Source organism: Pseudoflavonifractor phocaeensis, from assembly GCF_021531815.1.
Taxonomy (GTDB): domain Bacteria; phylum Bacillota; class Clostridia; order Oscillospirales; family Oscillospiraceae; genus Lawsonibacter; species Lawsonibacter phocaeensis_A.
This window is the reverse complement of sequence record NZ_JADYUM010000019.1, coordinates 1-47920: the sequence shown is the minus strand read 5'-3', so window position 1 is coordinate 47920 and position 47920 is coordinate 1. Positions and strand designations below refer to the sequence as shown.

Below are 47920 nucleotides of genomic sequence, written 5' to 3'. Positions count from 1 at the left end.
GGATGGAGGAGGGAGAGGGCCTCATGGGGCGGGACCCACACGGCCTGGTCCACCTCGTCGGACAGTTGGAAATCCCGGCGGTGGACCCGGGCGGCAAAGCCGATCATCAGCATGTCCTTCTTTTCGAACCAGTAGGTGCCCGTGATGGCCAGCCTGGACACGGACAAGCCAAGCTCCTCGTAAATTTCCCGGGCGGCGCACTCCTCGGCGGACTCGCCGGGCTTCATGTAGCCGGAAACCAGAACGTGGTACCGGGCGGAGATGTACCCCTGGCGCAGCAGGGCCACGTTGCCCGCCTCGTCCACCGCAAGAGCGATAATACAGGTAGAAAACATGGGGAACAGGGGGCGCTTGCAGGTCTCGCACCAGGGGACCAGCCCCTCGTCCCCGATCTCCCGGGGGACGGCCTTGCTCCCGCAGCGGGGGCAGTATTGAAATTCCATGGGAAGCACTCTTTTCTCTCTATGATTCGGTATGGGTACGGATCAGGTCAAATGTCCAGCTCCAGCAGGACGGGGCAGTGGTCGGAGCCCTCCACGGCGGTGAGGATCTCGGCCCGTTTGATCTTGTCCCGCAGGCGGTCGGAGACGATGAAATAGTCGATGCGCCATCCCGCGTTGTTCTTCCGGGCGTTGAACCGGTAGGACCACCAGGAGTAGATGCCGGTGGCGTCGGGGTAGAGGTAGCGGAAGGTGTCGGTGAAGCCGGAGGACAGCAGAACGGTCATTTTCTCCCGTTCCTGGTCGGAGAAGCCGGCGTTCATCCGGTTGGTCTTGGGATTTTTCAGGTCGATCTCCTGGTGGGCTACGTTCAGGTCCCCGCAGTAGATCACCGGCTTCACCTTGTCCAGAGACATGAGGTATTCCCGCAGGTCGTCCTCCCACTCCATCCGGTAGTCCAGCCGCTTCAGCCCGTCCTGGGAGTTGGGGGTGTAACAGCACACCAGATAGAAGGAGTCATATTCCAGGGTGATGAGCCGCCCTTCGTGGTCGTGCTTGTCCCGGTCCATGCCGTAGGCCACGGACAGGGGCTGGCGGGGGGTGAAAACGGCGGTGCCGGAGTAGCCCTTTTTCTCCGCCGAGTTCCAGAACTCCAGGCAGTTGTCCTCCAGGTCCACATGGGCCTGGCCCTGCTCCATTTTCGTCTCCTGGAGGCAGAGAAAGTCGGGGGCTTGTTCCCGGTAAAAGTCCAGAAATCCCTTTTTCAGACAGGCCCGCAGGCCGTTGACGTTCCAGGAAATAAGTTTCATAGCGGTTCCCTCCTCCCGGAAAACCGGGATAACAATGATCGTGACTATTAAAGCGGTTTATTCAGCAGACATTATTATAATGCGGCCGGAGACTCCTTGGCAAGAACAGATTGCAATTCCGGCAGCGATTGGATATAATATTAAAATCATCAAAGAGGTAAGGAGTATCCGCCATGAACCAGAATTCCCTTCCCCAGGGATATACCTCCCTGTTATCCATTTACGAGACCCAAAAGGCCATCGGCCTGCTGAAGCGGCTGTTTGAGGACAAACTGGCCGGGGCCCTGCGGCTCCACCGGGTGTCCGCCCCCCTGTTCGTCTCCGCCGCCTCCGGTTTGAACGACGATTTGAACGGTGTGGAGCGCCCGGTGTCCTTCGACATCAACGGCGTCAACGACACAGCCCAGGTGGTCCACTCCCTGGCCAAGTGGAAGCGTCTGGCCCTGAAGCGCTACCAGTTTCAGGTGGGCGAGGGCCTGTACACCGATATGAACGCCATCCGCCGGGACGAGGAGCTGGACTACTTACACTCCGCCTATGTGGACCAGTGGGACTGGGAGAAGGTGATCCGGGCGGAGGACCGGAACGTTGGCTATCTCCAGAACACGGTGCGCTCCATCGTGGGGGCTCTTGCGGACACCCAGTATTTCCTGCGCACCGTCTTCCCCCAGCTATCCGTGCTGCCCCAGATGTCCACGGACATTGAGTTCATTACCGCCCAGGAGCTGGAGGACCTGTACCCCAGCCTGACGGCCAAAGAGCGGGAGAACGCTTTCGTCAAGGAACATCCCACCACCTTCCTCATGGGCATCGGCGGCAAGCTGCGCTCTGGCAAGCCCCACGACGGTCGGGCCCCGGACTATGACGACTGGAACCTGAACGGCGACCTGTTGGTATGGGACAGCGTCAACGGCAAGGTCATGGAGCTGTCCTCCATGGGTATCCGGGTGGACCCGGAGAGTCTGGACCGCCAGCTTACCCTGGCCGGCTGCGACAGCCGCCGGGAGCTGCCCTTCCATAAGATGCTGCTGAACGGGGAATTGCCCCTCACCATGGGCGGCGGCATCGGCCAGTCCCGGGTGTCCATGCTTCTTCTGGGCAAGGCCCACATCGGCGAGGTCCAGTCCTCCCTGTGGGACGAGGACAATGTGAAGGCCTGCGAGGAAGCGGGCGTTGTGCTGCTGTAAATTTTCTGTTATGGGGTAGTAGTTTTACGCTCTGTAGGACTGACCTATGCGGACTGCCGATGAATCAAACTGCATCCAATAGACGGGCCATCGTGGTCAAGGACCGCGCCGCACAGTTGTGAAACCCAGGCGCATTATTCAGCGGCTGTTCCAATCCAAGTTCCCTCGACTCAGGGCCGAAGGCCCGGAAGGAGGGACAGCAAAACCAGGGAATATGCGCCGGACGTGAGGCGGACTTTTTTGTAGGACGCCCCTTGGGGGCCGGGGCCGAAGCCCCGGAGATTTTTTGGGTACTTTTGTATCTCTACAAAAGTACCTCGCCCGGGGGCGAAACATCCCCATCACCCGTCCCGCCCGCAGGCGAAATTCTCAAATGCGTAAACATATCCTTGTATTTTGCCTACCCAGAAAAGGCAAGGGCAGAGCCCTTGCCCTACATCACATAGAACATAGGTTTTAGGTTCCATAGGCCAGTAAACCCCAATTTACCACTTATATCACGAGGTGTTCTCCATGCCCATCACCCTGACCCAACTGAATATCGACGAGATCCTGCGGTATATGGGCTGTCCGCCGGACAAGGCTGATCCGTCCACCCGGGCGCTGGCGGAGGACTGCGCCGGCCAAGTGCTCCGGACCGTCACCCCGCGCTGGACCTACCGGATCTTTGACCTGGGCTTGGAGGAGAAGGGCGTCCGGATGGGGGGGCTGCTCCTGACGGGGGAGGATCTGAAGGCCCATTTGGAAGGCTGCGGGCGGGCGGCTCTGTTCTGCGCCACCCTGGGGGCAGGGGCGGACGCTCTGATCCGCCGGGCGGAGAGCGGAGATATGGCCCGGGCCCTGGCGCTGGACTGTGCCGCCGCCGCAGCGGTGGAGGAGGTCTGCGACCGGATCGAATTGGAACTCCAGGCCATGTTCCCCGGCTGCTTCTTCCCCTTCCGGTACAGCCCCGGTTACGGGGACCTGCCCCTTACCCTCCAAAGAGACCTGTTGACCCTGCTGGACGCCCCCCGCCGGGTGGGCCTCACCGCCAGCGCCAGCAATATCCTGCTGCCCCGAAAATCGGTGACTGCCATTCTGGGGATCGCGCAGAGCCCCATTGAGAGAAAAAACCGCAGCTGTCTGGGCTGTCCCGCCCACGGCGGCTGCCAATATCGAAAGTCAGGTGGACATTGTGGAATTTCATGAACTGCTAAAGGCGTCCGGCCCCATCCTTTTGGACGGCGGTATGGGCAGCATGCTCCAGGCCAAGGGCCTGGCCCTGGGGGAGTATCCGGAGCTGGCGGCTCTGGAACACCCCGACTGGCTGCGGGAGATCCACCAGGCCTATGTGGAGGCCGGCTCCCAGATCATCTATGCCAACACCTTCGGGGCCAACCGAGAGAAGCTGAGCCGGACGGGGAAGACGGCGGCGGAAGTGGTGTCCGCCTCGGTGGCGCTGGCCCGGGAGGCGGCGGGGGGACGGGCCCTGGTGGCCCTGGACCTGGGCCCCATCGGGCAGCTGCTGGAGCCCACCGGCATCCTGAAATTTGAGGAAGCGGTGGATATTTTCAAGGAGATGGTGCTGGCCGGCGCCGCCGCCGGGGCGGACCTGGCAGTCATCGAGACCATGACCGACCTCCAGGAGGTCCGGGCCGCCCTGCTGGCGGTGAAGGAGAACAGCAGCCTGCCTGTGATCGCCACCATGAGCTACGAGGAGCGGGGCCGGACCTTCCTGGGCTGCGACCCGGCCTCGGCGGCCCTGACCCTGGAGGGGATGGGGGCGGACGCCGTCGGCGTCAACTGTTCCCTGGGCCCCCGGGAGATGCCGCCCCTGGTGGAGGAGCTGACCCGCTGGACTACCCTGCCCATCGCCATCAAGCCCAACGCCGGGCTCCCCGACCCCGGAGGGGCCGGCTACGATATTACCGCGGAGGAGTTTGCCCAGAGCATGGCCGACCTGGCTGATCTGGGGGTCAAGCTGTACGGCGGTTGCTGCGGCACCACCCCGGAGTACATCGCCCGGATGAAGGCGGCTCTGGCGGGCCGGACCATCCGGGATATTCCCCGAAAAGTCCCCGCCGCCGTGTGCAGCGGCAGCTGCACCGTCCCTATCGACCGGGTGCGGGTCATCGGTGAGCGAATCAACCCCACGGGCAAGAAGGCCATGAAGGAGGCCTTGCGCCGTGGGGACGTGGATTACATGCTCAACCAGGCCCTGGAGCAGACCGGGGCGGGGGCGGACATCCTGGACGTGAATGTGGGTCTGCCGGAGATCGACGAGGCGGAGATGATGGTCCGGGTGGTCAAGGCCATCCAGGGGATCACCGACGCCCCCCTCCAGCTGGACTCCACCGATCCCAAGGTGCTGGAGGGCGCTCTCCGGGTCTACTGCGGCAAAGCCATCGTCAACTCGGTGAACGGGGACGAGGAGAGCCTGACGGCCATCCTCCCCCTGGTGAAGAAGTACGGCGCCGCCGTGGTGGGTCTGACCCTGGACCGGAACGGCATCCCCAAGTCCACCGAGGAGCGGATGGTCATCGCCCGCCGCATTTTGGACAAGGCCCTCTCCTACGGCATCCGCCGGGAGGATGTGTATATTGACTGCCTGACCCTCACCGTGTCGGCGGAGCAGGCGGGCGCTTCCCAGACCTTGGAGGCCCTGCGCCGGGTCCACGCCGAGCTGGGGCTGAAAACAGTGTTGGGAGTGTCCAACATCTCCTTCGGCCTGCCCGCCCGGCCTCTGGTGAACCAGAACTTCCTGACCATGGCCATGACCTGCGGCCTGGACCTGCCCATCATCAACCCCAATCTGGAGTCCATGATGGCGGCGGTCCGCAGCTACCACCTGCTGATGAATATCGACCGGGACGCACGGGACTTCATTGCCGCCTACGGCGACGCCAAGGTGTCCACCACCATCACCGCCGGGAACGCTGTCCCCGCTCCGGCGGAAGCGGGCGTACGGGACCTGGGCAAGCTGGTGGAGGCAGGCTTGAAAAATGAGGCGGGACAGGCTACCCGCCTGCTGTTGGCGGAGCGGGAGCCCATGGACATTGTGGACAATGTCCTGATCCCGGCCCTGGACCGGGTGGGCGCCGATTTCGAGACGGGCCGGGTCTTTCTGCCCCAGCTGATCCAGTCCGCCGGGGCCGCCCAGGCCGCCTTTGAGGTGATCCGGGAGAAACTCTCCGGCCAGCCGGGCCGGGAGACGGACAAGGGGGCCATCGTCCTGGCCACTGTCAAGGGAGACATCCACGACATCGGCAAGAATATTGTCAAAGTGCTGCTGGAAAACTACGGCTATACTGTCATTGACCTGGGCAAGGACGTGGACCCCGCCGCCGTGGCGGAGGCCGCGCGGAAGCACAAGGCCGGTCTGGTGGGACTGTCCGCCCTGATGACCACCACCTTGAAAAGCATGGAGGAGACCATTGCCCTGCTCCACCGGGAGCAGGTCCCCTGCAAGACCGTGGTGGGCGGCGCGGTGCTCACCCCCGAGTATGCCGCCCAGATCGGCGCGGATTTCTACGCCAAGGACGCCAAAGAGAGCGTGGATGTGGCCCGCCGGGTCTTCGGAACAACGTAACATACGGAAAGCGGGAGTCCGGGCCGCGGCCCGGGCTCCCGCTGTTTTCCGGCAGGACCGAGTTGCGGGAAAGGAAAGCGTCTGGTATAATGTTCGGCAAGAGCTGACAGCGGCGGCCTTTGCCGGGAGGACACGGAATGAGAGACAGAGACAATGTGCGACAAACTGGGAAGAGCAGTCCCCGCCGCCTGGCGCCGAAAAAGAGGGGGCGGGTGGGAGTGCTGCTCCTCCTGGTCCTGGTGCTGGTGCTGGCGCTGGCCGCCGGCGGGGCGGGGCTGTACCGCGTCCTGCATCCCGAGCCGGTGACCTTCACCTACCGGGACCGGGTCCTGAAGGCTAAGGACGGGGTGCCGGTGAACGGCTATGCCCGGGAGGAATTTTCCGCGGATGAAAACGGGCGGGTGTCCTATGTCCATAACGGCCTGCGGGCCAAAGAGGGCATCGATGTCTCCTCTTACCAGGGGGAGATCGACTGGGAGGCCGTGGCGGCGGACGGGGTGGATTTTGCCATGATCCGTCTGGGCTATCGGGGCTATAGCGAGGGCGGACTCTGGATGGACAGCCGGTTTGAGGAGAACATCCGGGGGGCTTTGGAGGCCGGCCTGGAGGTGGGGGTCTACTTCTTCTCCCAGGCCATCACGCCCGGGGAGGCGGAGGAGGAAGCGGAGTTCGTGTTAGAGGCCCTGGAGGGATATGAGCTCGCCTACCCCGTGGCGTTTGACTGGGAGCCGATCACCCCGGGGAAGGAGGCCCGCACCGATACCCTGGACGGAGAGACCTTGACCCAGTGCGCCGCGGCCTTCTGCCGGCGTGTCAGCCAGGCGGGTTATACGCCCCAAATCTATTTCAACCAGGAACTGGGCTATCTGGTCTATGACCTGGCGGAGTTGAAGGACTGGTCCTTCTGGCTGGCGGAGTATGATACCGCGCCGGATTTCTATTACGGATTTGACCTGTGGCAGTATACCCATACCGGCAGTGTGGCGGGCATCCAGGGCAACGTGGACCGGAATCTGGACCTGGGATCGGTTTTGAATTGAATGGATCAAACGGGCTCCCGGCGGCGCCGGGGGCCCGTTGCTCTATGCCAGGATCTCGCCGCACAGGTCTGCCGCCATGGCCGCCACCAGGTCAAAGTCCACATAGGGGTTATAGAGGGCCTCCAGGTCGTCGTGCATGGCTTTGGCCTGGGCCAGAGAGGAGATGGCCTCCTCCATCAGGGCGGAGGACACCTTTTTGGCGAAACGGAGCCGGGGACGGTTGTGGCGGAGCAGCTCCTTGTCCGCCGCCGCGTCCAGCCGGATGCGGCGGTAGGGGGTACCCGGGAAGGGGAGGTCCGCGGTGGAGGTGAGGAAGGCCAGATCCAGCTGGGGAACCAGCAGATGGGCCAGCCGCTGGGGAGCCATGGGATCGGGACAGGTGGTCACGTCCCAGCCCTGGGCCGTGATGCCGGCCAGCAGGTGGATCAAAAGCTCGTGGGCCAGCCCACAGCTGTCCGCCAGCTCGTAGATCCGGCCGCACTGGGCCTGGGCCGTCTCAAAGAGACAGAGGGGACCCGCGTGGGTCACAGCCCCCAGAAACCGCTGCTTGACCTGCCCCCCGGCCGGCCCCCTCTTTTTCCGCAGTTCCCGGTCCAGGATGCCCCGTGCCCGCTTGGCCAGCTTTTCCGACAGACCGTCGGTGAGTAGGGTGGAGCGCTGGTCCTCGAAAATCTCAGCCGCCGCCCCCAGACAGCGGTAGGCCCTCTGGTAGCAGCCCTTGTAGCCCGCCATGCAGTCGATGATCTCTCCCCGCAGCGGGGCTAGCCCCTGGCTGTCGTAACATTGGCCCATGTTTACATACCGCTCCACCACGCCCGGGTATTTGGGTTCCACCACATGGGGCGCGGTACCGTCCACCAGGGCGGCCCCAAGTTGGGGCAGAAGCAGGGCGTCCAGGGAGGCTGGGTCCCCGGAGCAGAGGATGTATTCCGTTTCCAGTCCGGCCTCCTCCATGCGCTGGGCCACCCGGCGCATGAGGGTGGATTTTCCGCAGCCGGGCCCGCCCTTCAAAATATAGATGGCCCGGGCAGTCTCGGGGGCGATGAGTTCCGGGTAAAGGGAATAGAAACCAGCGGGGGAATTGGCCCCCAGAAAATATTGGATATGGGGTGAAGCAGTCATGACCGACCCTCCCTGTCAACAAATCTGTACCCCAGACTATGCCAGAACGGTCCGGATGGTGTGGGAGAGACGGAAAGAGCCAAAAAACAGCGGAAAAACGCTGAGAAATGGGCAAAAATACACATTGACATACCTGGGGGAGTAGGGTAGAATGGGGACGAAAATGAAGGAAAACTTGCAAGATGAAGGAACGGACGGCGGTTCCTGCACAGACGCCGGACGTTTTGGGAACAACTGTGAGGGAAATGTTGGAGGAAGCGAGATTATGCGTACATTTGAGACCAAAATCCAGGAGCTGAAAACTTCTGTTCTGACGGAAGTGGCACGGTTGACTTGGGAAGACCGGACCCAGACCGGCATTCTGGACATCCCCGAGAAGATCATTCCCGGCCCTGAGTCCAGCCTGCGCTGCTGTATCTACAAGGAGCGGGCCATCATTGGCAGCCGGGTCAAGATGGCCATGGGCGGAGATAAGACCAACCCCTGTGTAGTGGAGGTCCTGCCCATCGCCTGCGACGAGTGTCCGGTCACCGAGATGACGGTCAGCGCCTCCTGCCGGGGCTGTCTGGCCACCCGCTGCGTCCACGCCTGCCCCAAGGACGCCATCACCATTGTGAACCACCGGGCCCACATCGACCACCAGAAGTGCATCACCTGCGGCAAGTGCCTCAACGCCTGCCAGTACAGTGCCATTGTCAAGACCCAGCGGCCCTGTGAAAAGGGCTGCCCTGCCGGAGCCATCTCCATGGGCCCCAACAAGAAGGCTTCTATCGACATCAACAAGTGCATCTCCTGCGGCAACTGTGTGTACCAGTGCCCCTTCGGTGCCATTCAGGATAAATCCTGGATCATGGACGCCATTCAGATGATCCGGGGCGGCGAGCACTGGGGTTATAAGACCTATGCCGTCATCGCGCCCTCCATCGCCGGCCAGTTCGCCCCCGCCACCTATGGCCAGCTGGTGGCCGGCCTGAAGCTGCTGGGCTTCTCCGGCGTGGCCGAGGTGGCTCTGGGCGCCGACATGGTGGCCGAGCGGGAGTCCGACGAGTTGGTGGAGCGGGGCGTGCTGACCTCCTCCTGCTGCCCGGGGTTTGTGGGGTATGTGAAGAAGAAGCACCCCGAACTGGACAAATATGTGTCCCACACCCCATCTCCCATGGTGATGATCGGCCTGCACCTGAAGGAGAAGGACCCCGACGCCAAGGTGATCTTCATCGGTCCCTGTGTGGCAAAGAAAAAGGAATTCCAGCTGGGCCGTACCATGAACGCCATTGACTGTGTCCTGACCTATGAGGAGCTGTTCGCTCTCTTTGAGTCCCGGGACATCGACCTGACCAAGCTGGACGAGGCCGAGCTGGACGAGGCCAGCCCCTTTGGCCGCAACTTTGCCCGCAGCGGCGGCGTGGCCCAGGCCGTGGTCCAGGCCCTGCAGGAGAAGAACTCCGACTTTGAGGTGAAGGCCGTCCCCTGCAGCGGCATCGCCCAGTGCGAAATGGCCCTGCTGAAGCTGAAGGTGGGCAAGCTGGAGGGCAACTTCATCGAGGGCATGGCCTGCGACGGCGGCTGTGTTCAGGGCGCCGGCTGTCTGGTCCGGAGTCCTCGCAACCGCATGGACGTGGAGAAGCACGCCAAGGAGGCTGAGGGCCGCACCATTTTGGGCGCCACGGCCGCCGCTGGCCAGGCGCCGGCCAAGGCGGCCGGCAAGTCCGAGGGCGGAGCAGAAAAGGCGTAATAAAACAGAGAAACCGGGGCATCCCAATGGAGGGATGCCCCGGTCAGTTTCTGGAAAAGTCTTTCCGCAATGGATACTTGGCAAGGTCTGCAAGCGTGTCCCTGGGTTTTATCGGATGGCGGAAAAAATCGGACTGGCAATTCCGCTTCGCTTTCTTCAGAGAGCGCTCTGTCAGGAGTGGGTGGCCGCAGGGCGGTGCTCCAGGCGGGCTTGGGTGGAGTGGGAATGTCTTAGGCTTCGGCTGGCATGTGCGGAGACAACCTGCTCAATAACAGACATCAAAGCCAGGCACAGCATAAGAAACAGCACCAACACCAGACGAAGCAGAATATAGTTGAATACCATAGGAATAACCACCTTTCAAAACGTATGCAAAAAAGAAAAAGCAGGTACTACGGCCCGATTCCGGCCACAGCCCCCTTGCTTGGGCCGTAGTTTACCCCCGGGTTATCCCATTGTCAAGGGGGAGAAGACAAGTTTGGCGGATCATATGAAGTAACCTGGAAAAAACACATGGTGTTTTTGTACATTTTTAAACAACTATTTTTGTTCAATATATACAAAGATGGACGGAGAGGGGATGTGGGCAAACTGGACCCGCCGCCGGGAAATTTGATTTACAAGAAGGAAAAAGTGAGATATACTAAAATAGCTTTTTCAGGAGCCTATTTTCAGAAAAATGAGGTACTGCATGAAACATCGAATCCTACTGCCCCTGTTGGCCCTGTTCCTTCTGTTCTCTGGCTGCGCCCCCGCCGGGACCTCGCAGCAAGGAGTGGACCAGGGGGAAGAACTGAAAATCGTAGCCGCGACCTACCCCGTCTACCTGTTTGCCTGCGCTGTCACCGAGGGTGTGGACGGGGTGGCGGTGGAGCGGCTGAATACCGGTGAGGCCAGCTGCCTCCATGACTACACCTTGTCGGTCCAGGATATGAAGAAAATTGAACAGGCCGGCGTGATCGCTCTGAACGGGGTGGAACTGGAGGAGTTTATGGAGGACGCCCTGTCCGCTTCTGACGCCTTTGTGATCGACTGCTCGGAGGGTGTGGAACTGCTGGAGAATCTGGACCACCACCATGAGGAGGAAGACCATGACGGTCACGACCATGGTCACTTCGATCCCCACATCTGGATGGACCCGGAAAACGCTGTTCGGATGGTAGCCAATCTGGTTCAGGGACTGTCTGAGCTGGACCCGGACCGCGGGGAAAAGTACCGAAACAACGGCGCGGTCGCCGTGTCTTTGCTGAACACATGGGACAGCGCTTTGGAGGACCTTTTGGGGGAGGTCCGGGAGAGCCGTGACGGCTTTGAAATTCCCGGCCTCATCACCTTCCACGACGGCTTTCAGTATTTTGCCCACGCCTACGGCCTGCCCCTGCTGGAGTCCATTGAGGAGGAGGCGGGCAGCGAGGCCAGCGCCCATGAGATCCTGGAGATTACCGAGCTGGTGAAGGAGAAGGACATCCCCGTTATCTTTACCGAGGTCAACGGCTCCGACGCCACCGCCAAGGCCATTTCCCGGGAGACGGGCTGCCGGGTGGCCCAGCTGTCCATGTGCATGAACGGGCCGGACGGGGCGCTGTCCAACTATTTTGACGCCCTGATGGGCAATATGACCGCCATCATCAACGGGTTCGCAGGAGAGGAGGTCGTCCGGTGAGAAAGATCAAACACGGCAAGCTGGCCATCGGCTGTGCCGACGCCTGCTGCCTGAAGCTGGAGGGGCTGTCGGTGCGCCTTCAGGGGGACTCCATTCTGGAGGACGTGTCCTTCCATCTCCACTGCGGAGAGATCGTGGCCCTCATCGGACCCAACGGGGCGGGGAAATCCTCCCTGTTCCGCAGTATCCTGGGCCAGATGCCCTATAAGGGCAGCATCACCTTCTCCCCGGCGGGAGGCCCCGCCATCCGTCTGGCGGATGGCGCCGTCACCGGGGGCAAGCGGCCCCTGGTGGGCTATGTGCCCCAGGCCCCCAGCTTTGACCGGGGGGACCCGGTGTCTGTTCTGGACTTCTTCACCGCCGCCACCGCCAAGTGGCCGGTGTGGCTGCCCGTCCCCAAAAAGCAGCGGGAGCGGGCGGCGGCCTGCCTGGCCCGGGTCCACGGGGAGGACCTGCTGGACAAACCCATGAGCGCCCTGTCCGGGGGTCAGCTCCAGCGGGTTCTGCTGGCCCTGGCCCTGGAGCCGGTGCCCCACATCCTGATTCTGGACGAGCCCCTGTCCGGCGTGGATATCGAGGGGGAGCACCAGCTGCTGGAGATGCTGGACGAGCTTCGCACCCAGTATGACCTGTCCATCTTCCTGTCCACCCACGACTTCGCCACCCTGGGCCAGTTTGCCGACAAGGTGATCCTGCTGAATAAAAAGGTGCTCAAGGCGGGGCCGCCCGATGAGGTGCTGTCCTCACCGGAGTTTTATGAGACCTTCCACCTGCACATGGGGAAAGGAGGCGAGGCGTGATGGAGCTCTGGTATGCCCTGGTCTCCCTGCTGCCCTTTGAGTGGGCCCAGCCCGATACCATGTACTTTATGAAGCACGCCCTGCTGGCGGTGCTGGTCATCTCGCCCCTCTTCGGCATCCTGTCTACCATGGTGGTCCACAGCCGCATGTCCTTCTTCTCCGACGCCCTGGGCCACTCCGCCTTTACCGGCATGGCCATCGGGGCCATCTGCGGCTTCAACGAGCCCACCTGGGCGGCGGTGATCTTCGCTCTGCTGTTTGCTCTGCTGTTCAACCTGGTCCGCCGCCGCTCCGCCCTGGCCAGCGACACGGTCATCGGGGTCTTTTCCTCCACCGCCGTGGCCCTGGGTATCTTCCTGTCCACCCTGGGCGGGCGGTCCTTCACCAAGTTCAACAACCTGCTGATCGGCGACATCCTGTCGGTGGAGCCGGCCAAGATCGGCCTGTTGGCCCTTATCCTGCTGCTGGTGGTCCTGCTGTGGGCGGTGTCCTTCAACCAGCTGATGCTGTCCGCCGTCCACCCCGCCCTGGCCGACAGCCGGGGGGTCAAGGTGTTCTGGCAGGAGACGGTGTTTTCCATGGCCATCGCTGTGGTGGTCACCCTGTCCATGACCTGGGTGGGCCTGCTGGTCATCAATTCCCTGCTGGTGCTGCCCGGAGCGGCCGCCCGGAACATTGCCCGGAACATGTGGCAGTACCACCTGCTCTCCCTGGTGGGCGCGGTGGCCGCCGGCGTGGCCGGACTGATGACCTCCTACTATATCGGCGCCTCCGCCGGCGCCGCCATCACTCTCTATCTGGCGGGATGGTTCCTGGTCACCTTCCTGCTGCGGAAAAAAGGTTAAAATAGAAGACAAAAAATGCCGCGGCACAGTGTGGGCTGTGCCGCGGCTGTTTATTGCCGGGATGGGGTTCAGTTGTCGATATCCACCAGAATATTGTCGGTGCCGTGTTCCTCAAACTCAGCGATGTAGGCGTCGATGCGGCTGGTGAGTTCGGCGTAGTTGCTCTCGTCGATAGGGGCGTCGTCCATATCCCGGCGGGCCAGGTCCTCGGCCAGGATGTCGAAGAAGACGTTGTTCTCATACTCAACGATGGCCTCGTGGATGCCGCCCTCCACAAAGGCCCGGGAGGGGACGATCTCCCCCTGATACAGCTCGGCCAGAGAGGGCATCCCCTCCAGCACGGCCTGGCCGAAGACCAGACTCTCCACTTCGTCGTAGTCGGCAAACCGCTGGTCGCCCCGGGTGGAGTTCAGGATCCAATTGCCGATGTAGACCATATCCAGCAGCCGACGAAACTGCTTCTTACTCAATTCCAGGTTCATGAATGGGACCTCCTTTCCCGGAATCAGAGATGCGGATACTCATATTATAGCCGCAGGACCGCGTTTGTCAAATAGGGATTCTTGGGAAACAAGGGCGTTTTGCGAAAATTCCCCCTTGTCTTTCCCAGGAAAATAGCATAGAATAGTATCCGTTGAATTTTGCCCTTCCGGCCGTTGTATTCCGGTGGGAAAACCTTGTGCCACGTTCCACATGCGGGCCGGCAGTGGGGCATCAAAGCCTATGGGAGGCAAGTATGGAAAAAAATGTGGTCATCTCCATCAAGGGGACCCAGAAATATGAGGACACGCCCCCGGACGTCATTGAGCTGGTCACCAAGGGCCGGCTGATTCGGGACGAGGGGGGCTATACCCTGACCTACCAGGAGAGCGAACTCACCGGCCTGGAGGGCACCCTTACCACCATCCAGGTGGAGGGGGAGGGGGAGCAGGTTACCCTGATGCGGGCGGGTGAGGTCAATGCCCAGATGGTCTTTCAGGAGGGCCGCCGCCACCTGTCCATGTACAATACACCTTATGGCGCCATGGCAATCGGGGTGAATACCCGCCATCTGCTGGCCGACCTGAACGACCAGGGGGGCGACATCGAGATCGATTATGCCATCGAGGTGGACCACGCCATCGCCGGCCGGAACATCTTCCAGATCAAGGTGCGGGAAGCGGACGGCTGTGGGCTGAAGCAGTAAATCCGGACCAGGGACGGAGAGAAACGAGTATGGAGGGGTTCCTCTGGCTGGTAGGTTTCTCTCCTGCGCCCTGTCTGTTATCTTATATTTAAGGTGTGATAGGTAAAATGAGCAATATGATTCAGGCCGCCCGGCAGCAGGTGGCCCAGCTGACCCAGGACGCCTATGAGAAGGCGGCCCAGGCCGGCCTTCTGCCCGCCGGGGCAGAGGTCAAGGCCACCATTGAGATCCCCAAGGACACCTCCCACGGGGACTACGCCTCCTCCTTCGCCATGGCGGGGGCCAAGGCCCTGCACAAGGCCCCCCGGATGATCGCCCAGGCCATTGTAGACAACCTGGACCTGGAGGGCAGCTATTTCCAGAAGGTGGAGATCGCCGGCCCCGGTTTCCTGAACTTCACCCTGGGCCCCAAGTGGTTCGGCGACGTGCTGGCCGCTGTGGAGACTGAGGGTCCCGCCTACGGCTCCGGCGACGAGGGCCAGGGCCGGAAGGTGATGGTGGAGTTCGTCTCCGCCAACCCCACCGGTCCCATGCACATGGGCAACGCCCGGGGCGGCGTGTTGGGAGACACCCTGGCCAACGTGCTCAAACGGGACGGCTGGGACACCTGGAAGGAGTTCTATGTCAACGACGCGGGCAATCAGATCCATAAGTTCGCCGTCTCCATCAATGCCCGTTACATGCAGCTCATTCTGGGGGAGGAGAACTTTGAATTCCCCGAGGAGGGGTACCACGGGGAGGACATCAAGGAACTGGCCCGGGCCATCTATGAGATGAACGGGGAGAGCTGGAAGAACCTGCCTGAGGAGGAGCGGCTGGACAAGATGGCCCAGTACGGCCTGTCCGTCAACATCCCCAACATGAAGGCCGACCTGCTGAAATACGGCATTGAGTACGACCAGTGGTTCTTCGAGTCCTCCCTCCACCAGTCCGGCTATGTAGCCGAGACGGTGGGGCTGCTCACGGAAAAGGGCTGGACCTATGAGAAAGACGGCGCCCTGTGGCTGAACACCACCCAGCTTCTCAAAGAGAAGTTCATGCGGGAGGGCAAGACCCAGGAGCAGGTGGATAAGCTGGACCTGAAGGATGACGTGCTCCGCCGGGCCAACGGCTTCTATACCTATTTCGCCGCCGACATCGCCTACCACCGGAACAAGCTGGCGGTCCGGGGCTTCGACAAGGTCATCAACATCTGGGGCGCCGACCACCACGGCCATGTGGCCCGGCTCCAGGCCGCCCTGGACGGGCTGGGCCTGGACGGCTCCAACCGTCTGGTGGTGGTGCTGATGCAGCTGGTCAATCTGATGCAGGATGGAAAGCCTGTCCGCATGTCCAAGCGCTCCGGCAAGGCCATCGCCCTCCACGACCTGCTGGACGAGATCAGCGTGGACGCCGCCCGGTACTTCTTCAACTCCCGGACCTCCACCACGCCCCTGGACTTCGACCTGGACCTGGCCGTCCGCCAGGACAGCGACAATCCGGTGTACTATGTCCAGTACGCCCACGCCCGGATCTGCTCCCTCATCGCCCGTCTGGCCGAGGAGGAGAATGCCCGGGTGCCGGAGGCCGCCGCCGTGGACGCCGCCCTGCTGTCCGCTCCCGAGGAGCTGGCCCTGGTGAAGGCCCTGGCCCAGTATCCCGAGGAGCTGCATCTGGCCGCCCGGGACTACGACCCCAGCCGCATCAACCGCTACCTGGTGGCCCTGGCTGGCGACTTCCACCGGTTCTATAACGCCTGCCGCATCAAGGGGGAGGAGCCCGGCGTGCTGGCCGCCCGCCTGAAGCTGGCCGATACCGTCCGCGCGGTTTTGGCCAACGGCCTGGGGCTGCTGGGTGTATCCGCGCCGGAGAAGATGTAATTGGATACAATCAAAAAACACGCCCCAGGGCGTGTTTTTTGTCAGAGAGGAGTGGAGGATATGGCGTCCAAGCGGGAGCGGTTTTCCGGACTCAAGAATAAGCTGGAAAAAAACAGAAACATGATCGTCTATACCCTGGTGCTGCTGGCCCTGATGGGGGCGGCGGTGGGCTGGGGCCTGCTGCCGGAGCGGGTCACCATGGCCCCGGGGGCGGAGGAGGCGATTTACCGCCCCAAGGAGCAGCTGATTTTGATGAATCTGGCCCTATCCCTGGGCTTCTCCGTCCTGTTCTGGAAATGGCCCCGGGAGGCGGCCTACCTGTTTGGGGCCGTCTTCGGCGTGGTCATGACCTTTGGACTGCTCTATTTGAATCTGGGGGTGTGAGGAGATGGATCTGCGTCAAACGGAGGAATTTTTCCGGACCAGACAGCCGAAGCCCATGGATGCCGCGGGCAGCTTCGCCGTGCTGGTCCCGCTGGTGCGGGACGGGGATGGGCTGTCTCTGCTGTATGAGGTCCGCGCCCACACCATGCGCCGCCAGCCCGGGGAGATCTGCTTCCCGGGGGGGAAGGTGGAGGGGACGGAGTCGCCGGAGGAGTGCGCCCTGCGGGAGAACTGGGAGGAACTGGCCATTCCCGCCTCTGCGGTCCATGTGATGGGCCCCCTGGATTTTATTGCCCACCGCTCCGGCCGGACCATCTATCCCATTCTGGGCCTGGTGGAGCGGGAGGCGCTGGAGCACATGGTCCTGAACCCGGGAGAGGTGGACGAGACGTTTTTGGTTCCCCTGGCCCACCTGTGGGACCAGGTGCCCGTAGAGTATACCTATCCGCTGGTCCCTCGCCCGGAGGAGGACTTTCCCTACGGAAAACTGGGTATCCCGCGAAACTACCCCTGGGCCAATGGCCGGGAGACCGTGCTGTCCTACTTTTGGGAGGACCGGGTCATCTGGGGGCTTACCGGGCGGATCACTCGGAATCTGATCACGCTGCTGAAAGGGCGGGGCGGCGGAGAGATGCCAGTTTGAGCATAGGAAAAGCGGGACCCACATGGGTCCCGCTTTGTCATGCCTCTTTCCGGTATCCGATCTCCGCCTGGGGCTGGTATTGGGAGATCAGGGCCAGCCCCTCTTTGCCCAGTTCCTTGGACACCACCTCGCCCTTGTGGACGGTGCCGTCCTGGTCCTGGACCATCAGGAAGAATTGGTCGAAATTGGCCCGCCCGCAGCACAGGTTGGCGTTGACCTCCTCCTGGCGCAGCCAGGCGCGGACAATATGGTCGTAGGGGAGGCTGAGGTTTCCGGAGAACCGGGTGAAGTAGCAGTTGCGCTCTCCCAGGCGTACCTTGCCTAGATCCCGGGCCTGCTGAAAATCCTGCTTCAGTTCCTCCTGAGAGAGGGAGGTGGGGAATAACACTTTAAATCCCATGATATGTCCTCCTTTTATCCAATCACTTAGATATGTTTATTATAGCAGGTTTTCTCAATAAATGCAAGTGATTCTTATTATTAAAAATTGAAAGAGACAGAGAAAAATTTCCCGAAAACAGGCGCCTGCCCTATTGACATAGCCCGTCTTTATTGGTAAAATATCAAAGCCGCTTTGAGTGGGACAGAAGCGCGGGAACCCCAAAACAGGGGGCCGGCAGCGTGCTGACACAAGTGGAACACCGTTCCCTCCCAGGAGAGCGAGCCCGTAATGAAGGAGTTGAAACAAATGCAGGCAATCATCGTGACCGGCGGCAAGCAGTACAAGGTGAGCGAGGGCGATACCCTGTTCATCGAGAAGCTGGAGGCCGAGGCCGGCCAGAACATCACCTTCGACCAGGTTCTGGCTATCCTGGACGGCGACAACGCCACCTTCGGCGCTCCCACCGTGGAGGGCGCTTGTGTGGACGCCACCGTCGTGAAGAACGGAAAGGGTAAGAAGGTCCGGATCTTCAAGTACAGCCCCAAGAAGGGCTACCGTAAGCGTCAGGGCCACCGTCAGCCCTACACCAAGGTGCAGATCGGCGCCATCAAGGCCTGATGACCACCGTGACCTTCCATTCCGAGGGCAGCCGTATCGTGGGCTTTGAAGTCAAGGGCCACAGCGGATACGCCCCCGAGGGTGAGGACATCGTCTGCGCCGCCGTCACCAGCGCGGTCCGCCTGACCGAGTGCGCCATCAACGACGTGCTGGGCCTGGAGGCCTCGGTGAAGGTCCGGGACAAGGACGCGTCCATCACTCTGAAACTCCCCGGTAAGCTGGGACAGACCAACGAGAGCACCTGTCAGGCTCTGCTTGCGGCGCTGATGGTCCATTTTGTCCAGCTGGCGGAGGAGTACCCCGACCATATTTCTGTCTTGGAGGTGTAAGTTATGCTGAATATCGGTTTGCAGTTTTTCGCCCACAAAAAGGGCGTCGGTTCCACCCGTAACGGCCGTGATTCTGAGGCCAAGCGCCTGGGCGTGAAGCGCGGCGACGGTCAGTTCGTGCTGGCCGGCAACGTGCTGGTCCGCCAGCGCGGCACCCACATCCACCCCGGTGTCAACGTGGGTAAGGGCAGCGACGATACCCTGTTCGCTCTGAAGACCGGCACGGTCAAGTTCGAGCGTCTGGGTAAGGACCGCAAGCAGGTCTCCATCGTTGAGGAGATCGCTCAGTAATTTTACTGTCACGAAGCCGCAAACGACACACCGTTTGCGGCTTCTCTTTTGAAGAAAGAAGGTTTCTTATGGAATACCGGAAGTTTGACCGGGGTTACGTCCTGCGTCTGGACCCCGGCGAGGAGATCGTGGCGTCCCTGACCCGTCTGGTGGAGGAGGAGAAGATCGAGCTGGCCTCTGTCTCCGCCCTGGGCGCGGCCAATGACGTGACCATCGGTATTTTCAACACGACGGAAAAACAGTATTACTCCCAGCGCTACCAGGGAGATTATGAGATCTCCGCCCTGGTGGGGAATGTGACCCGGAAAGATGGGGAACCTTATCTCCATCTCCATATCACCATCGGCAATCCCGTCACCGGGGAGGTCCACGCGGGACACCTCTCCTCCGCCACCATCAGCGCCACCCTGGAGCTGTTTCTCCAGGTTTGGGACGGCCGGGTGGGCCGGAAATTCAGCGACACCGTGGGCCTGAACCTGCTGGAGTTCTGATCCGCTGACAGGAGGCGGCCGCGGGGAATATCTTTCTCCGCGTCCCTTGTCTTCTTTACCTCAAAAAAAGGAGGTGCGGCATATGGCAGCACCCTTTGTAGATACCGCCCGCATCACCGTCCGCTCCGGAAATGGAGGAAACGGCGTGGTCTCCTTCCACCGGGAGAAGTATGTGGCCGCGGGTGGCCCCGACGGCGGCGACGGCGGCCGGGGCGGCAACGTGGTGGTGGTGGTCAACGACCACATGTCCACCCTAATGGATTTCCGCTATAAGCGCAAGTATGTGGCGGGCAATGGCATGGACGGCCAGGGCAAGCGGTGCACGGGCAAGGACGGGGAGGACCTGGTGCTCCGGGTGCCCCGGGGCACCATCATCCGGGACGCCGAGACCCGGGAGATCATCAAGGACATGTCCGACGAGGAGCCCTTTATCCTGTGCAAGGGCGGCCGGGGCGGCTGGGGCAACAAGCACTTTGCCACCCCCACCCGCCAGGTGCCCCGCTTCGCCAAGGCGGGCCTGCCCGGCGAGAGCCGGGACGTGGTGCTGGAGCTGAAGCTGCTGGCCGACGTGGGCCTGGTGGGCTTCCCCAACGTGGGCAAGTCCACCCTCCTGTCAGTAGTCAGCCGGGCCCAGCCCAAGATCGCCAACTACCACTTCACCACCCTGTTCCCCAACTTGGGGGTGGTCTATGTGGAAGAAGGGGTGTCCTTCGTCATGGCCGACATCCCGGGCATCATCGAGGGCGCTGCCGAGGGGGCTGGCTTGGGACACGACTTCCTGCGGCATATCGACCGCTGCCGCCTGCTCATCCATGTGGTGGACGTGTCCGGCTCCGAGGGCCGGGACCCGGTGGAGGACTTTGAGGCCATCAACGCCGAGCTCAGGCAGTATTCCCCGGAGTTGGCTTCCCGAAAGATGATCGTGGCGGCCAACAAGGTGGACATCATGTCCGATCCCGCCCTGCTGGACCGGCTGCGCGCCCATGTGGAGGAGCAGGGCATGGAGCTGTTTGAGATCTCCGCCGCCGCCCACCAGGGCGTCCGGGAACTGGTGAAAAAGGCCGCTCAGGAGCTCCAGGAGCTGCCTCCCGTGGCGGTGTACGAGTCCACCTATGTGGAGCGCCCCCCCGAGGTGGATACCACCGGAGAGGTCCAGATCGAGCGCTACGACGACACTTGGGTGGTGGAAGCGCCGTGGCTCCAGCGGCTCATCGCCAACGTCAACTTTGGCGATTACGAGTCCCGGAACTGGTTTGACCGCACTCTGCGCCAGTCCGGCCTGTTCGACAAGCTGGAGGAAATGGGCATCCGCGACGGGGACATTGTCTCCCTGTACGACCTGGAGTTTGAATACCAGCGGTAACGGGACCGGCGGGCTGTGCCTGTGAAGCGCCGCCCGGATGCTGGGCGCCGTGTGATCAAGTGAATGACCGTACTGCGGCTGAAAGAGGCCCACTGTCTGTGTTATCAGACAGTGGGCCTCTTTTTTGAATATAGGAGTGGTTGGGGCGGGATATGCCGCGGCCTAAAGCTCCACTGGTCAACGGCAGCGGCTACTGTCTGACACATTGAGCGTGGGTTTCGGGCGGCAGAGGGTTTAGTTTAAGTAGTCTCCCACGGGAGAGGCGTTGTACTGCTTGATGATCTTGATCAGGACAGAGCCGTCCTCCAGAGTCTCCTCGGAGAGGATCTTGTGCTGAACATGGCCCCGTTCCAGCTGCCGTTTGTAGCGCTCCACCTCCTGCTGGACGGTGGATACGGCCAGATCGTGGTCTGTGTCCTCCTTGAGGAGAAAGTGAAGCGTCTGCTGGATACAGGCGGCTTTGATACGTTTCATAGTGGTGCTCCTTTCCGCAAAATAAGTGACTGGATACGGGAAAATGCACATTTCCAATCACATTCTCATCATATCACTTATTTTTTGGAAATTTCAAACACTTTTTCCATATGAATTTTTAACAAAAAAGGCCGGGGACATCCCCGGCCGGAAAGGGTTTTACATCAGGGCGATGACCTGATACATCATCACGAAGTGGGCGATACTGCCCAACAGGATAAAGACGTGGAAGACCTCATGGCAGCCGAACCGGGGGTTGTTCCGTCCCGGCCACTTGACGGCGTAGAGAACACCGCCCACAGAGTAAAGAATTCCTCCGGCCAGCAGCCAGAAGAAGCCGTTGGCGGGCAGGGTCTGGTAGATGGGGACAATGGCGAAAATGGCCAGCCAGCCCATGAACAGATAGATGACGCTGGTGAGCCACCGGGGAATGGACAGCTTGGCGATGGTCAGGATCACGCCCGCGGCGGCCAGGGCCCACACGGCGGCCAGCAGGACGGGGCCGCCGCAGTCCCGCAGGACGGTGAGGCAGACGGGGGTGTAGCTGCCGGCGATGAGCAGGTAGATGGAGCAGTGGTCATATTTCCGCAGGGCGATGCGGACCGGGACCGAGGTGTTGAGACAGTGGTACAGGGTGCTGGCGGTGTACAGACAGATCATGGACAGGCCATAGATCAGAAACAGCTGGAAGTTGAGCCAGTTGCCCAGTCCGGCGGACCGGACCAGGAGGGCGGCGGTGCCCAGCACGGCCAGCAGGGCGCCCAGGCCGTGGGTCATGGCGGACCAGGGCCGCAGGCCGTCGTAGGGGTCCCGGACCTCACGGCGGGGGGAGACAGGCCGGCAGAAGGTTTGACCGGCGGAAATGGCGTTGGAACGCATACAAGACACTCCTTTCCGGGAAATGGGTGGATAGTAAACGGTATGCCGGGTTCCCTTTTCAGGTATGCTCAGTATATCCCAACGGCTGGAAAATATCAATATAAAAAATCACCAAATATAATATTAAAAATTAGATTGTAACGTATAAAAGACGACGCCGGAATCACTCCCGGCGTCACTCTTGGATGTAATTAGCCCTGAGAAATAGCACTCATGGGGCAGGTGTCGGCGCAGGAACCGCAATCCAGGCAGGAACCGGCGTTGATCTCGTAATGATCAGCACCCTGAGAAATGGCACCCACGGGGCAGGCATCCGCGCAGGAACCACAGCTGATGCAAGCATCGCTGATGACATAGGCCATGATAAGTACACCTCCATTAAAATGTACATTTATTCTATCACATCTTTTTAAAAATGCAATGCTAAATTTTAGAAAAGGCGGGCATCCTTAAAAAAGATTTTGGATGAGGTGATCTTACCATGGCAGACAGCCGTTTTACATCGACAGCGCTGGGGGCCATCCGTCTGGCCCAGGAAAACGCCGCCCAGTTGGGGCACAGCTATGTGGGCAGTGAGCACCTGCTGCTGGGTCTGGCCTGTCAGGAGTACAGCCCGGCGGCCACCGTTCTGCGGCGGGCGGGGGCGGACAGCAAGACCCTCCGGTCCGCCATCGCCCAGCAGGTTGGGGTGGGAGTGCCCGTCCGGTCTCTGCACCAGGGCCTGACGCCCCACTGCTGCCAAGCCATCCAGGGAGCGGTGGGGGAGAGCCGCCGGCTGGGCCAGCGGGCGGTGAACTCCGAGCATCTGCTGCTGGGCCTGCTGGGGGAGGGAGACTGCGCCGCAGTCCGGCTCCTCCGGGACTGCGGCGTGGACGAAAGCAAGCTTTATGAGGCCGTTTCCGCCTCCCTGGGGGGAGAAAAACTGTCGGCCCGGCGGCCCCGGGAGCCGGAACAGCGCACCGCCGCCGAGACCCGCCAGCTGGACCAGTGTTCCCGGGATCTGACCCGGATGGCGGCAGAGGGCAAGCTGGACCCGGTGATCGGGCGGGAGGCGGAGCTGGAGCGGATGATCCAGATTCTGTCCCGGCGGACCAAGAACAACCCCGCCCTCATTGGGGAGCCGGGAGTGGGCAAGACGGCGGTGGTGGAGAGCCTGGCCCTGGCCATCTCCGACGGTACCGCCCCCGCCCACCTGCTGGGGCGGCGGCTGTGCGCCCTGGACCTGTCCGCCATGGTGGCGGGGACCAAGTACCGGGGGGAGTTTGAGGAGAAGCTGCGCCATGTGCTGGGGGAGGTCCGCAGGGCGGGCAACGTCATTTTATTCATTGATGAACTCCACACCATTGTGGGTGCCGGGAGCGCCGAGGGGGCCATTGACGCGGCCAACATTCTGAAGCCCGCCCTGGCCCGGGGCGAGATCCAAGTCATCGGCGCCACCACCATCGACGAGTACCGCCGCCATATCGAGAAGGACGCGGCTCTGGAGCGGCGCTTCCAGCCGGTGACCATCCGGGAGCCCAGCCGGGACCAGACCCTGACCATTCTCCGGGGACTTCGGGGCCGCTATGAGACCCACCACCACCTGACCATCACCGACCAGGCTCTGGAGGCGGCGGTGGACCTGTCCATCCGCTACCTGCCCCAGCGCTTTCTGCCGGATAAGGCCATCGACCTGGTGGATGAGGCGGCGTCCCGGGCGCGGCTGTCCGGGCGGGCGCTGCCTCCGGCCCTGCGGGAGCTGGAGGGACGGGCGGTCCAGGCGGGCCGGCAGATGTCCCAGGCCATCCGGGAGCAGAATTTCGAGAAGGCGGCCATGCTGCGGGATGCGGAGAGCAGCTTCCGCCGCCAGTTAGAAGGAGAAAGGACCAAATGGCTGGCCGCCCAGGGCCCCCGGCAGGTGGAGGAGGCGGATATCCGGGCGGTGTTGGCCCAGTGGACGGGGGTGCCCATAGAGCGGCCCGATGAGGCGGAACGGCGGATCCTCGCCCAGCTGGACCAGGAGCTGCGCCGGAGCATTTTGGGCCAGGACCGGGCGGTGGAAGCGGTGACCCGGGCGGTCCGGCGCAGCCGGCTGGGACTGAAGGACCCCCGGCGTCCGGTGGGCAGTTTTCTGTTTTTGGGCCCCAGCGGAGTGGGAAAGACCCAGCTGTGCCGGGCGCTGGCCAAAGCCCTGTTTGGACGCCAGGAGGCCCTGATCCGCTTCGACATGTCCGAGTATATGGAGGCACACACCGTCTCACGGCTCATCGGTTCCCCTCCCGGCTATGTGGGCCATGAGGAGGGCGGACAGCTCACCGAGCGGGTCCGCCGGGAGCCCTGGTCGGTGGTGCTGCTGGACGAGCTGGAGAAGGCCCACCGGGACATCTGGTCCATTCTTCTTCAGGTGATGGAGGAGGGTGTGCTCACCGACGCCCAGGGAAGAAAGACCGATTTCCGGAATACGGTGCTGGTCATGACCTCCAATCTGGGGGCGGGCCGCTTCGCCCGGGGGCGGCAGCTGGGATTCTCCGCAGGGGGCTCCGCCGAGCGGGAGGAGCTGGAGCGGGCGGTGTTGGCCGACGCGCGGCGCACCTTCGCCCCGGAATTTTTGAACCGGCTGGACGCCGTTTTGGTGTTCCATCCCCTGGACCGGGATTCCCTGGGGGCCATCACCAGGCAGCTGCTGGCTGAGACCGGGGACCGCCTGAACCGGTTGGGGGTGGCGCTGGAGGTGGAGGAGCCGGCGGTGGACCTGCTGGCCAGCCAGGGCAGCAGCCAGGAATACGGCGCCCGTCCCCTGCGGCGGGCCATCTCCGCCCTGGTAGAGGACCCGGCGGCCGACCTGATGCTGGCGGGGCAGGTGAGAAAAGGGGACACCTTGCAGGTGGTGGCGGAGGACGGCCGGGTACAGGTCCGGCTGGTATAGTGGAAAATAGGGATAAAAAATGGGAACTGCCGAAGGCAGTTCCCATTTTTTGAGTTTTTATACCAGCAGGTTCTGTTCAGTGCTGGGGTCAAAGAGGTGGATAAGGTCGGCGGGGAAGGTAAAGCGGATCTGGGTGCCGTAGGGGATGCCGGCCCGGTGTTCGGCGGGCAGCTCGGTGGTGGGCACGCGCAGGACAATGTCCTTGCTGTTGCTGCTCACGTGGAGGTAGATCTCGCTGCCCATCATCTCGGAGACATCCACCTGTGCGGCGATGGTGTGGTCGCCGCCCTCGGGGGCGAAATGGACATGCTCGGGACGGATGCCAATGGTGACGTCCATGCTGTTTACGCCCTTGTCAGCCAGCTGCTGCTGGATGCCAGCGTCCAGAGCCATCTTGGCGCCATGGACGGAGATGGAGTAGCCGCTGGCCTCCTTCACCAGCTTGCCGTCGAAGAAGTTCATCTGGGGAGAGCCGATGAAGCCGGCGACAAACAGGTTGGCGGGGGAGTTGAAGACCTCCTGGGGAGTGCCGATCTGCTGGATATAGCCGTCCTTCATGATGACGATGCGGTCGCCCAGGGTCATGGCCTCGGTCTGGTCGTGGGTGACGTAGACGAAGGTGGTGTCGATGCGCTGGCGCAGCTTGATGATCTCGGCGCGCATCTGGTTGCGCAGCTTGGCGTCCAGGTTGGACAGAGGCTCGTCCATCAGGAAGACCTTAGGCTCACGGACGATGGCGCGGCCGATGGCCACCCGCTGGCGCTGGCCGCCGGACAGGGCCTTGGGCTTGCGGTCCAGGTACTGGGTGATGTCCAGGATCTCGGCGGCCTCGCGGACGCGGCGGTCGATCTCATCCTTGGGGAAATGGCGGAGATTCAAGGCGAAGGCCATGTTTTCATACACGGTCATGTGGGGGTAAAGAGCGTAGGACTGGAAGACCATGGCAATATCACGGTCTTTGGGCTCCACGTCGTTCATCCGCTTGTCGCCGATGATCAGGTCGCCCTCGGAGATCTCCTCCAGGCCGGCGATCATGCGCAGAGTGGTGGACTTGCCGCAGCCGGAAGGACCGACCAGAACGATGAATTCCTTGTCGGCGATCTCCAGGTTGAAGTCGTGGACGGCGGTCACCTTGTTGTCATAGATCTTCTTTACGTTCTTCAGGGATACAGTTGCCATGTTTACAGAGCCGTAGGAGTTCAGCATCCGCAAAAACTCCCTTGCCCGCGGAGAGCGAAACTCCGCGGACGTTGCGGCAGGTCTCCACACTGCCGTACCGCCGGCCCGGCGGGCTTGGTCTCCTCCTTTTTGATGGCTCCCGGCGCGCTATAAGGTTGGAGTAGCGGCCGGCGCCTATTTAAGATTGGGGGCAGATTGCTAACTACCATTTTACCATGAAAATTAACGGTTTTCAAGGAAAAAACGGCGCTTAATATGGCAATATTTACCGAGACGGTTATTTGACCAGTGCGCCCTTGAACACGATGGCGCGGATGTCCAGAGTATCCTGGTCCAGCAGGACGAAGCTGGCTTCCTTGCCCTCCTCCAGGCTGCCGGTCCGGTCCTCGATGCCGATGGACCGGGCGGGGTTGTAGCTGCAGGCCTGCACCGCGTCCGCCAGGGGGATGCCGAATTTCACGGCCTGCCGCAGGCAGCCCATCAGACTGGTGACGGAGCCGGCCAGCGTCTCGGGGTGGCCCACGATGGTGGCGCGGTTGCCGTGGACCTCGATCTCCTGGCCGCCGAAGGGGTACTGACCGTCGGGCATGCCGGTGGCCCGGAGGGAGTCGGAGATCAGGATGACCCGCTCTTTGCCGAAAAGCTGGAAGGTGAGCCGGACCACGCTGCCGTGGATATGGACGCCGTCGCAGATCAGCTCGGGCATCACATGAGGGGCGTCAAAGGCGGCGCCGATGACGCCGGGGGTGCGGTGGTGCAGGGAGGGCATGCCGTTGTAGAGGTGGGTGGCATGGTCGGCCCCGGCGGCGAAGGCGGCGCTGGCCGTGTCATAGTCCGCCGTGGTGTGTCCCACCGAGACGTGGATGCCGTCCTCTGTGGCGGCTTTTACAAACTCCAGGCCGTTGGGTTCCTCGGGAGCCACGGTGACCAGCTTGACGCAGCCTTCGGCGGCCGCCTGGAGGCGGCGGAGCATGGCCACGTCAGGGGCGTGGAGGAAGTCGCCGTTCTGGGCGCCCTTTTTGGCGGTGGAGAGGAAGGGCCCCTCCAGATGGGCGCCCACCACCTCCGCGCCGCCGGCGTTTTTCGCCCGGTGGGCCGCCGTGTTCCGGCAGATAGCGGTCAGTTGGTCCTCAGGCAGGGTCATGCCGGCAGGGCAGATATAGGTGACGCCCTGGCTCAGCTCAAAATCCGCGATGCGCTGCAGGCCCTCCGGGGTGGCGTCGCTGAAGTCCTCGCCCACGCAGCCGTGGAAGTGAACGTCCACCAGTCCGGGGATGACGTAGCATCCGGCGGCGTCCAGGACCTCACCGTCGCCGCTGGCAGCGGTGAGCAGAGAGCCGTCCGTGCAGATGTCACGGGCCACAAAGCCTTTTTCCAGGTCAAATACCTGGCCGCCGGTTACTCGCATACGGGCACCCCCGCGGCGATCAGCTTGCTCAGCGCGGCCTTGTCGCCCACCAGGACCACGTCATCATGGAGCTGGAGGATGGAGGCGGGGCAGTAGGGGGTAATGGGGCCGCAGAAGGCGTTGTACACCGCGTCGGCCTTGTCGGCGCCGCTGGCGATGAGCAGCACCCGGCGGGCGGCCATGATGCAGCCGATGCCCATGGTCAGGGCCTGGCGGGGCACGTCATCGGCGCTGGCGAAGAAGCGGGCGTTGGCGTCAATGGTGCTCTGGGTCAGGTCCACCACGTGGGTCTCTTTCACAAAGTGGTCACAGGGCTCGTTGAAGCCGATGTGGCCGTTGCGGCCCAGGCCCAGCAGCTGGAGATCGGCATAGCCCAGGGAGCGGACCAGCTCGTCGTACCGGGCGCACTCGGCGGCGGGGTCGGCGGCCAGACCGTCTGGCACGTTGGTGTTCTTCACGTCGATGTCGATGTGATCAAAGAAATTGTCCTGCATGAAGTAGCGGTAGCTCTGGTCGTGGGTGGGGGCCAGACCCTTGTACTCGTCCAGGTTGACGGAGCGGACTTCCTTGAAGCTGAAGTCGCCCCGCTGATTCCAGGTGGCCAGCTGCTTGTAGGTGCCCACGGGGGTGGAGCCGGTGGCCAGACCCAGCACGCAGTCGGGCTTCCGGATGACCTCGGCGGAGATCAGGTTGGCCGCGCGGCGGCTCATGGCGTCATAATCTTCGGTCAGATAGATGCGCATGGAAAGACCCTCCCCCTCAGCAGTACTTGGCGATGGCGTCCTGGATCTGCTTGGAGCAGGCGTCCACCACGGCCTTGTCGGACTCGATCAGGTTGGCCAGGGGAGCGCGGACGCCGCCCATGTCCAGGCCGTACTGCTGCTTGATGACTTCCTTCATCACGGCGTACAGGTTGCCATGGGCAGAGCACAGCTTGTAGATGATGCGGCAGATCTCGTTCTGGATCTTGGCGGCCTCGGCCATCTTGCCCTGGTGGAACAGGTCCCAAACCTTCAGGAACAGCTCGGGCATGACGGCGTAGGTGCCGCCGATGCCGCCGGTGGCGCCCATGGCCAGGCCGGAGATGAACTGCTCGTCGGGGCCGTTCATGACCACGAAGTTCTCGCCACCCTCATCCTTCCACATCTGGATGTCCTGGGTGGGCATGGAGGAGTTCTTGACGCCGATGACCCGGGGGTTCTTCAGCATCTCCTGGAGCAGGGGGATGGTCAGGGCCACGCCGGCCAGCTGGGGAATGTTGTAGATGATGAAGTCGGTGTTGGGGGCGGCGGCGGAGATGTCGTTCCAGTACTGGGCGATGCCGTAGGGGGGCAGGTGGAAGTAGATGGGGGGGATGGAGGCGATGGCGTCCACACCCAGGCTCTCGGCGTGGGCGGCCAGCTCCTGGCTGTCCTTGGTGTTGTTGCAGGCCACATGGGCGATGATGGTCAGATCGCGGCCCTTGGCCTCGGCCATCACGTTCTCCAGGACCACCTTGCGCTCCTCCACGCTCTGATAGATGCACTCGCCGGAGGAGCCGCCCACGTACAGGCCGCGGACGCCCTTGTCGGCCAGGTGACGGACCAGAGCGCGGGTACCCTCGGGAGAAATATTGCCCTGCTGGTCATAGCAGGCGTAGAACGCGGGGATCACACCCTGAAACTTTTTAATATCCATTACAATCAATCTCCTAACTCAATAAAATGTGATAAATTTGCTTTGGAAAGCCGGATGTGGCTGGAGCCGCTTAACCCTTGACGGCACCCATGGTGATGCCCTGGGTGAAGTACTTCTGGAATACCAGGAACACAAGGATAATGGGGATGGCTGCCAGGGCAGCGCCTGCCATGAGCAGGCCCATATCGATGGAGGTCTCGGCCTGCATGGTGGCGATGCCCAGAGAGATGGTGTAGTTGGAGCTGCTGGCCAGCATGACCAACTGCATGAAGTAGTCGTTCCAGCTGTTGATGAAGGTGAAGATGGCCAGCGCGCCCACGCCCGGCTTGACCATGGGCAGGACGATGGAGAAGAAGGTCCTGGCCTCGCTGGCGCCGTCCACCCGGGCGGCCTCCAGGATCTCGCCGGGGATGCCCTCGGAGAACTGCTTCATCAGGAACACGCCGAAGGGCCAGCCCACGGTGGGGAAGATGACTGCCCAGAGGGTGTCATACAGATGCAGCGCCGACATCTCTTTCAGCAGGGGGATCAGGATGACCTGCTTGGGCAGGGCCATGGCGCATACGATCAGGGAAAACAGTAGGGTCCGGCCCACAAAGCGCTTCTTGGCCAGGGCATAGCCGGCCATGGAGGCGGTGAGGCAGGTGAGGACCATGGCGGCCACCGCCATGAAGACGGTGTTCACCAGCCAGCGGATGGCGCCGGGCACGGTGGGTCCCACCAGAGCGCCCAACTGGAACAGGGGAGCGGAGCGGCGGTCAAACAGTTTTGCGAAATTGGCCATGGTCCACTGGGAGGGCCAAAACACGGGGGTGGTGCTGTAAATGTCCTGGCTGGTTTTGAAGGCGCCGGTGACGATCCAGTACAAGGGGAACAGGAACAGGAAAGCGAGGACAAACAGAATGATCATGCTGAGAACTTTATAAGCCCTGGAACGGTTCGACGTAAGATTCATATTCATCCTCCCCCCTTACTTTTCCTTGGCCAGCTTGAACTGGAGCGCGGACAGCAGGCCGATGAAGATGGCCAGGATCACGCCCATGGCGTTGGCGTAGCCGAAGTGGCCGGCCTTTTCCGTCAGCTTGAAGGCGGTGTAGTAGATGTAGTACATCACCGTGTTGGTGCCGGAGCCGCCCTGGGTCAGCAGCTGGATCAGCGCGAAGCACTGGAAGGAATTGATGGTGGTGATGACCAGGATGTACAGGGTGGTGGGCATCATCTGGGGCCACTTGATCTTCCAGAAGACCTGGAAGTTGGTGGCGCCATCCACCTGGGCGGCCTCCACCAGAGACTGGTCCACATTGCCCAGGGCGGAGACGTACAGCACGATGGGCTGGCCCACGGAGGTGGTGAACAGGATCAGGATGATACAGCCCAGGGCGTACTTGGGATCGCCCAGCCAGTTGATGTTCTTTTCAATGAGTCCGGCGCTTTTCAGAACATAGTTGAACACGCCGGTGTAGTTGTCGTACATCCACTTCCACACCACGGTGACGGCCACGGAGCCGGTGACCACGGGCAGATAGAAGATGCAGCGGAAGGCGGACAGCAGCTTTCCGTTGAGCTTGTAGATGGCGGAAGACACCCACAGGGAAAAGGCGCACACAGCGGGCACGCTGACGATCACGATGACGAAGGTGTTCCACAGGGCTTCGCGGAAAGTCTTGTCCTTCCACAAGTCGATGAAATTGGTCAGGCCCACAAAGTTGCCCAGCCCCTGGGTGTTCATGTTGGCGTCCGTCAGGCTGTTGACGATGCAGATGACCATGGGGATGATGACGAAGCCGACGAAGAAGATCAGGATTGGCAGCAGGAACAGGTAGCCGGAAATGGTCTCACGCCGTACCAGAGCCCGGCTCATTGTGGACTTAGGCTGTTTAGCCAAAATAAGTCTCCCCTCTCTCAGAATCATGTCGGAGGAAGATACGGGCTGGGGTCGTGGGCCGCAGCCGGGCGTCTCTCTCCGGAAAGAGGAACACGCCCCCTCCCCGCGCGTCGCGGGGAGGGGGCGCGCTATCCCTCTTTATGCGAGTGTTGATAACTTATGGATCGATCAGCCGGCGGCAGCGGCGTTGGCCTCATTCATGAAGGTGGTCACGGTCTCGGTGACGTCGGCGCCCTCGCCGATGTCCTGGAGCATGTTCCACCAGGAGGTACGGGCCTGGGCCCAACCGGAGGTGACCTGATAGTAGTCGCCCAGGTAAGGCATCAGCTTGGTGTACTCGGCCATGATCTCGTTGTCGGCCCAGATACCGGTCAGGTCGGCGCCCTCGGCGGTATCGCGGACGGCGAAGTAGTTGGCAGTCTTGACAGCGTCAGCAGTGTTGGCGGAGTCGCACATGTACTTGATGAACTGCTTGGCGGCGTCGATCTTGGCGGAGTCGCCGTTATCGAAGATGCCGAAGCCCCAGATACCGCCGCACAGCTTGGACTCGCCGGTCTCGGAGGGGAAGCTCATGAAGACGATGTCGTCGCCGGAGATGGTCTTGCCGGCGCCGGTGTCAGCGGCGTTGGGGTTGAGCTGCTGGGCGATGTTCCAGCAGAAGCCCATCTTCAGGATGCCCTGGTAGAACTTGGCGATCTCGTCGCCGCCGGCCAGGGAGGCGTCGAAGGCGATGCCGTCCATGCCCTTCAGCTGCTCCAGAGCCTTGATGTTGGCGGCGTCATCCCAGGTGTAAGCGGTGTGGTCGGCAGTGGTGAAGGTGCCGCCGTACATGTTGTTGATCAGAGCGCGGGTGCCCTGGTCGCCGCCCTGGCCGGCGCAGTAGACAGCGGCCACGGTGTCGCCGTACTTGGCGTACAGGGCCTCAACGGCCTTGATGAAGTTCTCGGTGGTCCAGGTGTGGTTCTCCAGGTCCAGATACTGGTCGGCGCCGGCCTCCTTGAAGGCGTTCAGGTTGATGGCCATGCAGTGGGCGGTCATGACCAGGGGGTACTCATAGACGGCGCCCTCAGCGTTGGTGCAGGCGTTCAGGACGGACTCCTGGATCTCCTGCTTGTCGGTGGCGTCCAGCATGTCGGACAGGTCCACCATGTAGCCCTTGGCGCCCCAGTTGGCAACCAGACGCTCGGGACCTTCCATGACCAGGTCGGGGGCCTTGCCGGCGGTGATGGCGGAGTTGACCTTGTCGTCGCCGTCAGCGTAAGCCAGATACTCCACGTTGACCTTGATGCCGGTGGCGGCCTGGAAGGCGGCGGTCAGCTCGTTGACCTGCTTCTCATCGCCCCAGCCGCCGATGGGATAGGTCCACAGGGAGATCTCCGTGGCGTCGCCGGAAGCGGCAGGCTGGCTGGTGGAGGCAGCGGCGGAGCTGCCGGAGTTGCCGGCGCTGCTGGCGGGCTTGCTGCCGCCGCCGCAGGCGGTCAGCCCAAGCGTCATGACCGCGGCCAGAGCAAGAGCAAGAATTCTTTTCATGTTTTGTTCCTCCTTATTTTTGATAAAATTTCGCGTTGCCGGGGTTTGCTGTATAGTCAAATTGTACAAGAGTGCGGGGGCTTTGTCAATACAGTTTCTTCAAAAAAATTTCACAAATTTTTTATTTTGAAAATTTTTTTAGAAACAGTTCAGAGATGCTTGTCTGACAACGCGTCAGCCACCTGGGCCCTCCGGTTCCTGCAGCCCTCCAGATCCCGGCGGCATACTTCGGAGAAGAGAATATCCACCAGGTAGAGCTGGGCCACCCGGGCGGGGACGGAGCCCAGCTGGAGAGGGGATTCCCGGGAACCGCACTCCAAAACGATGTTGGCCTGGGCCGCGCCGGGGGAATTGCGGTACCGGGTGATGAGGATCACGGGTGCTTTCCGCTCCTTTGCGGTGCGGAGCACGTCCATCAGATCGGTGGTGGTGCCGGAGTAGGAGAAATAGAGGATGGCGTCCCGTTCGCACAGATGGGAGGCATAGATCACCTGCATGTGGGAGTCGGTGACGGGGAAATAGCCGGGGAAGGCCGTGGAAAACAGATGGGCCGCCTCCTGGGCCATCAGCATGGAGCCGCCCTGCCCCATACACAGCACCTTGTCCGCCTGCAGCAGGATGTCGGCGGCGGATTGGATGGCGCTGGGGCGGACCAGGGTCTCGGTCTCCTGAATGGCCTCCATGCTGGCCCCGGCCAGTTTGTGGGCCAGACTGGGGATGGTGTCCTCGTGGGTCACCTCTCCGGTCAGGGGGTTGGAAAAATTGGAGCGGGAGGCCTCGGAAGTGGCAATGGCCAGCTTGAAAGAGGAAAAGCCGTTGAAGTTCAGCCGCCGGCAGAAACGGGAGATGGTGGCCTCCGCCACGCCCGCTGCCTCGGCCAGCTCGGAAATGGACATGGTCTGGGCTCTTGTCCCGTTGGAGATGATGAAATCCGCCACCCGCTTTTCCGAGGCGGTAAACTGGAAATACTTCTGGGAAAGAAGATGGAAGATGTCATTTTCACCCATGGGAGGTCACCGCCTTTCTGTCAAAATTCTCCCGGAGTCAGCGTTCCAAAAGCTCGCCCAGCATGGTGTCGCACTGGATCAGGCAGCGGGGGAGGTGGAAGGGACCTTTGAAAGTGGAACCCTTGGTGCTGGGCATGGTGGGCAGGCCGTCCCGGCGCAGGTAGCCGTACCACTCGCCGTTTTCGGGATCAGAGAAGTGCTCCCTGCAGTAGTTCAGGGTCTTGTCGAACCAGTCCAGATACTTCTCCTCATTGGTGTCCCGGTAAAGCATCAGGGAAGCGATGAGGATCTCGTTGTGGGGCCACCACAGCTTCATGTCGTGCTCATAGGCCTCCGGGGGCTTGCCCAGGCAGTCGATGAAGTAGAGCAGTCCGCCGTACTCCTTGTCCCAGCCGGCCTCGATGGCCCAATCGAAGATTTGGGCGGCCTGTTGGACCAGCTCCTGGTTTCCGGTGCGCTTGGCGTGCTCCAGCAGGAACCAGACGCCCTCAATGTCGTGGCCGGGGTTGACGGTGCGGCCCTCGGTGTAGTACAGCCGTGCGGAGCCGTCCTCAGCCACGTTCTCCAGCACGCACTTCAGCTCGGGGTGGACGTGGTACTGGAAGATCTCGTCCACGCAGGCCTGGGCCCGCTCCTCATACTCGGCCTTGTGCTCGGGATCAACCTGGAGCAGGGTGCCGATGACGTTGAGGATGATCATGGGGATGCCGAAGGCGCGGCCGGTGCGGGTCTCGGGGATGGTCTTGGGTCCCATGCCCACAGGGTCGGGCATGCCGTGGGCCAGATCCCAGTATAGGTTGTAGGCCCGGCGGGCGCGTTCCAGGTGCTCCTTCTCGCCGGTGACACCGTAGTATTCGGCGTTTGCCAGGGCATAGAAGGCCTCGGAGAAGTAGTAGCGGCGCTGGCGCAGGGGCTTGCCGTCCTCGGTGACGGTAAAGTACATCCGGCCGCCGGCGGCGTGGTTGATGCAGTGGTCCTCCAGGAAGTCCAGACAGCTCTTGCTGGCGGCCAGCCACTCCTCCTTCACCCCGTACACCCGGCACAGGTGGGCGAACATCCAGCCGCAGCGGCCCTGCATCCAGACGCTCTTGTCGGTGGAATAGATCTCACCTTTGCGGTCCAGGCAGGTGTAAACGCCGCCGTGCTCCTTGTCCATGCCGTGGTCGAGCCAAAAACGCACGCAGGCGTCCAACTCGCCCTGGATCCAGCTGCGGTAAGACTGTAAACGATTTTTGTCCATGGGATTCATCCTTTCTTCACATGATGGGATAAACTAATCCTAGCCTGTTTTGTAGGATACGTCAAGATAAAAAGAAAATTTTTTGCAGGGCCTTGACAAAATGAAAAAAGCTGATAGCCTATCAGTAACGGATTTACTATTGTTCTGAGGTATCTGCACCATATTTGAAGGAGGAAATCGATGTGAAACACCTTGGCATTGAGGTCACCATCAAAAACGTTCCGTCTCTGGACCCCGGCTTCCTTCCCCTGAACCGTTACTACGAGAGCTTCCGCAAGGACGCCAAAGAACCCTTTGACATCGCGGTGGAGCGGGCCGGCGGCCAGATGGCCGTCTGCAAGACCACGATCCACGGCACACCCGAATTTTTCGACGCTGATGTGTATTATGTGGAGCGCCTGGTCAAGACCCTGCTGTGGATGAAGGGCGGCTTCAAGGTCTATCTGGCGGGCAATCAGGCGGTCTGCGACGCCATTGCCAAGTTCTATTCCGCCGGTGGCCAGCAGGAGTTCGACTGGGACTACATGGCCAGCGTGTTTGAGCATCCCTTTGAGGTGGTCCGGGTGGACAAGGTCCCCGAGGCCAAGGACGCGCCCAAGCGCATCGGCGGCCATCTGGACGGCTGCCGCATCGGCTTCGACGCCGGCGGCTCCGACCGGAAGGTGTCCGCTGTCATTGACGGCGAGAGTGTGTACAGCGAGGAAGTGGTCTGGTTCCCCAAGACCAATTCCGACCCCGACTACCACTATGCGGGCATCGTGGCGGCCTTGAAGTCCGCCGCCGAGCATCTGCCCCGGGTGGATGCGGTGGGCGTGTCCTCCGCCGGCGTGTACATCAATAACCGTACCATGAACGCCTCCCTGTTCCTGAAGGTGCCCAAGGACCAGTTTGACGCCAAGGTGAAGGACATCTATATCCGCGCCATCACCGATACCTTTGGCGACGTGCCCTATGAGGTGGTCAACGACGGCGACGTGTCCGCCCTGGCCGGCACCATGAGCCTGAACGACAACAATGTGCTGGGCATCGCCATGGGCACCAGCGAGGCCGTGGGCTATGTGGACGAGGACGGCTGCATCACCGGCTGGCTCAACGAGCTGGCCTTTGTCCCCGTGGACGCCAACCCCGAAGCCATGCGGGACGAGTGGTCCGGCGACATCGGCTGCGGCGTTAAGTATTTCTCCCAGGACTCCGTCATCAAGCTGGCCCCCCGGGCGGGCATCGAGCTGGACGAGAGCCTGTCCCCCGCCGAGAAGCTGAAGGTGGTCCAGAAGCTGATGGAGGCCGACGATCCCCGGGCCGCCCAGGTCTATGAGTCCATCGGCGTCTATCTGGCCCATGCCCTGGCTATGTACTATGACCTGTACCACTTCAGACACGTGCTGCTCCTGGGCCGGGTGATGTCCGGCAAGGGCGGCGACCTGATCCTGAACCGCTGCAAGGAGGTCCTGGCCGACGAGTATCCCGAGGTGGACAAGGCCATTCTGCCCAGCCTGCCCGACGAGAAGTTCCGCCGCGTGGGCCAGTCCGCCGCCGCCGCCAGCCTGCCCGAGTTGCGGAAGTAAGCCGTGAAGAAACACATTCTCTGCCTGGGAGACTCCAATACCCACGGATACTGTGCCGACCCGGCCGACTGCGCCGACGGCGCCCTGGCCCGGTTCAACGAGGAGGAGCGGTGGACCCGCCTGCTCCAGAAGGCGCTGGGGGAGGAGTATCTGGTGGTGGAGGAGGGCCTGTCCGGCCGGACTACGGTCTTTGAGGACCCCTTGTACGAGGGCCTGGACGCCCTGCACTACCTCTATCCCTGCCTGAAAAGCCATGAGCCGGTCAGTCTGCTGGTCATCATGCTGGGCACCAACGACACCAAGGAGCGCATTGGAGCCAACGCCTATGCCATCGGCCTGGGCATGCGCCGACTGGTGCGGAAGGCCCAGACCGTGGACTGCTGGGGACCGGGCGGAAGGCCCAATATCCTGATCATCGCCCCGCCTGTCATCGGTGAGGGGGTCAGGACCTCCGCCGTGGCCGACGAGATGGGAATCGGCGCGGAGGAGAAGTCCCGGCAGGTGCCAGCTGAGTACCGCCGGGTGGCCGCCGAGTGCGGCGTCCATTTCCTGGATGCCAACCAGGTGGGCTGCCAGTTCAACCAGGTGGATTTTATGCACCTGACCCGTCAGGGGCACGCCGCCCTGGCCGCCGCGTTGGCGGAGCGGATCCCTACTTTGCTGTAAATATTGCGAACTATGTAACGAAGCCCTCTGGTCACAGACCGGAGGGCTTTAGCTTGTCGACAACCCCTGATTCTTCAAGGGTTCGGAGGGAAGGATAGTTTGAAAGGAAACCGTCAGGGTTCCCTTTTTTTCCAATCAGTACAAGTTTGGAAACATTTTTTAATGTTTTCAAATTTGCTCAGGCTGTCGAAAAGGCTTTTTCGACAGCCTGAAGCCCTCCGGCCGTAGGCCGGAGGGCTTCGTTTATGCCATGATTTAGGTGCCGCTCTCGTCCTTTTTGAGGAAGGGCGCGAAGATCCGCTCCAGGGGGAAGGAGCACAGCCAAGCGGCGGTGGCGGGAATAAAGATACAGGAGAAGGGCCACCAAATGACAACGCTCAGGAGCAGAATGACCATGACAATCATGAGGGCGGCCGAGAGCAGGTGGGCGAAGACCAGCTGGCAGGCGGTCCGGAGCAGTGCGCCGGGGGTGAAGGTGAAGCGGGACAGGAGGGCGCAGGCAAACAGCCAGACAGCCAGGGGGATGCAGAACAGCAGCCGGTAGGTGTAGAACAGCACCCCGCCGGCCTGACTGCCCGCCAGCATCATGACGTAAGCCGTCCGGTACAGCAGCAGGAAGGCCGCTGTCAGGGACAGCATGGGCAGAGTGACCAGAAAAGAGGTCTTCAGCTCCCGGCGGAAGGTGGTGAAAAAGCGGGCATAATCTCTGCTTTCTCCCCGGCGGACGCCGTGATACACCGCGTCGTAAAGGGCGGTGGTGGAGGCCCCCAGGGTGACCAGGGGGAGGGAGCAGAACAACCAGCACAGAGACAGGCCAAACAGGTCCATGATTCGGGTGAAAGTGCGCCAAAAGGGGCTTTCAGCGTTGAAAAAGGAAGAGAACATAAGCAGTCCCTCGACTTTGATCCGTGATGTGCGGAAACTTAATCCTGTACCGGTATTATAGCGTGTATGGATCAAAGCCGCAAGTCCGGGAGAGTAGCTTTCCAGTCAGCGCCCGGGAGCGGTTGGAGCGGAGAAGCCGGCAAAACGCGAGTCCCGGTCCGGCCAGCGGGAAACAGAGTGTAAAAAAGCCTTCCCCCTGTGGGGGGAAGGCACCGGGCGAAGCGGTTGGGATAAGGGGGACTTATCCCAACCGCACGATCTGGTCGATGGGCAGGGAACAGACCACGGTCTGGGCGGGGCTGCGCAGGCCGTGGGCGACGTTTACCGCCTCCATGATGGGAGCGCGGCGGTCCTTGGGGACCACAATGGCCACGATCTCCCGCTCGGCGTTGAGTTCCAGGCCGTAGGCCTGTTCCAGATCCTCCAGGCCGGACAGGCGGCCCTTGATGACGGTGCCGCCCCGGGCCCCCTGGGCTTTGGCGGTGGCCATGACGGCGTCGCTGTATCCCCGGGCGCAGGCCACCAGGATCAGAGTACTTTCAGCAGAGTGTTCCATGGGAGCATCCCCTCCGTTTCCTTTTTTGCCGGCACTGGCCCGGAAATCCACCAGGGCGGCGGCCAGATTGTTCAGCCCTGTCAGCGGCAGGGAGAACACGATGCCTGAGGTGCCTGCGCTGCCCCGCAGGTCGTTGTCCAGGTCATGGAGCAGCAGCTGAGCGGACGGGGCGGCGGCAAAGCTGAAGACCACATCCTTTTCGCTGGACCCCAGGCCTAAAATGTCTAAAATTTCCGAAGTGGCGGTGCCACGGCCGGCGCACTGAAGGTGGAGGAAGACCTGGCGCTGGTCATACAGCCGCTGCATGGCCACGCCCTTGCCCCGCTCCACAATGGAGACGATCAATTTGATGGCGTCCAAAGCGCTCCTCCTCTCTCAGTCGAAATAGACCACGGTGTCCTCCACCCGCTCCATGTGATAGAGCAGACGGCGGCGGGCCAGCTTGTGGCGGAGCTGGCTGTACAGGCCCATGGCCTGGATGGTGACCAGGGGCGTCATGGCCACCATGGCCACGGTGCCGAAGGCGTCGGTCATGATGCTGCCGCCCAGGGCGGAGCAGGCCCCCATGGCGAAGGGGAGGAGGAAGGTGGCGGTCATGGGGCCGCTGGCCACGCCGCCGGAGTCGAAGGCGATGCCGGTAAAGATGGGGGGGACGAAAAAGGTCAGCCCCAGGGAGATGGCGTAGCCGGGAACGAGCAGCCAGAGGATGTTCAGACCGGTGAGGACCCGGACCATAGCCAGCCCCACGGAGACGCATACGCCAATGGAGAGGGCGCGGTCCATGGCCCTGTGGGAGATGGCGCCGTTGGAGACCTCCTCCACCTGTTTGGTGAGGACAGCTACGGCGGGTTCCGCCTTGACGATGTAAAAGCCGATGAGCATGCCGATGGGGACCAGCAGCCAGCGGTGGGCGCCGGAGGCCACCGATGCGCCGATGAGCTGGCCGGCGGGCATGAAGCCCACGTTGACTCCGCACAGAAACAGCACCAGTCCCACATAGGCGTAGAGCAATCCCAGACCGATCCGGAGCAGCTGGCTGCCTTTAAAGCGGCGGGCAGCCAGTTGGAAGACCGCGAACACTCCGGCGATGGGGAGCAGGGCGACAGCCACCTCGTGGGCGTACTCGGGGAGTGCGTCTAAAAAGCGGCGGGCCACGTCGGCGGTGGTGGACACCTGGAGCATGGGGGCGGAGGAGGGAACGATCTGATCCAGCCCGTAGACAGCTCCTAGGACGAGCACCGACAGGATGGGGCCGATGGAGCACAGGGAGATCAGGCCAAAGCTGTCGCTGGCGGCGTCCGCGTCGCTCCGGGCGGAGGCCAGCCCCAGGCCCAGGGACATGAGAAAGGGGACCGTAATGGGTCCGGTGGTGACGCCGCCGGAGTCGAAGGAGACAGGGACCAGCTCCCCGGGGACCAGAGCCGCCAGGAGAAACACCAGAGCGTAACAGGCCAGCAGCAGGCGGCGCAGAGGGATGCCCCGCCGTACCCGAAGAGCGGCGGCGGCCAGAAACAGGCCTACGCCCACGGCCACAGTGACCACCAGCACCTGGGTGTCGATGGCGGGCACCTGTCCGGCCAGTACCTGGAGGTCGGGCTCGGCCATGGTGGTCAGCACACCCAACAGGAAGTAGATCAGCAGGGGCAGCAGGGGGTGGCGGGCCTGGCTCAGGGCGGTGCCCATTCCCTCTCCCATGGGGATCATGGACATGTCCACGCCCAGGGTGAAAAATCCCATCCCGGCGATGAGCAGGATGGCGCCGAACAGGAACAGGACCAGGGTGCCTGGCTCCAGAGGCGCGGCGGTGATGGACAGGAGAAAGACAATGACGGTGACGGGCAGTACCGAAGCCATGGACTCACGGGTCTTTTCCGCCAGCTGTTTGTTGAACTGCAAAGGATGCCCTCCTTTCCCGGGAAATATAATATGTTTATTCTATTATATGGGAGAAAAATCGGGGCTGTCAAAGGGACGGAGAGTCCAGGTGTTAAGAAAACGGCGGTAGAAAAGGGGGAAAAACGGAACATAACATCGTCCGCAGGCCTGAGGAAAAAATGAAAAAGGCAAAAAAGACGAAAAAACAGCGCCCCTGAGGGCGCTGGAGGAGAAAAACTCTTGACATTTTCTTTATGGAAAACCGGACTTCTTAACAAGAGAGGCGGCTCAGAGGTCGTGCCATTCCACCACTGTCTCCTCCCGGGCGCACAGACACAGGCTGTACCCGGGGGCGAAGGGCAGCAGCCGCAGCCGCACCCCCTCCAGAGCCGGGAAATTGCCCGCCTCGTCCACCACGGAGAAGGTGGCGGGGTCGTCAAAAAAACCGTGTCCGGTGTATTTGACCCAGCTCTCCTTGGCGCACCACACGTCGAAAAAATCCCGATACCGGTTTTGCGCCAGCCAGGCGTCCTCCCGGGGGTGAAAGAAGCGCCGGGACAACCGTCCGGGATCGGCGTGGGACCGGTGGATCTGGAGGTCCAGCCCAAGGGGCACAGAGGCAAAGGCGCACAGCCACCACTGTCCGCTGTGGGTCAGGGAGAAATGGAGGCTGGGAACCTGGGAGAAAGAGGGCTTTCCCCAGGGGCCGGTCCGCAGCTCTCCCAGAGCGGCGGGGGACAGACCGCTGTACCGGGACGCGGCCCGGAGCAGCAGGGCGTGGGAACCGGGCCCCCCCTCGGAGAAGGGAGCCCGGAAAATCGCCGCCGGGATGCGGTCAGCGCCCACGGTCAGGGCTGGGTGAAGCCCTTCTGGGCCAGGTAGTCGATGACGTCCTTCACCTGGTGGAGGTGCCAGACCTCCCGGGTGGGGATGGTGGTGTCGAAATGGTCCTCAAAGGCGCTGATGATGTTCATGACGTCGAAGGAATTCAGGGCCAGGTCCTGGACGAAGTCCGTCTCGTAGGTGATCCCCTGTTTTCCGGTCACGTTGTAAATGATGTCCTGGATCAGCTGCAGCATGGTGGTTCTCTCTCTCCTTACTGGTTGTCGTACCGTTTGATCTTTTTGGTTCCGGTCTTATTGAACTCCTTCTCCCGGATGTTCACAAGTTGGATCTGCTGGTAGGTGGGCAGGTCCCGGTTGATTTTATCCACCTCCTGCTGCAGGTGCTCCAGGATCTCATAGGAGCTGAGCCCCTCGCAGCGCTGGGGGTCGGGGTAAATGCTGGCGGTGAGCTTCACATCATCGGCGAAGGCTCCGTTGGCGGTGCCGTAGACCATGACCTCTTTGACCATGGGGATGGCGGAGAGCATCTCTTCCAGCTTTTCCGGGGAGATCTTCTTGCCGTTTTTGAAGACGATCAGGTTCTTTTTCCGGCCGGTGAGGTAGAGGAATCCGTCCTGGTCGGTGTAACCCAAATCGCCGGTCCGGAACCAGCCGTCCTCCAGGGCCTGGGCGGTCTGATCCGGATCCTTGTAATAGCCCTGCATCACGGAGGGACCCCGGACGCAGACCTCTCCGTCATCCAGGCGGAGCTCCAATGTCTTCAGAGGCAGGCCCACGGAGCCGATCTTATTGGCGTAGTTGCAGTTGACAGAGATAAGGGGGGCGCATTCAGTGATGCCGTACCCCTGGAGCACCTGGACGCCCAGCAGCTCGAACTCCTCGGACAGCTCACGGCTCAAGTGGGCGCCGCCGCAGATCAGAAGATGCAGGGTACCCAGGGCCTTCTCACGCAGCTGCTCCAGAGTCTTGAACTTCACCGGAAGGTGGAGCTGGCGGCACAGGCGGGCCACTTTCATCAGAGTCTTGAGGGCGTTGGCCTTTCCGGCCTTCTCCACCGTCAGCCACATCTGGTTGTGGATGGCCTCCACCATCAGGGGGACGGTGAGCATGGTGTCGGGCTTGGACAGGTGGAGGTCCCGCATGGCGGTCTTCAGGTCGCCGTTGATATACAGGTGTGCCCCCCGGAGGAAGGTGTTGAGCACGGCGGAGTTCAGGCCGTAAGCGTGATAGAAGGGGAGGGAGCAGAAGACCCGCTGATAGAAGCACACATAGATGCTGGAATCGCACAGGTTCTGCAGTACGCCCTTCTGGCTGAGCATGACCATCTTGGACTGGCTGGTGGTGCCGGAGGTGAAGACGATCTCGGCGGTCTGCTCCAGGGACACGTCGGGGGCGGGCAGAGGGGACTCGGCCTCCAGGGCGTGCCCCTGCTCATAGAGGACGGAGATGGGGCATACCCCCTCGTCCCGGGCCGGACCGTCCATCAGGACGATGCGCTCCACGCTGCCGCTGTCCAGCAGGGGGAGGCAGATGGACAGAAAGGTGGAGGAGAGGAACAGCAGTTTGGCGTCTGAACGGCATACCATCTCCCGGATGATGCTGTCAGATTGTTCCGTGTCTACACAGACGGCCACACAGCCGCAGGAGACCACCGCCAGGAAGGAGATGATCCAGTCGGCGCTGTTTTCGCTGAGGATAGCCACATGGGAGCCGGGGACCAGGCCCTGCTCCAGCAGCCCGCGGCGCAGGTCTGCCGTCCGCTGGGTCAGCTCCAGGTAGGTGAGGGTCTTCTCCTCCTGCCGGCGGGTGAACCAGGACAAGGCGGGACGGGAGCCGTAGGTTTTGGCGATCCCTTCCAGAAACTGGGGGAAGGTGTCATAAAAGGGAACGGTGTAATCCGCTTTGTTATAAGACTGAATTTTCATGCCGGACCTCCTGTTGAAGATGAAAAGTCGGGGACGGCCTGCCGGGGCGCGCGGTCCTGGATCTCCTCACGCATCTTGGTCCAGAACTCAGGGTCCAGGGCCAGAGACTGAAAGACCTCGGTGATGTGGGCGTCCAGCTGGGTGCCCTTGGACCGCTCCAGCTCCTCCATGGCCTGCTGGAAGCTCAGGCTCTTGCGGTACTGGCGGTCGGAGGTCATGGCGTCAAAGGTGTCGGCCACGGCGATGATCCGGGCCTCCTCGGGGATATCCTCGCCCTGGAGCCCATCGGGATAGCCGCAGCCGTCGATGCGCTCATGGTGGCTGAGAATGGCGGGGAGAATGGGCCGGAACTGGCTGATGACAGAGAGCAGTTCCGCGCCGTTGCGGGGATGCGTCTTGATGACGTCGTATTCCTGAGCGGTCAGCTTCCCGTTTTTCAGCAGGATGTCATCGGGGATGGACAGCTTGCCCACGTCGTGGAACAGGCCGGCCACCCGGACCCGTTCGCAGTACGCCGGGTCACGGCCCAGCTTGCGGGCGATCTGAAGGGCGTAAAAGGAGACGCGGTCAGAGTGGCCCCGGGTGTAGGCGTCTTTGGCGTCCACCACCCGGCGCATGGTGCTGATCATCTCCAGATAGCCGCTTTGCAACTGGCTGTAGGCCTGGTCCAGCTTGTGGTTTTTCTCCTGGACCAAGGCGTGCAGGCGGGCGTTGCAGATGGCGGAGGAAGCCTGGCGGGAAAAGACCTCCATCAGCTGGATCTGGTCATACTTGGGAGGCTCCCGCAGCAGGATGGTCAGCAGGCCGATCTGGTGCTGCTCGCCGTCCACCAGGGGGAGGACCAGCTGCCGGTCCAGGACCAGAGAACTTTTTCCCTCCAACTGGGCCATCAGGTCCTCCGCCTCCTGGGAGGTGAGGGCGGAGAAGCCGTCGCCCGCCGCCCGGGAGGAGAAACGGGCTCCGGTTTCGCTGGGGAAGGCGGGGGAGTAGTGCTCCGCGTCCAGAGTCAGGACCACGTTGGCGCAGGGCAGCAGGGAGGAGGCGGTGTGCAGGATGCTGTCGGTGATGTGCTCCATAGACCGTAGATCGTGGATCAGGGGCAGGGAGTCCATGATGGCGGACAGCCCGTCCTTATAGCTGCGGATGGTACGCATCTGCCGGATGGATTTCACGCAGGATTCCACCAGCAGCTCCAACTGGTCGAACCGGTCGCTCTTTTCATAGTACCCCTGAATGTCCAGAGCGCGGATCGTTTTGATGGGGGGCGCCATGCTCTTGTGTCCGGTGAGCAGGATGATGAAGATGTCATGGTTGAACTGGCGGATCTGCTCCACCACCTGGTCGCCGCAGATGGGGGTCATCAGGAAGTCCAGCAGCAAAATGTCGTAATGTCCCCGCCGGATGCGTTCGATGGCCTGTTGGGGATCATTTTCCACGTCCACCCGGTAACCGGAGCGCTGGAAGTAAGCCTGAATGGTAGAGGTCATGATGGGGTCGTCATCCAAGGTAAGGATGGAGAAGGCGCCCTCAGCAGTATTTTGTCTGTACTGTCTCATAAGCTGTTACCTCACTTCACATTCCGGGGATGGGGGGGAGTGCGGAGGACTCGGTCAGGTCAGAGGACTCGGCGTCCAGGGAGGCGGCGGGGTCCAGGGGGATGGTCATGCCGAAAATGGCGCCGCCGCCGGGATTGTCCGCACACCACATGGTGCCGTTGAACTTGCCGTGGACCACGGCGTTGGAGATGTACAGGCCCAGGCCGCTGCCCTGGGCTCCCTTGCTGGTGACCATCTCTTTGAAGAGCCGGTTCCGGATGGTGGGGGAGATGCCCGGGCCAGTGTCTTTGACGTAGAGCTTGACCTGGTGTCCGTCCTGTTCCAGCCCCAAGGTGATGGGACCGCCGCCCACCTGCTTTTGGGCGAAGATCGCGTTGGTCACCAGATTGCCCAGTACCTGGACCAGGTTGTTGATGTCGCCGTGGAGGGTGATGTTTTGGGAGTCCTTACACTCGGACACCAGGGTGCAGCCGGCGCTGATGAGCTCGTGGCGCATCAGCAGGGTAGTGCGCTTGAGCAGTTCATCGATGGTGAACAGGGAGTCGTCAAAGGCGCTGACGCTGGTGGCCTGCCCCTTGATGGCGGTGATGATGTCCGACATGTAGGCGGTGGAGTCCTGGATCTTTTGGAACCAGTCCCGCATCTCGCCGAAGATCTCCCGGTAGTCTTCGGGGGTGACCCGTGGGTCGGAAAGACTGGCTAGGCACTCGTCGACCAGGGTATCTGCCGCCGAGACACAGCCTGAGATGCTCATGATGGGGGTCTTCAGGTTGTGGGCCAGGCCGCCCATCATCTGGCCCAGGAAAGCGAACCGCTCCTGCTCCATCATGCGGTTCTGGCTGTCCTGGAGCTGGCGCATGCTCTTTTTCAGCTGGGTGATGTCCTTGAAGATCAGGACGAAGCCCACGGGCTTTTCGTTCTGGATCAGCTGAGAGACGTCGGTGACGTAATAGTTCTTTTGCAGCACACCGCCCCGGTTGATGGTGGCGGCCTGCTCATAGGAAATGGTGGACTGGGCGTCCTGGCAGGCGTCCACAGCGGTGATCATGTTGTAGATAGCGGTCTTTTTGGAGATGTCTTCCTCCTTGACGCAGTCCTTCAGGTAGCGGTTTTCCGTGATGCCGTACCGGGAGGCAAAGACGGCGGCGAAGGATTTGTTGTAATTGAGAACCAGCCCCTTGCTGCTGAGTACCATGTAGCAGTCGGAGATCCAGTCCAGCATGTACTGGGTAGCCACCGGGGTGATGTCCAGCAGATTGAGCCGGTAGATGGCGATACCGTTGAACAGGATCAGGGGAAGGAAGCTGAGAGGGGTGGCGGTGATGGGGAAGTTCAGCCCCGAGAAGGTGGCGGCAATGCTGACCAGCAGGGGACACAGACCGCCCAGAAAGAGCATCAGACACTGCTGGAAGTAGAGCTTGCTGGGATTTTTGCGGACAAAGTTGAAGATCAGTCCGAAGCTGATGAGAAAGCACAGGTAGCTGTGCAGGCCGGTGACCAGGACAAAGGGACCGAAGACGATCTCGCTGCGGACGATGGAAAAGACCCGGTACTGCAGGTGGTGCCAGTCATTGGTCAGGGAGACCAGAACGGACAGAACGGGGACCGCCAGAAAGACCAGCATCCATTTCGGAAAGCGGTCCCGGCCCTGAACAAAAACCAGGGAGATCATCAGGTAGATGGCGGGAATGGCGATGCCCAGGTAGGTCAGGCTGTCCAGAATGGCCAGGGCCTTCAGATGGTCCGGCGGGGTGCGCCACATGACCAATATCAGTATGGCCCAGTAGGCGTAAACCAGCACCAGCCACAGGTACAGCTTGCTGAGCAGGGAGCGCTGCTTGGGGCTGTGGAACAGCCAGAAGATGAAGACGGCCACGCCCAACAGAGACAGCAGAAAGACTGCCGCGGCAAAATCAGATACCACGGGACCACCTCCCCTGGGACAGACGGTCCGCGGGGTCAAACCGGAAGGCGCGCAGCAGACGGTCCGGACCGGGCACAGCCGCCCGGAGGCCGGCCCGCTCCAGCTGCTCCATGGTCAGGGCGCTGTCCACTGTGATGGAGGCGGGGCCCTCCTTCAGCTGGTTCCACAGGTCCAGCAAGGGGGCCAGCAGGTCCCCCCGGAGGTCCACCGGGGCCTCGGCCATCATCCGGTCAAATTCCTCGTCGGGTACCACCTGCAGGCCGGAGACCACCGCCCGGGCGGCCTCCTCCACCCTGGGAGGATTGGGGCCCTGGAGGTGGAACACGGTCTGGGGCGCGTCCCGCAGGGCTACCGCCGCCTGGGCGCACCAATCGATGGGGGTCAGCTCCATGGGCGCGGCGGCCATGGAGGCGGGGATGACACCCATGGCGTGGATGCCCCGCATGGTGAGCCAGAAGGCGTTGGTCCTGGGATTTTTCTGGAAGGTGCCGTCCTGGGACCGGCCCACCAGGCGTCCCAGGCGGAACACCCGGGCGGTGAGGCCGGAGCGGACCGCGTCAAATACGGCGGCTTCCGCCAGAAATTTGCTGCGGACATACAGGTTCCGCCGCCAGTTCTGACCGATGTCGAAGTCCTGTTCTGTGAAGACGGCGGAGCCGTTTCCATCGGACAGGCGGTCGCCGGCCACGCTGGTGGTGGACATATGGAAGAGGGGGGCGTTGGCGGCCCGGGCCAGCTTGATCAGCTCCTGGGTCCCGCCCAGGTTGACGGCCAGCAGGGCGTCGCTGTCGGCGGCGTAGTGGCGCACGTCGGCGGCGCAGTTCCAAACGCCGTCCACCCGCCCGGACAGGGCCTGGTAGTCCCGGGGGGACAGCCCCAGACCGGGCCGGCTGATGTCGGCGGACAACACCTCCACCTGGTCCCCCAGCCCCAGGGTCCAGCCGCTGCCGAAGTACCAGGACAGGGTGTCCATCAGCCGGGCCTCATCCCCGTCCCGCATGGTGCACAGCACCTTGGATACGCCGTTTTCCAGCAGGGCGCGGAGCATGTGGGCCCCCAGGAAGCCGGTGGCTCCGGTGAGCAGCACCGTCTTCATGGCCCGCCGTCCGCCGGAGGCGGGCAGGGCAGGTGCCGTCCGGGGGTACTCCTGCCGGGGGGCGGAGACCACCAGGGTACGGGCAGGGGAG

General features: G+C 62.0%; 47 protein-coding genes. 20 read left to right on the top strand and 27 right to left on the bottom strand.

The window, feature by feature from the left end:
• On the bottom strand, window positions 1–443 hold a 443-nt coding region (locus I6E42_RS10970), incomplete at its 3' end, for an NAD(+) diphosphatase (RefSeq protein ID WP_235371982.1).
• Window positions 444–490: 47 nt separating this feature from the next.
• Window positions 491–1249: an exodeoxyribonuclease III gene (locus tag I6E42_RS10965; protein WP_235371981.1), complete on the bottom strand. Its 759-nt coding sequence runs from the start codon at window positions 1247–1249 to the stop codon at window positions 491–493.
• 173 nt (window positions 1250–1422) lie between these two features.
• On the opposite strand from I6E42_RS10965, the gene asnA reads away from it, so the two are divergent.
• From asnA to I6E42_RS10945, 4 genes are all read left to right on the top strand, one after another.
• Window positions 1423–2436, top strand: a complete 1014-nt coding sequence (gene asnA / locus I6E42_RS10960; protein ID WP_235371980.1) for an aspartate--ammonia ligase — start codon at window positions 1423–1425, stop codon at window positions 2434–2436.
• Window positions 2437–2949: 513 nt separating this feature from the next.
• Window positions 2950–3624, top strand: coding sequence for a methionine synthase (locus I6E42_RS10955; protein WP_235371979.1), 675 nt, complete (start codon window positions 2950–2952; stop codon window positions 3622–3624).
• Window positions 3611–6004, top strand: coding sequence for a homocysteine S-methyltransferase family protein (locus I6E42_RS10950; protein WP_328284109.1), 2394 nt, complete (start codon window positions 3611–3613; stop codon window positions 6002–6004). Before I6E42_RS10955 ends, I6E42_RS10950 begins: the two co-directional genes overlap by 14 nt.
• 137 nt (window positions 6005–6141) lie before the next feature.
• Window positions 6142–7044, top strand: a complete 903-nt coding sequence (locus I6E42_RS10945) for a glycoside hydrolase family 25 protein (RefSeq protein ID WP_235371978.1) — start codon at window positions 6142–6144, stop codon at window positions 7042–7044.
• Between the two features lie 42 nt (window positions 7045–7086).
• On the opposite strand, the gene I6E42_RS10940 is transcribed toward I6E42_RS10945, so the two are convergent.
• Entirely contained in the window at window positions 7087–8166 is a 1080-nt protein-coding gene (locus tag I6E42_RS10940; protein WP_235371977.1) for a P-loop domain-containing protein, read from the bottom strand.
• Between the two features lie 265 nt (window positions 8167–8431).
• Here I6E42_RS10940 and I6E42_RS10935 point away from each other — a divergent pair, with 265 nt between their 5' ends.
• Window positions 8432–9898 (top strand): 4Fe-4S dicluster domain-containing protein, encoded by a 1467-nt coding sequence (locus I6E42_RS10935; protein ID WP_235371976.1) that lies wholly within the window; start codon window positions 8432–8434, stop codon window positions 9896–9898.
• 171 nt (window positions 9899–10069) lie between these two features.
• Here I6E42_RS10935 and I6E42_RS10930 read toward each other — a convergent pair whose 3' ends face one another.
• Window positions 10070–10243, bottom strand: coding sequence for a hypothetical protein (locus tag I6E42_RS10930; protein ID WP_235371975.1), 174 nt, complete (start codon window positions 10241–10243; stop codon window positions 10070–10072).
• 346 nt (window positions 10244–10589) lie between these two features.
• On the opposite strand from I6E42_RS10930, the gene I6E42_RS10925 reads away from it, so the two are divergent.
• The 3 genes from I6E42_RS10925 to I6E42_RS10915 are packed head-to-tail and all read left to right on the top strand — an operon-like array spanning window position 10590 to window position 13206.
• On the top strand, window positions 10590–11561 hold the full coding sequence (locus I6E42_RS10925; protein ID WP_235371974.1) for a metal ABC transporter substrate-binding protein: 972 nt from the start codon (window positions 10590–10592) through the stop codon (window positions 11559–11561).
• Entirely contained in the window at window positions 11558–12361 is an 804-nt protein-coding gene (locus I6E42_RS10920; protein ID WP_235371973.1) for a metal ABC transporter ATP-binding protein, read from the top strand. Before I6E42_RS10925 ends, I6E42_RS10920 begins: the two co-directional genes overlap by 4 nt.
• On the top strand, window positions 12361–13206 hold the full coding sequence (locus I6E42_RS10915; protein ID WP_235371972.1) for a metal ABC transporter permease: 846 nt from the start codon (window positions 12361–12363) through the stop codon (window positions 13204–13206). The genes I6E42_RS10920 and I6E42_RS10915 overlap by 1 nt, the downstream gene beginning before the upstream one ends.
• A 68-nt stretch (window positions 13207–13274) precedes the next feature.
• On the opposite strand, the gene I6E42_RS10910 is transcribed toward I6E42_RS10915, so the two are convergent.
• Complete coding sequence (locus I6E42_RS10910) at window positions 13275–13688, bottom strand: hypothetical protein (RefSeq protein WP_235371971.1); 414 nt, start codon at window positions 13686–13688, stop codon at window positions 13275–13277.
• 254 nt (window positions 13689–13942) lie between these two features.
• On the opposite strand from I6E42_RS10910, the gene I6E42_RS10905 reads away from it, so the two are divergent.
• The 4 genes from I6E42_RS10905 to I6E42_RS10890 all read left to right on the top strand — a co-directional run bounded on the left by I6E42_RS10905 (window position 13943) and on the right by I6E42_RS10890 (window position 17278).
• Complete coding sequence (locus I6E42_RS10905) at window positions 13943–14392, top strand: YwiB family protein (RefSeq protein WP_235371970.1); 450 nt, start codon at window positions 13943–13945, stop codon at window positions 14390–14392.
• 107 nt (window positions 14393–14499) lie between these two features.
• Complete coding sequence (gene argS / locus I6E42_RS10900; protein ID WP_235371969.1) at window positions 14500–16251, top strand: arginine--tRNA ligase; 1752 nt, start codon at window positions 14500–14502, stop codon at window positions 16249–16251.
• A 60-nt stretch (window positions 16252–16311) separates the two neighbouring features.
• On the top strand, window positions 16312–16635 hold the full coding sequence (locus I6E42_RS10895; protein WP_235371968.1) for a hypothetical protein: 324 nt from the start codon (window positions 16312–16314) through the stop codon (window positions 16633–16635).
• Between the two features lie 4 nt (window positions 16636–16639).
• The gene (locus I6E42_RS10890; protein ID WP_235371967.1) at window positions 16640–17278 is read left to right on the top strand and encodes an NUDIX hydrolase; all 639 of its coding nucleotides are present in this window, start codon (window positions 16640–16642) and stop codon (window positions 17276–17278) included.
• Window positions 17279–17315: 37 nt separating this feature from the next.
• On the opposite strand, the gene I6E42_RS10885 is transcribed toward I6E42_RS10890, so the two are convergent.
• Window positions 17316–17678 carry a DUF6709 family protein gene (locus I6E42_RS10885; RefSeq protein WP_235371966.1) on the bottom strand — a complete coding sequence of 121 codons (363 nt, stop codon included), beginning with the start codon at window positions 17676–17678 and terminating at the stop codon, window positions 17316–17318.
• 288 nt (window positions 17679–17966) lie between these two features.
• Between I6E42_RS10885 and rplU the strand changes: the two genes are divergently transcribed.
• The 5 genes from rplU (at window position 17967) to obgE (ending at window position 20752) form a co-directional block, all read left to right on the top strand.
• Window positions 17967–18278, top strand: a complete 312-nt coding sequence (rplU, locus tag I6E42_RS10880; protein ID WP_235371965.1) for a 50S ribosomal protein L21 — start codon at window positions 17967–17969, stop codon at window positions 18276–18278.
• Window positions 18278–18607 (top strand): ribosomal-processing cysteine protease Prp, encoded by a 330-nt coding sequence (locus I6E42_RS10875; protein WP_235371964.1) that lies wholly within the window; start codon window positions 18278–18280, stop codon window positions 18605–18607. Before rplU ends, I6E42_RS10875 begins: the two co-directional genes overlap by 1 nt.
• 3 nt (window positions 18608–18610) lie before the next feature.
• Window positions 18611–18898 (top strand): 50S ribosomal protein L27, encoded by a 288-nt coding sequence (rpmA, locus tag I6E42_RS10870; RefSeq protein ID WP_235371963.1) that lies wholly within the window; start codon window positions 18611–18613, stop codon window positions 18896–18898.
• A gap of 68 nt (window positions 18899–18966) precedes the next feature.
• The gene (locus I6E42_RS10865; RefSeq protein WP_235371962.1) at window positions 18967–19389 is read left to right on the top strand and encodes a PPC domain-containing DNA-binding protein; all 423 of its coding nucleotides are present in this window, start codon (window positions 18967–18969) and stop codon (window positions 19387–19389) included.
• A gap of 82 nt (window positions 19390–19471) precedes the next feature.
• Window positions 19472–20752 (top strand): GTPase ObgE, encoded by a 1281-nt coding sequence (gene obgE / locus I6E42_RS10860; protein WP_235371961.1) that lies wholly within the window; start codon window positions 19472–19474, stop codon window positions 20750–20752.
• Between the two features lie 234 nt (window positions 20753–20986).
• Here the strand turns inward: obgE and I6E42_RS10855 are convergent, their stop codons facing one another.
• From I6E42_RS10855 to I6E42_RS10845, 3 genes are all read right to left on the bottom strand, one after another.
• Window positions 20987–21226: a hypothetical protein gene (locus I6E42_RS10855; RefSeq protein WP_235371960.1), complete on the bottom strand. Its 240-nt coding sequence runs from the start codon at window positions 21224–21226 to the stop codon at window positions 20987–20989.
• Between the two features lie 159 nt (window positions 21227–21385).
• The gene (trhA, locus tag I6E42_RS10850) at window positions 21386–22105 is read right to left on the bottom strand and encodes a PAQR family membrane homeostasis protein TrhA (RefSeq protein WP_235371959.1); all 720 of its coding nucleotides are present in this window, start codon (window positions 22103–22105) and stop codon (window positions 21386–21388) included.
• A 191-nt stretch (window positions 22106–22296) separates the two neighbouring features.
• A complete protein-coding gene (locus I6E42_RS10845; RefSeq protein ID WP_087396651.1) occupies window positions 22297–22467 on the bottom strand; it encodes a DUF362 domain-containing protein in 171 nt (56 codons plus the stop codon).
• A gap of 119 nt (window positions 22468–22586) precedes the next feature.
• Between I6E42_RS10845 and I6E42_RS10840 the strand changes: the two genes are divergently transcribed.
• Window positions 22587–25010 (top strand): ATP-dependent Clp protease ATP-binding subunit, encoded by a 2424-nt coding sequence (locus I6E42_RS10840; protein ID WP_235371958.1) that lies wholly within the window; start codon window positions 22587–22589, stop codon window positions 25008–25010.
• 57 nt (window positions 25011–25067) lie between these two features.
• On the opposite strand, the gene I6E42_RS10835 is transcribed toward I6E42_RS10840, so the two are convergent.
• From I6E42_RS10835 to I6E42_RS10795, 9 genes are all read right to left on the bottom strand, one after another.
• On the bottom strand, window positions 25068–26189 hold the full coding sequence (locus tag I6E42_RS10835) for an ABC transporter ATP-binding protein (RefSeq protein WP_235371984.1): 1122 nt from the start codon (window positions 26187–26189) through the stop codon (window positions 25068–25070).
• Window positions 26190–26466: 277 nt separating this feature from the next.
• Window positions 26467–27597, bottom strand: a complete 1131-nt coding sequence (gene nagA / locus I6E42_RS10830; RefSeq protein WP_235371957.1) for an N-acetylglucosamine-6-phosphate deacetylase — start codon at window positions 27595–27597, stop codon at window positions 26467–26469.
• Window positions 27588–28340, bottom strand: a complete 753-nt coding sequence (gene nagB / locus I6E42_RS10825; protein WP_235371956.1) for a glucosamine-6-phosphate deaminase — start codon at window positions 28338–28340, stop codon at window positions 27588–27590. The genes nagA and nagB overlap by 10 nt, the downstream gene beginning before the upstream one ends.
• A gap of 16 nt (window positions 28341–28356) precedes the next feature.
• Window positions 28357–29274: a dihydrodipicolinate synthase family protein gene (locus I6E42_RS10820; RefSeq protein ID WP_235371955.1), complete on the bottom strand. Its 918-nt coding sequence runs from the start codon at window positions 29272–29274 to the stop codon at window positions 28357–28359.
• 70 nt (window positions 29275–29344) lie between these two features.
• Complete coding sequence (locus I6E42_RS10815) at window positions 29345–30229, bottom strand: carbohydrate ABC transporter permease (RefSeq protein ID WP_235371954.1); 885 nt, start codon at window positions 30227–30229, stop codon at window positions 29345–29347.
• A gap of 15 nt (window positions 30230–30244) precedes the next feature.
• Window positions 30245–31135: a carbohydrate ABC transporter permease gene (locus I6E42_RS10810; protein ID WP_235371983.1), complete on the bottom strand. Its 891-nt coding sequence runs from the start codon at window positions 31133–31135 to the stop codon at window positions 30245–30247.
• A 192-nt stretch (window positions 31136–31327) separates the two neighbouring features.
• Entirely contained in the window at window positions 31328–32689 is a 1362-nt protein-coding gene (locus I6E42_RS10805) for an ABC transporter substrate-binding protein (protein WP_235371953.1), read from the bottom strand.
• A gap of 149 nt (window positions 32690–32838) precedes the next feature.
• Window positions 32839–33696 carry a MurR/RpiR family transcriptional regulator gene (locus I6E42_RS10800; RefSeq protein ID WP_235371952.1) on the bottom strand — a complete coding sequence of 286 codons (858 nt, stop codon included), beginning with the start codon at window positions 33694–33696 and terminating at the stop codon, window positions 32839–32841.
• A 37-nt stretch (window positions 33697–33733) separates the two neighbouring features.
• Window positions 33734–34936, bottom strand: coding sequence for an AGE family epimerase/isomerase (locus tag I6E42_RS10795; protein WP_235371951.1), 1203 nt, complete (start codon window positions 34934–34936; stop codon window positions 33734–33736).
• Between the two features lie 182 nt (window positions 34937–35118).
• On the opposite strand from I6E42_RS10795, the gene I6E42_RS10790 reads away from it, so the two are divergent.
• The gene (locus I6E42_RS10790) at window positions 35119–36501 is read left to right on the top strand and encodes an ROK family protein (RefSeq protein ID WP_235371950.1); all 1383 of its coding nucleotides are present in this window, start codon (window positions 35119–35121) and stop codon (window positions 36499–36501) included.
• A gap of 3 nt (window positions 36502–36504) precedes the next feature.
• Complete coding sequence (locus tag I6E42_RS10785) at window positions 36505–37167, top strand: GDSL-type esterase/lipase family protein (RefSeq protein WP_235371949.1); 663 nt, start codon at window positions 36505–36507, stop codon at window positions 37165–37167.
• Between the two features lie 255 nt (window positions 37168–37422).
• On the opposite strand, the gene I6E42_RS10780 is transcribed toward I6E42_RS10785, so the two are convergent.
• The 9 genes from I6E42_RS10780 to I6E42_RS10740 form a co-directional block, all read right to left on the bottom strand.
• Window positions 37423–38052: a DUF624 domain-containing protein gene (locus I6E42_RS10780; protein WP_235371948.1), complete on the bottom strand. Its 630-nt coding sequence runs from the start codon at window positions 38050–38052 to the stop codon at window positions 37423–37425.
• Window positions 38053–38293: 241 nt separating this feature from the next.
• Window positions 38294–38968: a hypothetical protein gene (locus tag I6E42_RS10775; protein ID WP_235371947.1), complete on the bottom strand. Its 675-nt coding sequence runs from the start codon at window positions 38966–38968 to the stop codon at window positions 38294–38296.
• 15 nt (window positions 38969–38983) lie between these two features.
• Entirely contained in the window at window positions 38984–40504 is a 1521-nt protein-coding gene (locus I6E42_RS10770; protein ID WP_235371946.1) for a DUF1538 domain-containing protein, read from the bottom strand.
• Between the two features lie 267 nt (window positions 40505–40771).
• Window positions 40772–41329, bottom strand: a complete 558-nt coding sequence (locus tag I6E42_RS12860) for a 4'-phosphopantetheinyl transferase family protein (protein ID WP_235371945.1) — start codon at window positions 41327–41329, stop codon at window positions 40772–40774.
• A 2-nt stretch (window positions 41330–41331) separates the two neighbouring features.
• The gene (locus I6E42_RS10760; protein ID WP_235371944.1) at window positions 41332–41562 is read right to left on the bottom strand and encodes an acyl carrier protein; all 231 of its coding nucleotides are present in this window, start codon (window positions 41560–41562) and stop codon (window positions 41332–41334) included.
• A gap of 17 nt (window positions 41563–41579) precedes the next feature.
• On the bottom strand, window positions 41580–43253 hold the full coding sequence (locus I6E42_RS10755) for an AMP-dependent synthetase/ligase (RefSeq protein WP_235371943.1): 1674 nt from the start codon (window positions 43251–43253) through the stop codon (window positions 41580–41582).
• Window positions 43250–44809: an HD domain-containing response regulator gene (locus I6E42_RS10750; protein ID WP_235371942.1), complete on the bottom strand. Its 1560-nt coding sequence runs from the start codon at window positions 44807–44809 to the stop codon at window positions 43250–43252. Before I6E42_RS10750 ends, I6E42_RS10755 begins: the two co-directional genes overlap by 4 nt.
• A gap of 16 nt (window positions 44810–44825) precedes the next feature.
• Window positions 44826–46733 carry a histidine kinase N-terminal 7TM domain-containing protein gene (locus tag I6E42_RS10745; protein ID WP_235371941.1) on the bottom strand — a complete coding sequence of 636 codons (1908 nt, stop codon included), beginning with the start codon at window positions 46731–46733 and terminating at the stop codon, window positions 44826–44828.
• On the bottom strand, window positions 46723–47920 hold a 1198-nt coding region (locus I6E42_RS10740; protein ID WP_235371940.1), incomplete at its 5' end, for an SDR family oxidoreductase. The genes I6E42_RS10740 and I6E42_RS10745, both read right to left, overlap by 11 nt.

What these genes read in the sequence shown, in the direction of transcription:
- I6E42_RS10965 (WP_235371981.1), bottom strand. Translation starts at nt 1,249, where the DNA reads ATGAAACTTATTTCCTGGAACGTCAACGGCCTGCGGGCCTGTCTGAAA.
- asnA (WP_235371980.1), top strand. Translation starts at nt 1,423, where the DNA reads ATGAACCAGAATTCCCTTCCCCAGGGATATACCTCCCTGTTATCCATT.
- I6E42_RS10955 (WP_235371979.1), top strand. Translation starts at nt 2,950, where the DNA reads ATGCCCATCACCCTGACCCAACTGAATATCGACGAGATCCTGCGGTAT.
- I6E42_RS10945 (WP_235371978.1), top strand. Translation starts at nt 6,142, where the DNA reads ATGAGAGACAGAGACAATGTGCGACAAACTGGGAAGAGCAGTCCCCGC.
- I6E42_RS10940 (WP_235371977.1), bottom strand. Translation starts at nt 8,166, where the DNA reads ATGACTGCTTCACCCCATATCCAATATTTTCTGGGGGCCAATTCCCCC.
- I6E42_RS10935 (WP_235371976.1), top strand. Translation starts at nt 8,432, where the DNA reads ATGCGTACATTTGAGACCAAAATCCAGGAGCTGAAAACTTCTGTTCTG.
- I6E42_RS10930 (WP_235371975.1), bottom strand. Translation starts at nt 10,243, where the DNA reads ATGGTATTCAACTATATTCTGCTTCGTCTGGTGTTGGTGCTGTTTCTT.
- I6E42_RS10925 (WP_235371974.1), top strand. Translation starts at nt 10,590, where the DNA reads ATGAAACATCGAATCCTACTGCCCCTGTTGGCCCTGTTCCTTCTGTTC.
- I6E42_RS10915 (WP_235371972.1), top strand. Translation starts at nt 12,361, where the DNA reads ATGGAGCTCTGGTATGCCCTGGTCTCCCTGCTGCCCTTTGAGTGGGCC.
- I6E42_RS10910 (WP_235371971.1), bottom strand. Translation starts at nt 13,688, where the DNA reads ATGAACCTGGAATTGAGTAAGAAGCAGTTTCGTCGGCTGCTGGATATG.
- I6E42_RS10905 (WP_235371970.1), top strand. Translation starts at nt 13,943, where the DNA reads ATGGAAAAAAATGTGGTCATCTCCATCAAGGGGACCCAGAAATATGAG.
- argS (WP_235371969.1), top strand. Translation starts at nt 14,500, where the DNA reads ATGAGCAATATGATTCAGGCCGCCCGGCAGCAGGTGGCCCAGCTGACC.
- I6E42_RS10895 (WP_235371968.1), top strand. Translation starts at nt 16,312, where the DNA reads ATGGCGTCCAAGCGGGAGCGGTTTTCCGGACTCAAGAATAAGCTGGAA.
- I6E42_RS10890 (WP_235371967.1), top strand. Translation starts at nt 16,640, where the DNA reads ATGGATCTGCGTCAAACGGAGGAATTTTTCCGGACCAGACAGCCGAAG.
- I6E42_RS10885 (WP_235371966.1), bottom strand. Translation starts at nt 17,678, where the DNA reads ATGGGATTTAAAGTGTTATTCCCCACCTCCCTCTCTCAGGAGGAACTG.
- rplU (WP_235371965.1), top strand. Translation starts at nt 17,967, where the DNA reads ATGCAGGCAATCATCGTGACCGGCGGCAAGCAGTACAAGGTGAGCGAG.
- I6E42_RS10875 (WP_235371964.1), top strand. Translation starts at nt 18,278, where the DNA reads ATGACCACCGTGACCTTCCATTCCGAGGGCAGCCGTATCGTGGGCTTT.
- rpmA (WP_235371963.1), top strand. Translation starts at nt 18,611, where the DNA reads ATGCTGAATATCGGTTTGCAGTTTTTCGCCCACAAAAAGGGCGTCGGT.
- I6E42_RS10865 (WP_235371962.1), top strand. Translation starts at nt 18,967, where the DNA reads ATGGAATACCGGAAGTTTGACCGGGGTTACGTCCTGCGTCTGGACCCC.
- obgE (WP_235371961.1), top strand. Translation starts at nt 19,472, where the DNA reads ATGGCAGCACCCTTTGTAGATACCGCCCGCATCACCGTCCGCTCCGGA.
- I6E42_RS10855 (WP_235371960.1), bottom strand. Translation starts at nt 21,226, where the DNA reads ATGAAACGTATCAAAGCCGCCTGTATCCAGCAGACGCTTCACTTTCTC.
- trhA (WP_235371959.1), bottom strand. Translation starts at nt 22,105, where the DNA reads ATGCGTTCCAACGCCATTTCCGCCGGTCAAACCTTCTGCCGGCCTGTC.
- I6E42_RS10845 (WP_087396651.1), bottom strand. Translation starts at nt 22,467, where the DNA reads ATGGCCTATGTCATCAGCGATGCTTGCATCAGCTGTGGTTCCTGCGCG.
- I6E42_RS10840 (WP_235371958.1), top strand. Translation starts at nt 22,587, where the DNA reads ATGGCAGACAGCCGTTTTACATCGACAGCGCTGGGGGCCATCCGTCTG.
- I6E42_RS10835 (WP_235371984.1), bottom strand. Translation starts at nt 26,189, where the DNA reads ATGGCAACTGTATCCCTGAAGAACGTAAAGAAGATCTATGACAACAAG.
- nagA (WP_235371957.1), bottom strand. Translation starts at nt 27,597, where the DNA reads ATGCGAGTAACCGGCGGCCAGGTATTTGACCTGGAAAAAGGCTTTGTG.
- nagB (WP_235371956.1), bottom strand. Translation starts at nt 28,340, where the DNA reads ATGCGCATCTATCTGACCGAAGATTATGACGCCATGAGCCGCCGCGCG.
- I6E42_RS10820 (WP_235371955.1), bottom strand. Translation starts at nt 29,274, where the DNA reads ATGGATATTAAAAAGTTTCAGGGTGTGATCCCCGCGTTCTACGCCTGC.
- I6E42_RS10815 (WP_235371954.1), bottom strand. Translation starts at nt 30,229, where the DNA reads ATGAATCTTACGTCGAACCGTTCCAGGGCTTATAAAGTTCTCAGCATG.
- I6E42_RS10810 (WP_235371983.1), bottom strand. Translation starts at nt 31,135, where the DNA reads ATGAGCCGGGCTCTGGTACGGCGTGAGACCATTTCCGGCTACCTGTTC.
- I6E42_RS10805 (WP_235371953.1), bottom strand. Translation starts at nt 32,689, where the DNA reads ATGAAAAGAATTCTTGCTCTTGCTCTGGCCGCGGTCATGACGCTTGGG.
- I6E42_RS10800 (WP_235371952.1), bottom strand. Translation starts at nt 33,696, where the DNA reads ATGGGTGAAAATGACATCTTCCATCTTCTTTCCCAGAAGTATTTCCAG.
- I6E42_RS10795 (WP_235371951.1), bottom strand. Translation starts at nt 34,936, where the DNA reads ATGGACAAAAATCGTTTACAGTCTTACCGCAGCTGGATCCAGGGCGAG.
- I6E42_RS10780 (WP_235371948.1), bottom strand. Translation starts at nt 38,052, where the DNA reads ATGTTCTCTTCCTTTTTCAACGCTGAAAGCCCCTTTTGGCGCACTTTC.
- I6E42_RS10760 (WP_235371944.1), bottom strand. Translation starts at nt 41,562, where the DNA reads ATGCTGCAGCTGATCCAGGACATCATTTACAACGTGACCGGAAAACAG.
- I6E42_RS10755 (WP_235371943.1), bottom strand. Translation starts at nt 43,253, where the DNA reads ATGAAAATTCAGTCTTATAACAAAGCGGATTACACCGTTCCCTTTTAT.
- I6E42_RS10750 (WP_235371942.1), bottom strand. Translation starts at nt 44,809, where the DNA reads ATGAGACAGTACAGACAAAATACTGCTGAGGGCGCCTTCTCCATCCTT.